Consider the following 57,671-nt stretch of genomic DNA (forward strand, 5'->3'; position numbering starts at 1 on the left):
CTAATGATTTATAGAACGATATTTACATCCCTAGAAGTAGTGTCAGCGGGAAAACCTGCTCTGCCCCTAAGTTAGTGGACTTCCCAACCCCTCAGAGACAAAGCTGGGACCCATCTGAGCCCCTTTCCCGGGCCTCTGGAGTGAGCACAGTGAATCGCCACTAGTCTGTAGAACGTACCACACTCCACACCCCTTTCCCTTCCATCACGGCCTTGCCATCCACCTTCAGCACACCCCGGGCAAAGATCAGGCTTTTACCGGTCTTGAGGATTTCCGATTCCAGCTCGACAAAGGCCGGTGGTGTCACCGCACTGAGGAAGTGGGTATCCAGCTGCACGGTGGAGCAGATGGCGCGATCCGCAGCCTCCCAGACTTTCAATGACAGGGCGTGATCGAAGAAGGTCATCAAGACACCGCCATGAATAATGCCCTGGGCGTTGCAGTGGCTCTCGCCCAGTTGCACGCCATAGTGCCAGCCGTCAGCGGTTTTCTGTGTCCACAGAGCGCCCAGGGAGGCGGGAATGCCCTTCATCTCTTTGCGCTTCCAGTCGCCCTGCTCTGCGGGCACTGGCTTGTCATTGTTGGTATTCATCGTTCACTCCTGATGACTTCAATACTCGCCACTATCTTCACAATATGAGCTGTCTTGCTGCTGAGGACTTACCGGTGAGGCGCTGCCACCAGCGACAGACATCAGCTTTAAACCGTACCGAGGCTAAAGGCGATGTGGTGGGGGCACTCTTAAGGGGACCGGGTAAAGGGGTCGAGCCAAATCGCTGCCTCGGCCAGACGCCAGGCAGCGACCGCGTTGCTCATCCCTGCTTCGCCATTTGAAAGCAATACATCAGGTGGTCCAGGTTACCCGAAGGCAGTACCGGGAAAGTGAGATGATTGTCGGTGTTATGGATGGCATCGATGTTTTCTGCCACAGCCTCCATGGTCAAATCCGGCAGGTATACACCCCTGGTCTCAGAGGTATAGGCCACCGCCGTGCGGCCCGCCATGGAGATCAGCATCTCACCTGAAACCGAACAGCTTTCGTGGCTTAACCAGCCCACCAGCGGCGCCACCATCTCTGGCTCCATAGGCGGGTACTGGCTGGTATCCAGGCCTTCGGCCATGCGGGTCACTGCACCGGGCAGGATTACGTTGCTCTTGATGTTGAAGGCTTCGCCTTCCACGGCGATGGTGTTGGACAGGCCAACCAGACCCGCCTTGGCGACACTGTAATTGGTGTTCTCGGACTTGCCGTACAAGCCATTCACAGAACCGGTCAATACGATACGGCCATAGCCTGCTTGCTGCATATGGGGCATAGCCGCACGCACAACGTTAAAACCGCCACGCAAATGTACATCCAGCACCAGCTCAAAATCTGCGTGGCTCATCTCGGCCAGCGGCGCGCGACGGACGATACCCGCGTTATGAATAATAATGTCGATACGGCCATAGGTGTTGATGGCCGCATCGATCATGGCTTGCCCGCCTTCCGCGGTAGCAACCGAATCGGTATTGGCAATGGCCTCGCCACCCGCGGCCTTGATTTCCTGCACCAGAGCCTCGGCCGGACCTTCATCAGTACTGTCACCGCTCATGCTGACACCGGGGTCATTTACCACTACCTTCGCCCCACGCTCCGCCAGCAGCAGCGCGTAGGCACGCCCCAGTCCACGGCCAGCGCCGGTAATGACTGCTACACGATTATCGAATCTCAGATCCGCCATAATCCAACCTCTTCTGTTCGCTCTGATTCACTCATGCTTCGCTCCTCGCCCTGTGCGGGGTGGAACGATTCTGTTCTCGAAAGGCGGCCATAGTACTGAATTGAGGGGGGACTTGTCAGGAAAAAAGCCCTCCGGAAGCAGGCTCAGGAGTTATCACCTGCACCCCGGAGGGCGTTTCTGAAAGTGGACTCTCAGCAGACCACACTGCCCTCACGCAGCTGCCGGATCTGCTCCGGGGAGAGCTTCAGCACGTCACTGAGGACCTCATCGGTATGTTGGCCAAGCACCGGTGGTGCCGCCGGAACCGGCTGTTTGTCCCCGGGAAAACGGATGGGGCGATTGACGATGGGTATCTTGCCGAGCGTCTTGTGCTCAGTCTCCACCACCATCTCACGCGCCACGGCCTGGGGCTGGGACAGGGCCTCAAGCACGCCGAGAATCGGGGCGTTGGGCACCTGATGCTCCGACAGCAGGATCTCCAGCTCGGCCACGGTCTTTTCCCGCGTGTAGTTGGAGATCAGTTCATTCACCAGGTCGCGACGATCACGTCGCTTCTCGATGCTGTTAAACAGTGGATCGGTGATCCGCTCCGGCATGGACAGCGCGGTACAGATGCGCTCCCAGAAGGTGTTGGTGAGACAAGCGATGATGATGGAACCGTCTTTCGCGGGGAAATTACCGTAGGGCACCAGATTCGGGTGTTGTGAACCCTGCGGCTTGGGATCTTCGCCTTTGAAGAATGCCAGTTGCGCCAGATAGCCCAGCATGCCGATCATACCGTCCAGCAGACTGACGTCGATCAGGCGGCCCTTGCCGGTGACACTGCGCTCATAGAGCGCCGCCAGAATACCGATGGGACCGTTCACCCCGCCGATTAGGTCACCCAGGGGGATGCCCATCTTGGTGGGCATGGCGCCGGGTTCGCCGTTGACACTGAGGGCTCCGGAGAGCGCCTGCAGCACGATATCGAAGGAAGGTTTGTCTTTCAGCGGGCCGGTCTGGCCAAAGCCGGAAATGGCGCAGTAGATAAGGCGCGGGTTAATGGCCGACAGCGTTTCGTAACCCAACCCCAGGCGATCCATAACACCGGGACGATAGTTTTCCAGCAGGACATCGCACTCCAGCACCAGATCCTTGATCAGCTGCAAACCGGCATCGGTCTTGAGATCAATGACAATACTCTTCTTGCCGCGGTTAACGCTGATGTAATAGTGGCTCTCGCCTTCACGAAACGGCGGAAAAGTACGGGTCTCGTCGCCTGTGCCGGGCGGCTCTACCTTGATCACTTCGGCGCCCAGGTCTGCCAGTGCCAGTGATGCGGATGGGCCGGCCAATACGCGGGTAAAGTCCAGAACCCGTACACCCTTGAGAGGGCCTGCCCATGTCGGCGTATTGCTCTCTTTCGTGCGGGTTTCGTCCATGCGGGTCTCTTCCATACGGAGTACCTACAGAATTTTTTGATGCATTATCTTTATTATTTTCCGTGGTGGCCCTGGGGCTATCGACTCACGGACTTATGTTGTGCACGGGGCGCTTGCCCGCAGCCAATGCCGGCACAGCGGCCGGCATCAGAAAAAATCGCACAACAGGAGCCATTTGGCTCCTGTTGTATGGGCACCGGGCTACCCACAGTAGCTGGTACCCGACCGCGGATTAGCCGCGGCTTGGCAGTTCCACAATACAGGTACCCTGTGCAGACAGCTCCTCACGATGAGTCGTCGCCTTCTGGGCAATCTCTACCAGGTGCTTGCCGTCTTCCACCCACTTGCGGGTCACTTCGCCGTTGATGAAGATGACATCACCGTCCGGGTTGTGACGACGGATTTCGCTGTTGGCGCTGCGCAGGAAGCCATCATCACCCATCCAGTTGGTGGCGTGGTGAGTCAGCCAGGAAGCACGCTCGGGGCCGTAATCGTAGGCACCCGGAGCACCAACCTGCAGGGCGAACTCTTCATCCCAATGCACACGCTCAGGGCAATCAGGCACATTAAAGCGGTTCTTGATACCGGTACCAGGGTGCTTCTGCTGCATCATGTAAGCCAGTTTGTTGGCACGGATGTAGAGACCACCCCAGCCCTGCGCGTAACAGATAAACCCGGTTACGGTCATTGGGCCTTTCATCATGGTTGGCAGCTTCTCACCCACTTCCACGTCTTCATAGAAGCGTGGGGTTGCACCGCGAACCTCTTCGTTGTCATACAGCTTGGACCACTCGGCCAGCTGCTCGTCAGTGAACGGCTCAACCTTGCCTTTCACTTCGGTGTACTTGGTGCCGCGCTCACGGGCTTCGTCACGGTCGGTACGGAATACCCAGCTGTCAGCGTCTGCTACCAGGTCGCCGTCCTGGTTGTAGAAGTCCACATGGTAGATCTGCTGGAAAGCACGACCGGCAAACTTGGTCTGATGCTCAACCAGGTCTTTCAGGTAGGCTTCAGTGGTGATGGTGTCGTTACGCTTAACCGGCTTGTGCCAGTTCCAGTTGGCACCGGCCCACATGGCGTGTACACCGGACAGGCCACCACAGTAACCGGAGATGATACGGCTGGTGGTGAACATAAAGCTTGGCAGCGCAATAACGTCACCGTATTTGGTGTTCTTGGCGTACTCCGGGTCACACCACAGCGGGTTGTCATCACCGATACCATGGGCGTAGTGGCGGATGGCATCGCGAGTGGCTTCGTAGTTCCATGGCTCGATGGTATTGGTGATTTTTACACCGATACGCTCACGCAGGGCAGCCAGGCCCTCTTCAGTGATTTTAGGAAATTTATTAGTAGACATATTTATCTTCTCCTCGGTAATCAGTTGCCGGCAGCAGCGGTTTTGGCAGCTTCCTGGTCGCGAAGCTTTTTGCGGTGAACCTTGCCTGCCGGCGTCTTTGGAAGCTCACTCACAAATTCGACAATGCGCGGGAACTCGTGTTGTGCCAGACGCTCCCGGGTAAAATCCTGTAACTCTTTAACGTACTCTTCACTGGCGGGACGATCCGTCACCACGAAGGCCTTCACCACCTGGCCACGTTTTTCGTCCGGTACGCCAATGACACCCACCTCTTTCACGTCGTCGTGCTTGAGCATGGTGTGCTCGATCTCGACCGCACTCATGGTCCAGCCGGCGGAGATAATGACATCATCGGCACGGCCGCAGTGGTAGAGGTAACCGTCGGCGTCCACCATGGCGCGATCTTTGGTGGTCTCCCAGTGATCTTTTTTCCAGAGCATCAGCTCGCCCACTTCATCGGCGTCGGTCTGGGTGCCGTCAGGGCGATGGACTTCCAGCTTAAGGCCGGGAATAGGTTTGCCCAGTGAACCGGGCTTGCGCTCGAAATCTTCCGCGCCGGGGAAGTTCACCAGCACCACACCGATTTCGGTAGTGCCGTACATGCTGCAGGCCGGCACTTTGAAGTACTCGTCGATGAATTCCAGCGTGGCTGGATCAATTGGCTCACCGGTAAACGACAGCTTGCTGAAGAAAAACTCAAACTGACCGGCGTTACCGGTGTTTTTCATCAGGCGGTAGTGAGTCGCCGCGGCGGACATATTGGTAATTTTGAAGTCCTGCAGCGCCTTCATCAGCCGGGTGGCATCGAACTTGCCGGAGAAAGTGCCGGTAGTCACACCCAGTGCCAGCGGCGCCAGGGTGCCGTGCCAGAGGCCGTGGCCCCAGGCGGGTGACGATGGGCAGAAGAACTCATCACCGGGACGGATACCAGTGCCATACAACGCGGCAAACATCAGGGTAACGATGGACTTGTGGGTGTGCTTGACCGCCTCCGGCAGCTCACGGGTGGTACCGGAGGTGTACTGAAACACGGCCAGGTCGTTGGCTTTGGTTTTGGGCTCGTAGCTGCCGGGGTATTTGGAAATCTCATCCAGCAGGCCCTGGTCCGCAATCACCACACGCAACCCTTCTATACCGCGCGCCACCTCTGCCTTTTCGGCATTGGTCACCAGAATGGTGGGCTTGCAGTCGTCGATGCGCAGGCGCAATGCGTCGGGCCCAAACAGGGTAAACATGGGCACACTGATGGCACCGGTCTGCATGGCCCCGAACAGGCACACATAGAACGGCAGCGAAGGCTCCAGCATAAAAGCGATACGTTCGCCCGGCTGCACACCGTTGGCATCCAGCCAGTGGGCAAACTGCGCAGCACCCGTGGAGATTTGGTCAAAGCTCAGGATCTCATCATGACCATCGGCACAGGCCAGGCGCACTGCTGCGCGGCCGGAACCATCGGCATGACGGGTCATACACTCATGAGCGATATTGAGGTATTCACGATCACCGTCGAACAGCTCCCACAGCGCCGCCGAATTGGCGTGCTCCCGGGCATCTGCGTACGACGTGTACTCAGTGAGTTTTTTCATCACTTCACCACTGCATTTTTTATCGTTATTCAGTATTTATCAGGTCGTCGATGCCGGGATGGGCACCTCGCCTTGAGTGGTTAACAAGATGCCACAGCAAATTATTGTTGTAAATATAGAAAACTATTTTATATATTGAATACTGTAAGTTGTGCCAAGGCTGTTCGATTACCGGGATCAGAGGTTAAATCCGGTACCTGGATGGCTGTACACTAACGACCCACGACCACTGCCCAAGACAACCAATAGCCCTGCATAATGAATAAAACTGACAACTCCCAGCCCGCCCATATCACCCGCGGACGCAAGCTCGCCCAGGCCGTGAAGGACAGCAAGGCGCCCGCCATTTCCCGCGCCGCCGCCATACTGCGCCTGCTGGGGCGCAGCGATACCCCCCTGGGTGTACAGACCATTGCCCGGGAGCTGGATCTGGTACCCAGCACCGCCCTTAACGTACTCAGGGCGCTTGTGACCGAACAGTTCGTCAATATGGATCCCGATACCAAGCGCTACAGTCTGGATGCCGGTGTACTTACCCTCGCCCGCCAATGGCTGGGCCGGGATCAGTTCACCAGCCTGGCGCAGCCAGTGCTGGACCGCCTCAGCCACACCCACGACGTCACCATGCTCGGCGTGCAGATCTCGGGACTGGATAACATCATCGTGGTCAGCTGCTCGGAAGCCGGCAGCAATTTCCAGCTACGTGCCGAGGTGGGCAGCCGGTTCCCGGTGTTTGTCAGTGCCACCGGGCGTTGTATCGCTGCCTTCAGCGATTGCAGCAACGTGGACCTGAAAGCCCAATTCGACAAGTTGCGATGGGATGAACCGCCAGCCTACGAGGAGTGGCTGCAACAGATTGAACAGACCCGGGAACAGGGTTTTGCCATGGACACGGGTAACTACATTTCCGGCGTCACTGTGGTTGCCGTACCGGTATGGAACAGTCGCGGCCAGCTGAGTAATGCGTTGGTCGCCCTGGGGATTGGCAGCGCACTGCTGCGCTCGGGACTGGCTGAACTGCAACAGGCACTTACCGAAGAAGCCCGTAAGCTCTCGTCCCGTTTGGGGGGCTAAATTCTTCGCTCGCGTGCAAGGTAAATTCCGGATTATTGGTTGCAAGATCGCGCAGGGGATAAGGCGAATTCCGGTGCAACCGGAAGATGAGATGGTCTGGGCCACTGCGCTCCCGTGAGAAGGAGCCCAGGCAATCTTTTTCTTTCACCCCCTCTCAGCTCAGGCACATAGCGCCTTTCATCAACCTTCGTCCGTGGCACGTAAATAATCAATCAGACCTATAGCCAACTTCAATCACACTTTGTGATCCAAAAACCCGCCCGCAGAGTACTCTTGTGACTGGCCCTGCGTTTGCGACGTAAAGGCCTGAAATATATGGGGTTATTGGGGGAGTTTGGATGAAAGGTTCTTACGATCTGGAATTGGTCGCCGCGTCATATTGCGTAGCTGTAATCGCCGCGTTTTCCGCAATCTATTTTGGTACCCGTGTCCGCACCCTCTCGGGGGGCAGCAAATCGTTTTGGTTTTGTGCTGGTGCCTTCTGTCTCGGGGCCGGCATCTGGTCCATGCATTTTGTCGGCATGAGCGCCTACAAAATGCCCATGGCAATGGAGATGAGCTTCGACCTGTCGATCACTGTAACCTCACTCATTCTCGCTGTGCTGGCCTCGGCACTGGGTCTGAGGGCTATCACAAGAACATCTGTCAATGCCGTGCAGCTGCTGGCCCACGCTATGATCATGGGCATGGGGGTCTTCGCCATGCATTACTGCGGCATGTACGCCATGCAGATGGATCCACCCATCCAGTACGATACCTTGCTTGTCGCAGTCTCCGGCGTCATTGCCGTGGCGGCTTCCGGCGCGGCCATGGTGATCTGTCGCAATATTGAGCGGGTACCCCGTCGTTACGGCATACTAGTGAAAGCGGCCGCGGCACTGGTAATGGGTCTGGCGGTATGCGGCATGCATTACACCGGCATGGCCGCAGTCAGCTTCCCGATGGACGCTACGATGCCAATGTCCAATACACTGCGGGGCAACTGGATGGGCACGCCCACCGCCGTAGCCGCGTCGTTTTTCCTGTTATTACTGGTCTATATCGCCTTCGAAGATTTTCGTGAGCTGGAGCGCGCCCGCCAGGCAGAGAAGCAGGCTGCAGAAGCCGTTACCCACGCAGCGTTCAATGATACACATACCGGCCTGCCCAACCGCACTGCACTGGAGAGCCATCTGAAGGAGCTTACCGGCGCTTCGACAGCCGCCCGCAAGGAACCCTTCAGCCTGCTCTATTTTGAATTGCAGGACTATCGCAGGATCAGCAGTGAATCAGGAGAAAAGGCCGCACAGGGCTACGCATCAAATTTTGCCAGCGTACTGCGACAACAGTTTCCTGCCCCCGCTTACCTTAGTCGCTACAACACCAATGGCTTTATCGCGGTTTTGCCCCTGAGGGATTCCGGCACACTGGAAAGCCTGGCCGGCCAGCTGGCTGAGAGTCTCGCACATCCGCTCGGTCGCGGCACACAGCCAACGCCCTATCAGTTCGGGATCGGGTATGCCTCTTACCCGGCGGCCGGTGTGGTCAGTCGGCCGCTGATCAGACTGGCTCAGGTTATCAGGGCCCGGTTTGAGAGTCGCCATACTCCCCAGGTGCTGAAAACAGCTGCCACACCGGCGTAACAAAAAAACGGGGCCAAAGGCCCCGTTTTTTAGGTCGGAGGAGGCATTTAGTCAGCGGCTGGTTCAAAGTCCAGCAGGTCGGCCCCACCTTCCACCAGCTCGCCGGCGGCATAGTAAAACGCCTTCACAGTACCGTCTGCCGGTGCGCGGATGGTGTGCTCCATCTTCATCGCCTCCATCACCAGCAAGGCTGCGTCTTTTTTCACTTCACTGCCCGGCTCCACCAGCAGGGTGACGATGGTACCGTTCATTGGCGCGCACAGCGCTGCATCACCGGAACCTGCATCTTCCGCACCCAGGTCGGCAGTCACCTGACTGAACTGCTGTGCAGACTCCTGAGTGTAGAGACTATACACACCATCGTGTTCGGCAACGGTTGCCCGCGAGCGATAACCGTCGATATCGGCGTACAGGTCACTGCCTGCCAGCTTGCCCTGCGCGCGCACGGTCTTGCCGGCAACGGTGATGTTGTAACTGATACCACTGCCCTGCCCCAGTTGCTCCACCACCACGGGGAAATGCTGACCCTGCAACTCCAGCTCAAACAGATGCACGTGGGGCTCGTTGAGGCGCCAGGCATTGCTCTGGTTCCAGGGCGAATACGGGTCGTGAGCGGCTGCACTGCCGTGACGGGCATCCGCAGCACGGCGTAACACCAGGTAGAGTGCGGCCAGTGTCGCGCCGGCGGCAACATCCTGTTCACCATCGTGGAAAATCTTGTCGTGGTGCTTGCCAATAAAACCGGTATCCAGCTCTGCGGCCTTAAACGGCTCACAGGTGGCCAGGTTGTAGAGGAAATCCACGTTGGTAGTCATGCCGCTGATACGGTATTCACTCAGGGCCTTGCCCAGACGACGCAGGGCGGCGTCGCGGTCTTCGTCCCAGACAATCAGCTTGGCGATCATCGGATCGTAAAACACACTCACCTCATCACCCTGCAGTACGCCGGTATCCACCCGCACATGGCGACTCTCTTCCGGTGGCTCCAGGAATGAGAGAGTACCAGTGACCGGCAGGAAGTCGTTGGCGGGATCCTCGGCGTAGATACGGGCTTCAAAGGCGTGCCCCTTGATCTGCACCTGCTCCTGGGTCAATGGCAGGGTCTCACCATAGGCTACACGCAACTGCCACTCCACCAGATCCTGACCGGTGATCATTTCCGTTACCGGGTGCTCCACCTGCAGGCGGGTGTTCATCTCCATGAAGTAGAAGGAGCCGTCTTCGTCCAGCAGAAACTCGACGGTCCCGGCACCAACATAGTTGATGGCCTTGGCGGCCTGCAGTGCCGCTTCACCCATTCTGGTACGCAACGCAGGATCCACACCCGGTGCCGGAGCCTCCTCGATTACCTTCTGGTGACGACGCTGCACGGAACAGTCACGCTCCGCCAGAAACACACCATTGCCGTGACCGTCACAAAAGACCTGAATCTCCACGTGCCGCGGCTTGGTGAGGTATTTTTCCACCAGCATGCGATCGTCGCCGAAGCCATTCATGGCCTCACGTTTGGCCGCAGCCAGGCCCTCGTCAAATTCTGCCGCCGACCAGACCTGGCGCATACCTTTACCGCCGCCACCGGCGGTGGCTTTCAGCAGCACGGGATATCCCATATCATCCGCCGCCTTTTTCAGCAGCGCGGGGTCCTGGTCTTCACCGTGATAACCGGGTACCAGCGGGACGTCAGCCTCTTCCATAATGCGCTTGGCCGCGGATTTGGAGCCCATGGCCTCGATGGCGCCTACCGGTGGACCGATAAAGACAATACCCGCCGCATCACAGGCGCGGCAGAATTCGGAGTTTTCGCTGAGAAACCCGTAACCTGGGTGAATCGCTTCGGCACCGGTTTTTCTGGCCGCCTCAATCACTCGCTCGATCACCAGGTAGGATTCCCTGGACGGTGCACCACCGATGTGGACAGCCTCATCGGCCATTGCCACGTGCAGGGCATTGGCATCGGCGTCGGAGTAGACAGCCACAGTAGCGATGCCCAGCTTGCGGGCGGTTTTAATCACGCGGCAGGCGATTTCACCGCGATTGGCAATCAGGATTTTGTTAAACATTTTTATTGTCCTTTAACCGTTGATCCAACTGGCGGGTCGTTTTTCGAGGAATGCGTTCAACCCCTCCTGCCCTTCACCGGAGACGCGGATGGTGGCAATGCGCTCGCTGCTGTCAGCGATCAGGTCATCTGTTAACACGCGGTTTTCAATGTCGAGCACCAGTCGTTTGGCGGCCCTGATGGCAGCCGGACTGTTGGCCAGCAACGTATTCACCAGTTCATCAATGCGACTGTCCAGTATTTCAGCATCCACCAGCTCCGATACCAAACCCAGTTGCGCGGCGGTCTCCGCCGAAAAGCGCTCGGCGGTCATAAAGTAACGGCGGCAAGCGCGCTGTCCTATGGCAGCCATCACGTAAGGACTGATGGTCGCGGGGATCAATCCTATTTTGACTTCACTCAGGCAGAAGCTGGCTTTCGGGGCCGCTACCGCCATGTCGCAGCAGCTCACCAGACCCACGGCGCCGCCGAATGCCGCACCCTGCACCCGGGCAATGGTGGGAAACGGCAAGGTGTTGAGCGTCTTCAGCATATTGGCCAGTGCATTGGCATCGCGCAGGTTTTCGTCATAGCTGTAGTTGGCCATGCGCTGCATCCAGCCCAGATCGGCACCGGCGGAAAAACTCTTGCCTTCGGCCGCCAGGATCATGATGCGTACTTGCGGGTTTTCCGCCAGTGCCTGAAAGGCGTTGGTCAGTTCGGCAATCACACCATCATCAAAAGCGTTGTGTTTGTCGGGCCGACTCATGGTGACAGTCGCTACACCACGACCGTCTATGTGTGTTCTTATGGTTTGTTCTGTCATGGGAAACTCTCCTGCTCACCTGCAACCGCAATCACATGCGGAAGACACCAAACTGCGTGTCCTCCAGCGGTTTATTGAGAGCCGCAGACAGGGCAAGTCCCAGGGTCATGCGGGTTTCCGCAGGATCGATCACGCCATCGTCCCACAGCCGTGCAGAGGCGTAGTACGGGTGTCCCTGCTGCTCATAGGTATCCAGGATCGGTTTTTTGTATTCAGCTTCCTCTGCCGGACTCCACTCGCCACCTTTTTTCTCAATCTGGTCGCGACGCAGTTGTGCCATCACGCCAGCGGCCTGTTCGCCGCCCATCACCGAGATGCGGGCATTGGGCCACATAAACAGGAAGCGTGGATCATAGGCACGACCGCACATGCCGTAGTTACCGGCACCAAATGAACCACCAATCAGGACCGTGAGCTTGGGCACCTTGGCGCAGGCCACTGCGGTTACCATCTTGGCACCGTGCTTGGCGATACCGCCGGATTCGTACTGGCGACCCACCATAAAGCCGGTGATGTTCTGCAGGAAGACCAGTGGAATCTTGCGCTGGGCGCAGAGCTCGATAAAGTGCGCACCTTTTTGCGCTGACTCACCAAAGAGAATGCCGTTGTTGGCAACAATACCCACCGGGTAGCCGTAGATGCGGGCGAAGCCGGTGATCAGGGTGGTGCCATACAGGGCCTTGAACTCATCGAATTCGGAGCCATCCACCACGCGGGCAATAACTTCACGCACATCGTAAGGCTGACGGGAGTCTTTCGGGATAATGCCGTAGATCTCTTTGGCGTCGTACAGGGGCTCCACCGGCTCGCGAATGTCGAGCCCCATGGGCTTCACACGATTAAGGCGCGCAATGCACTGGCGAGTGAGCTGCAATGCGTGGTGATCGTTCTGGGCGTAGTGGTCGGACACACCGGAGGTGCGACAGTGTACGTCGGCACCGCCAAGGTCTTCCGCACTCACCACTTCACCGGTGGCAGCTTTCACCAACGGCGGCCCCGCCAGGAAAATGGTGCCCTGCTCTTTAACGATAATGGACTCATCGGCCATGGCCGGCACGTAGGCGCCGCCGGCGGTACAGGAACCCATCACACAGGCGATCTGGGGAATATTCTGCGCCGACATGTTGGCCTGATTGAAGAAGATGCGGCCAAAGTGTTCGCGATCCGGGAACACTTCATCCTGGCGCGGCAGGTTGGCACCACCGGAATCCACCAGGTAGATACAGGGCAGATGGTTCTGCTCGGCAATGGTTTGGGCGCGGATGTGTTTTTTCACCGTCAGCGGGTAGTAGGAACCGCCTTTTACCGTGGCATCGTTGGCGACGATCATGCACTCGCGCCCTTCGACACGACCGATGCCGGCAATGATACCTGCGGCGGGAACATCTTCATCGTAGACGCCATGGGCGGCCAATTGGGAGAGTTCCAGGAACGGCGAGCCTGGATCAATCAGGTGATTGATGCGCTCACGGGGCAGCAGTTTGCCGCGGGACTTGTGGCGGTTCTGGTACTCCTCGCCACCGCCAAGCTTTATCTCTTCAAGCTTCTGTCGCAGGTCATTCACCTGAGCCGCCATGTGCTCGGTGTTGACCGCGAACTCCTCACTGCGTGTATTCACTTTTGATTTTATGATGGCCATATCGCTAATCCGTCAATGGGCGTTGTGATTCGGGCGTTTGTGAAAACGTGTTGTTATTGTTATCTGCAGTCGCCAGCCAGCGGTGACTGGGGGCTGAAATCCGGGTGTTACCTGCTGCGGCTCCAGCCGCTTCAGGCCTCTTCTGCGGCAATGGCGTCGAGGCAGTTTTTCTCCGCCTCACCCAGGTCCACCATCATCACTTCGATGTCGTGCAGCTGCTGCTCAAGATGCGCCTGCTTTTCGCGGATTTTCGCCAGCAGGGATTGCAGCTGGTCCGAGTTGCCGTGCTCCGGGTCATACATCTCGATGATGGAACGGCTCTCTTCCAGGGTGAATCCCAGTCGCTTGCCGCGCAGGATCAGCTTCAGCTTGGTGCGCTCTGCCGGCGTATAGATCCTTGAATTGCCGCTGCGCTGCGGCGCCAGCAACCCCTTCTCTTCGTAGAAACGGATGGTGCGGGTTGTGATGTCGAACTCGGCTGCAAGGTCCGAAATAGAGTATTCAGTCGCCATTGGGTGTGATGCCCTCAGCTATTTTTATTGTCCCTGATGCTATCTGCCGTTGACGTTAACGTCAACCTGATCTCAGAGACTGAGACGCTCGATATGTTTTCTTGTAAGGCTTTCTGAAACAGAAAGCCCCTGATATTCAGGGGCTTATAGTACTTAGCTAAGAGAAAGCTTAAGATCAGTCAATTTTCTCAGGCTGACCGGATCCCATGTATTTGGCGAGGTTACGGTGCAGGCTGATCACGGCACCCTCGGCTTTGGGATTGGGGATATTGCCGCGATAGAGGCCATTTCGCATACCCGCCTGCACCGCTGCCATGTTGGAGAAATCCTGGTTGATCACCGGGCCGAAATCCTCGGCACAGGGCTCACCCCTCACCCACTCAGTCGCCGGCTCCTGTCCAGCCGGGAACAACTCCAGGGCAGCCACTTCAAAGATGCACTTGTTGGGGTTGTAGCCGCTGGGACGAGCGGTGTAGCAGAGCGCATTGTTAACCGCATGCCCAATCTGGGCATTGGGGAACAGCTGCCAGGCGGTACCACTACGGGCTACGTGATCGGACGGGACCTCCGGCCAGAACACACCCCGCTCCGCATCCAGGCCGCGGGCGCGCTCGTGCCAGTACTTCAGCACCTCGCCGGGGGTAGCTGTTTCCGGTAACTCGTCCACCAGGCGCTCGGCCGCGTCGATCAGGGTATCCGTGGTTACAGCATTGACCGTTTCCCGAATAAACTTCTGCATCTCGGCGGTGGCAACACGGGGATCCCCACCGGCACCGAGGCGCAACTTGCCCTGGTTCTCTTCTTCACCTTCCGGCGCATCGTAGCCGATATTGCTGTGCTTGCCCTGGGCTTTCGCCCAGCCCTTGTGTGCACCAAAGGCCATGAATTCCGGGTGCGTCGCCATGATGTGGTAGGTCTCATCAAAGGCTTCCAGGGCCACTTTCCAGTTACAGTCAAACTCCACAAACTTGCGCCACTTGTAGCGCATATTCTCCAGCTGGAATGGGTCCAGCATGGACGCCGCCGGCTCCAGATAGTCACGCAGGGGTTCACAGTTTGGATCCAGGTTGATCCAGATAAAGCCGCCCCAGGTGTCCACGTTCACTTTGGCCAGCTGGGTGCGCTCATCGGTGAGGGTGTCCTGCCACTCTTCCTTGGCAAGGATGAAGGCGCATTTGCCGTCAGGGTTAAAACTCCAGCCATGAAAGCCGCAGACAAACTTGTGCTGCTTGCCCTTGGCGTTACGACAACCCGCAGGCGTGTCCACCAGGCGGCGACCACGGTGGGTACAGACGTTGGCGTGAGCACGGATCTCGTCAGGGCCGCTGCGTACAATCAGCACGGAATCGTCGAGGATATCGTAGGTGATGTAGTTACCCACCTCGGGGATGTCCTCTACCCTGCCCGCCTGCAGCCACACCTTGCGCCACAGATTGTCGCGCTCACGGTGCACATACTCCTCGGAGATGTACGCCTCGACGGGAATGATGGACGGCTCCATGCGCTCACCGGCGCCGGGGGTCTGCTGCTCACTCATCGCTCTTCCTCTCTCTGTTGTTATTGCCGCCAGATGACTGCGGCTAAATTTCAGCGTCGGCCCGCAGCTGTTGTCCGTATTTTTGGAAATATCCTTTACGTACAACAGCGAGTACCGGCACCAGCGCTCTTATGGGGCAAGAATGCAACAATGGTGATCAATAGTGGCTGACCCAGATCAAAAGAAAACGCCTTAGGAAGGCGGAAATCGAACACTGGTGTCCAATTGATGTCCGGACTAATCAGCAGATAAGTAGAGACTTGTGAGGCACCCGCTGCCGGTAGCCGGCAGCGGGCAAGCGGGTTACTCAAAGAGAGTAATTGAACGAGAGGCCAACCTCCCTTGGACGGGCATAGGCGGCAGTAAAGCCCTGGGCACTGGAGAAACCGTGGGCGATATAGTCCTCGTTGGTGAGGTTTCGACCATACAACCCGATACGCAGGCCACCATGGAAGCGGTAACCGGCCTGGGCACTGAGGGTGTAGTACTCCGGCTGCTCAATGACGTGGTAGATGTCGTGATACACCTTGCTGGAATAGCTGAGGGTGGTGCTGGCATCCAGCCCGCCACTTTCCAGCTCACGCTCATACAGCAGGGAGACATTGCCGGTGAACTCCGGCGCCCGGATCAGCCGTTCGCCGGTGGCATCGTACTCGAACTGCTGGAAGGTGCCATTGGCGTTGCGATCTGTGCCATAGGCCGCCGCGTCCGGGAAATCCCGGTATTCAGCTTCCGGCACCCAGGAGGCGGCTGCCCTCAGGCTCAGTTCCGGTATCAGCTGTACCGATCCGTCGAGGTCGAGACCATAGATGCGCACCGGGCCCGTGTTCTGCACAAATACCGCCGAGCCGGTAAAGCCCTGCTCCTGTTTGTTCTTGTAGTCGTAGTAGAAGAGCGCGGCGTTGAACACCAGGTCGGCAGAGGCGTACTTCATCCCCAGCTCATAGGCGTTGTTCTCTTCCGGATCGACCTTTTGGTACGGCGGATTACTGGCGCCGTTGTCGACACCGCTAAGACCGCTCTTCTCCCCTTCCGAATAGGAGGCGTAGACGTTCATGTCCGGGGTGAGGTCGTACTGCACCGTCAGCCTAGGCACAAAGCTGGTAAAGGTCTCGTCCCTTTCAATCTGCACCGGGAAGACAATACTGTCTTCATGGGGCTCGTAGGTGTAACGGCCGCCAATGATCACCGTCAGGTCATCCGTGGGGTCTATCTGCACCTCACCATAGGCCGCATAGGAGGTGATATCGAAACGGGTATTTTTCACTGGTGAGCCGCCGGGAATCAGGGTCTCCTGCACGGCGGTGTCGGTACTGGATTTCTGGTGATAATAGAAAAGCCCCGCGGTGTAGGTGAGGATACCGAACTGCTCAGAGGCAAAATTGAACTCCTGGGAAACCGCCTTGTTGGTTGCCAGGTAGGTGTAATCGATACAGGCAAAGGTGGCAATACAGCTGGGATCGGAGACTGAGTGCGGTAGCGCGGTTTCGTTGTAGACCTCGGTATCGTGGTAGGCGGTGATAGAGGTCAGAGAGCCCAAGCCTTCCATGTTGAATCGGATATTGGCGCTGCCACCACTGCTCTTCACCGTTGCATCATTGAAATCGTTGCCCAGGCCGGTGTCATAACCGGTATGCCAGGCCTTATCCGGCACGATGGAGTTGGGGTGTTGGGACGAGACCACCAGCCCATCCACTGGCGTCTGGGATTGCAGTCCTTCGTCATTGTGCTTCAGGTAAAACGCACTGATGACCGCCTTCACTGCATCACTCGGTTCAACCAATAATTTTACCCGGGCATTGGAGCGGGTAATGGTCCCATACTCTTCGCCATTGGCGACGTTGGTGAGGAAGCCATCGGTTGTGTCGTAGCCACCGGAAACGCTTACCGCCATCAGGTCATCCACCACGCCAGTGCTGGCAAACGCGCGGGTGGCGTAATGCGGAGAGCTGCGGGAGTCGCCATCACCGGTGTAGTAGCCAGTCTCCAGTGTCACGTCAGCGGACGGCTCGTAGGTAGGATCCTTGGTGAACACCCGTATCGCGCCGCCCACGGAGTTGCGTCCGAACAGTGTCCCCTGCGGCCCCTTCAATACCTCCACCCGGGAGACGTCCGGCAGGTTGGCACCCAGCAGGTTACCCTGGCTGTAATAGACATCGTCCACATACAACGCATTGGGGTTTTCACTGCCGTTGGTACTCACGCCCGTGGACAAACCGCGAATAGCCGGTTGGCTGAGGTTGCCGACACCACCAAAGGTGAGACCCGGAACCACATTCTGCAGGTCAAACATATTGGTAACGCCACTCTGTATCAGTTGCTTGTCAGAGAGTGCCGTCAACGTCAGTGGCACATCCTGCAGCCGCTGCTCGCGACGCTGTGCGGTGACCACTACCTCTTCGATGGCGCCCCTCGCAGATTCGCTGGCCTGGGCCATAGCCACGGGAGCAGCCAAAGTTGCAGACAGTGCTGCCACCAATGGAAGCACAGCCAAGTCACGGTAACGATTACACGCATTGGAATAATATATAGGGAGTTTGCTGCCCATGAAGACCTCCTGTCGTCTTTCTGGAATACGTTATTTTTATCGTGTACAGCATATAAGTGTTGCCAACATCTGCGGCGTTCCTTATCACCGCGCGTCAGCCATCGGAGCAGGGTCAGGCGCAGAGTTAGTGCAGGCAACAGAAAAAAGTATACAGACTGCTTTGTCGCCAGCTCAGTAGCTACGGGGTCTTGTGTGACAAAGTTATGTTGGGAATTGTTAAGCAGGAAGGAAGAAACAGCGACGGCGAGCGCACTGAAAACTAAATACGGGGAATTATCTGCAATGACTGAAGGAGTATTTGAGAACGGGAGAGACTACGGCTGAAAGTGCGGGAAAGAATCCAGGCGGCCATCAGTGGCCACCTGGAATCAGGGCTGTCGCGCCTGAACTAATTCAGGACTTGGAGCCCTTAACCGCCATGGCAAAGCTGTTACGAATATGGTCGACGTGGGCAGCAGGTACCACCGGCAGGATCCATGGATTGGTGGTATCGCCAATCTTCTCCAGCTGCGTCTCCACATCGTCGATGGTCCACTCGGGCTGGTAAACACCTTCGGTTTCACCGATAAACGCCTTGGCCACACGACCGGCGATGGAAACAAACATTTCGCCAGAGACCGAGCAGGATTCGTGGGACAACCAGCCCACCACCGGCGCCACCAGCTCCGGCCCCATGGGCGGATAAGCGGAAACGTCGATACCTTCAGCCATACGGGTTACCGCGCCAGGAACGATCAGGTTGCAGGTCACATTGTGCTCGGCACCTTCCAGCGCGGCAACGTTACACAGACCGATCATGCCCGCTTTCGATACGCCGTAGTTCACGACTTTGTGGTTGCCGTAGAGACCACCGATGGAGGACGTCAGCACAATGCGGCCATACCCGGCATCGCACATCAGCGGCATGGCGGGCTTAACCACATGGAAAGCACCCTTCAGGTGTACATCCAGTACCGAGTTGAAATCCTCATAGCTCATGTCACGGATCAGAGCTGGACGCACATTGCCGGCGTTGTGAATGAGGATGTCAATTCGGCCCCAGGTGTTGATAGCAGCATTGATAATGGCCTGCCCACCTTCAGGAGTGGCTACGCTATCGGTATTGGCAATGGCTTCACCGCCAGCGGCGATAATTTCATTAACCACTTCCTGGGCCGGGCCAACGTCCACACCATCGCCCTGCAAGCTGCCACCCAGGTCGTTTACCACTACCTTGGCACCCTTGGCACCCAGCAACAGTGCGTAAGCCTTACCCAGGCCGCGACCGGCACCGGTAATAACCGCTACCTGACCATCAAATCGTTTCTCGGACATGTTCACTCTCCAGAAAAGTCGGGCCTTGTACAACACCCGAATGAAAACCTGTTATGCAAAAACGGCGGCCTGTAGCCGCCGTTTTTGGGGTCACTGAAATCAGCGTGCCTTACTTATTTGGTAGGCAGCTCGATCTCAGCTTTAGCGGTGGCAATGGTGACACCAAGCTGGGTTTTCAGCTTCACGTCTACCTGCACCAGGTTGCGGCCCTGCTCATCAGTCATCTTGTCGACGATGCTTGAGGTCATGAAGGTCGCATCACCGGTCAGTGCCGGTGCACGGTAGGAAGTGTTGCAGTGTACAACCATGCCCCACTCGCCGGCCCAGCCACCCAGGTAATCCAGTACCCAGGCGCCCATGGATGCACCGTAGCCGTAGGCACGTGGCATACCGATCATACGGGCGTAACGTGGGAACAGGTGGCCACGGGAAGGACCGAAGTAAGCACCATCGGTCCACTCGGGGTTGTCACGCTCCATCACCGGGTCATTCTCGTGACCGGCCATCTCCTTGGTGAAGCCCAGGGCTTCCATGTCGATGCCAGGACGGTGTGTACCACCCCAGATGGTGAACAGGTAAGCGCGCCACTCGGTGGTGAGGCTGGCAATGCTGTGCGGGCCGATTACACGCACCGGCAGTTCGTCGCCCACATTGCAATCATCCCAGTAACGCTTGCCGTGACCCAGGTCGTGCATCATCTTGATGTATTCGTACTTCTGGTCTTCCAGCTTCTTCAGGTCCTCGTCAGTCCACTCGGGATCTGCCATGTCGGACTCTTTCGGCGCACCACCCATCTCCAGTGCCGCTTCGGCGCTGTAACGGATCGCTGTGGAACGCTGCTTGGCGATGAAGTCACCGTCCTGGTTGTAGTAGTTGTTGTCGCCGCGCTGGAAGCAGGTCGGGCCCGCAAAGCCGGTCTCTTTTACCACGTAGTCGTAAGGAATTTTTTCGTTGGTAATCATATCACCGCCGAAAATCTTTGGACCGTAGAACCACCACTCATCACCACCGAACAGCAGGTGGGACTCAGGGATGCGACCCACACAGGCAGGACCGGCACCGTGGCCATCATCGCAGGAAACCGCGAAAGACTGCGGCGCTACCAGACGACCGTAACGGCCCTCTTTGGCAAAATCGTGATCGTAGTGCATCAGGTTGGGGTAGTGCATGGCCTGCACCCAACGACGGAAATCGTTGTTGTGCAGCGCTTCTTTCATGCGCGCCGGGGCAATCGGCTTACCCATGTAGTTGTCCAGATCGGAACAATCCAGGATTACTTTGCTCATGGCTAACTCCAGCTATCAAAGCGGTTAAGCGTCTGACTACAGACCTGGCAGGTACAAGTACAAGCCTCTGTAACCTCGTAAATTCCCGGTGCCTTGTGGCGCAAGGCGCACACCAACACCGGCGGTAATTCCAGGCATTCAGTTAAAGTTGATGACTTACAGGCCGGGCCTGTTGCCATCTACCTCACTGCCACCTTGTTGTATTAACGGGCTGGCTTAAGAGCCAGAACCGTACCGTCCGCATCACCGGCCACATACAGCGTACCGTCGGCGCCAGCGGTCACGCCGGCAAACGGCACCATAGGGCCGGTCAGTGGAGGCAGTGCCTTGAGAAACTTCGGCACTACACCTTCCGGCGCACCAACCGGCAGGTCTGCGGCGATTACGGTACGGGCGTGAGTGCCAAGATCAAAGGCAACCAGCTCTTTACTGCCAACATCAACGATGTAGAGTGTCTCGCCCTCAACCCACAAACCTTGTGGCTTCTGCAGGTCGTCCACCAGGGTTTCCATACCGCCAGAAGTCAGCTTGACGACACGTCCCTCGCCCTCTTCCGATACCAGACAGGTACCATCGCTGGTGAGCGCGACGCCCATGGGGTGGTTCAGTCCGGTTGCGAGCTCTTCAACCTTGCCACCATCAACCAGCAGCACCCGGCCAGCACCACCTTCGACAAAAATCACAGCACCACCGGAGGTCTTTGCCAGACCGTAGAGACGATCGAAGCCTTCGGCCAGTACTTCACTGACCTGCTCGGCGGGACGCCAGCTGGCGACCTGGCCATTACCGGTGGTGACAATAAACTGCCCCGGGCCATCAGCGATAACCCCGCGGCTAAAGCCGGGGAACCCGGGTGTAAACAACATACCGATACACTGTGGTGTGCCGCCCGGCGTTAACAGGTAAGTGTAGCCACCGTCGGCAATAAACAGCTGGCCATCGTCGCCTACCGCCAGACCCATGGGCCACTGCAGACCGTCGTGTACCAGTGAGCGCAACTCGCCACCGGCCAGCACCTCATTGATCTGACCCGAAATACTGGAAACGAACAGGCGGTCGCCAATAAACGTACAGTTGTCCAGGCCCGGCGCGATAGTGGCCAACACGGTTTTCTCACCGGTGTTGGGGTTGATGCGCAGCACCTGGCCACTGGCCACCTGGGTGGAAACAATAAAGCCCTGGGAATCAAATTTGACCGAATCCGGCACACCGAGATCGGTAGCGACGACTTCGTGCGCGCCACCTTCGAGGCTGACACGCCAGATTTCGTTCATGCCCATAATGGGAATATAAAGCTTGCCGTCCGGTCCCACTTCCATGGCGTTGGGCATGGGCACATTGTCCAGGATCACCCGTGGCTCACCGCCGTAGAGGTCCAGCTCCATGATGCGACCACCGGGACGGCACTCACCGGCGAACAGGCGACCGTTATAGACAGTAATGGGGTTGGCACCGGGCATATCGCCATAAACGACCCGGGCGTTGCCGTTGGCTTCACGCACACTGACGCGGCCTTCGGTAAATTCGGTAACAAAGAGATTGCCCTGGTCATCAAAGGCCAGGTCATCCGGGGCTACAAATGCGCCACCCATAGGGGAGATGGTTTCGATCACGCCACTGTTGGTGTCGATGGCACTGATCTGGCTGCCGGACACCTGGGCCACATAGATACGACCATCGGCGCCGGTGCGAATGCCGTTGGCACCGAAGAGGCGGCTCGGCTGAGTCAGGCGCTTAAGCTGCCAGCCTTCTGCCACTACGGGGCTGTGGCTGCCAATGTAACGACCGGAATCTGAGGACATAGAAGCAATTCCCTTATAATTACTATTGTTAGCGGTTCACTGGCCTGAACAGGAGGTTACCTGCCTGGAGCCGGAGCCGCGGGAGCCTGTAGCAAGCCCGGAAGGCAACGGCTCAGCGAGCGCAGCCCCGGGGTTAGCCACAGAAGCGATCACATCTCTTTGCCGATCACGTTGTAAACGCGGGAAACAAACAACCAGCGGCCATCGCGCTTGACCATCACGTCATCGAAATATCCGACTACAGTGACCTTGCCACCCGCTTTCGGGTAAATCAGCTCACGACAGAAGCAGCGGGCAGTGGCGCGATCACCATCCACAACGATATCGGCAGGTACAGAGATCATGCTGATGTAATCAACATACGCCATCTTCTCTTTGAAGGCGGCTTTCACCACATCTTTGCCAACGGCGGCAGTCTCCATGGATGGCAGTTTCCAGGAACCCTCTTCCGCCCAGGTCTCACCCCAGTAATCACCATCCAGGGTCATGGCACCGTGGGCAAACTGCTCCATCAACTCACGGATTTCCAGACGATCTTCAACGGATCCCTTGTTCATGGTCTTCTCCTATGAATGACAGTGGCGATTGTTTACAGGGCCAGAACTTCGGGGGCCAGGTATTTGGTAGCGGTCCAGCCGCAGTCCACGACAACGGTCTGGCCGTTGATAGCGCCAGCGCCGGGGCTGCAAAGGAAGGCGATGGTGCTGGCCACCTCTTCGGCGGAACCAAGGCGTGGGTAAGGCGTGGTCTGTACGTTGGTGCGTACGAACGCTTTATCGTTCATGCGATCTTTCACCATGTCGGTCATGGTCACACCGGGAGCCACACAGTTGGAGCGGATACCCTGCGGGCCGTATTCACACGCCATGTGCTCGGTGAGGGAACGCAGGCCGCCTTTGGCCGCTGAATAGGCGCCGCCGCGACGGCCGCCGATCTGGGCGTAGGTAGAGGTGATGTTGACGATGGCATCGCCATCGTTCATGTGTCCGATCACTTCACGACAGAGACGGAAAGGTGCACGCAGCATGATGTCCATGAAGTAGTCATAGGTCTCATCATCGGTTTCGTGCAGGGGCTTGGGGCTGCCAATACCGGCGTTGTTCACCAGGTAATTGATCTGGCCAAAACGCTGCAGGGCAAAGTCCACAATCGCTTTCGGCGCGTCAGCCGCAGTAATGTCTGCAGAGATGGTGGCGATGCGATCACTGTTGCCCAGCTCGCTTACCAGCGTATCCAGCTTGCCCTGGTCGCGGCCTACGCCAACCACGGCATAACCCATTTCGTGCATCTTGACGGCGGTCGCCAGGCCAATACCACTGCCGGCTCCGGTAATGATTGCTACTTTCATGGTTCACTCTACCCTTTCTGTTGGTGTGTCGGCCGGGTACCACTCAGGCCCCGGCTTCTCTCGCAGTTCTGTCAACGGACGTCAGATAATACCGGCGTCGCGCAGTTGCCCGATCTCTTCAGCGGACAGGTTCAGCAGTCCCTCACCCAGCAGCTCTTCGGTGTGCTGACCAATGGTGGGCGGCGCTGTATAGGTTACCGGGGAGCCGGACATGTAAGCCAGAGGGCTCGCAATCATGGTCACTTCACCGGCGGTGGGATGAGGCACGGTGACTTTCAGGTTGCGGTGCTGTACCTGTTCGTCTTCCCACACATCAGGCAGCTCGTTGTAGCGCGCTGCCGGCAGACCGATACCGTCCAGGGCGGCCAGCAGTTCCGCCGCCTTCCAGCCCATACTCCACTGGTTGATGATAGCCACCAGTTCATTGCGGTTGGTGCCACGCTTGGGGTTGGTGTTGAAGCGAGGATCGTCAAACAGATCCGGACGCGCCATCAACTCGGTCAACAGGCGCCAGTGCTCGTCGGTACCGGCGGTGATGTAGATGATGCCATCGGCACAGTTGATCAGGTCAGCCGGACCGCCGCCGTTGCCGCCGTTGCCGAGGCGCGGTGGCGGGTTACCGGATACCAGGAAGTCCTGCATGATGTGGGAGACCATGGCCACGGAGCAGTCCAGCAGCGCCACGTCGATATACTGACCCTGGCCAGTGGTGTGACGCTGGTTGAGGGCGCCGAGAATAGCCAGAGCGGCATTGTGGCCGGTAAACACATCCACCAGGCTTGGGCCTGCTTTCAGGGGGCCGGCGCCGGGCTGACCCGCAGGAATACCGGTGACTGCCATCATGCCGCCGGTGGCCTGGAACAGGCCGTCATAACCGGGTTTGGGGGCCATGGGGCCGGTCTGGCCATAGCCGGTGATGGAGCAGTAGATGAGGCGTGGGTTGATCTCTTTCAGGCTGTCGTAATCGAGGCCATAACGCTGCAGGTTACCGACCTTGTAGTTCTCGATCAGCACGTCGCACTCAGCCACCAGCCTGCGCACCAGGTCCTGGCCTTCCGGCTTGGAGAGGTTGCAGGTGATGGACTTCTTGTTGCGGTTTGCGGTGAGGTAGAAAGCCGACTCGCGGGTGGGGTTACCATCCTTGTCCTTTAGCGCGGAAAAGCCGTACATGCGGCCGTCATCGCCCACGCCAGGACGCTCAATTTTGATCACTTCGGCGCCAAGATCGCCAAGAATCTGGCCACAGAAAGGTCCGGCAAGAACACGGGTCAGGTCCAGTACCCGGACGCCCTGCAGAGCTTGTGAATCGGTCATTCGTTATCCTCTTTCCTGAATAGGGCGGCTCATCTCACAGGCGTGCGAAAGAGCCATTACCGCAGAGAAATGAAGCCAGCAATAATACACGAACAAAGTTCGATCTCAAGGAAATTCAGTCAACAGTGTTGTTTACTTGCAGGACCGAGACAAAGCTGCCGCAACCCCTGTGACAAGGCCTGACCGCATCTGAAAAGCGGTAAAGCTATAAGGAAAGGCCCGGCCCCGGTTGCGGTGCCGGATTCCGTCAATCGCTGGCCCGGGCCAGGTCCTGCTGCACGTATTTCGCCGCGAGGAGGAAAAAGGCACTGCCAACCACTCCGGCCAGCACCACACTCAACAGGGCGTAGCGGATGCCCTCGGTACCGAACCTGTCGGCGAACAGATCACTGAGCGCCCCAACGAAGAAGGGCCCTGCCCCGGCACCGATAATGTTAATCACAAACAGCAACACGGCCGATGCCGTAGCCCGCATCTCCAGCTTGGCCAGGCTCTGGTTGGCGCTGTACATGGTAGGAATATAGACATCCAGCATCAGGTAGAACGGGAAGAAGCAGAGCAGCGACAGCAATTTTGAATCAGACAGCAGGAAGACCACACCCAGGGGCATGCCCAGCATGGTAATCAGGGCCGGCACTCCCAGCGCCAGCGAGGGACGAATTTCGTTCAGCTTGTCCGTCAACCGGCCACCCAGAATGGTGCCGGCACACCCACCGACACCCACGATCAACGCCATCCACTGACCTATCTCAATGGGCGACATGCCGTGGATACGGCCATAGAACTCATAGCCCCACATCAGCACCCCATACCCGGTAATAGAGAGGAAGGAGGCGCCGATGATCATGTAGATCCAGGCCTTGCTGCCAAGCAGGAAATTGAGGGTCTCTTTTAAGGTGGACTGCTGACCGGAGCCGGCACGCTGCTCGGAGTAACCGCGAGGCGGCTCCCTGACGGTAAAGCGCACCAGCAGCGCGAACAGCACCCCCGGCACACCCACCAGCACGAAGGCGGTACGCCAGTCGAAATACTCCCGCAAATAACCGCCGCCGAGATAGGCGATGCCAGCACCGACAAAAACACCCGAAGAGTAGATAGCCAGGGCGGTGGCGCGACGACTGACAGGGAAATAGTCGGCAATCATGGAGTGCGCCGGTGGCGTGCCGGCGGCTTCACCAAGCCCTACTCCGATTCGGGCCAGAAACAGCTGGGTGAAGTTTTTCGCGAAGCCGGTGGCAACAGTCATGACGCTCCACACCGCAAGCCCCAGCGCAATAATATTGCGGCGGTTACCGCGGTCAGCCCAGCGGGCAATCGGAATACCGGCAAGGGTATAGAGCAAGGCGAAGGCAAAACCCACCAGCAGCCCGGCCGCGGTGTCCGAGATACCAAACTCTTCCTTAATAGGCCCTATGAATACCGACAGGATTTGGCGATCAATGAAGTTGATGACATAGACGATAAACAGCATCACCAACACGTAGTTGGCGTAGGCTGGTGAGGAGCTGAATTCAGCTTCGGCTGCCGGCTGATTATTATTGTGATTCTGCATCAGGTTCTCCTGTGACCCGGCAGCCGGACGCCCCCGGGGACGGAGCCGCCACAGCGGGTTATTACGACTTGAGCTGCTCTTCGAGGCCGGGGAAATCTTCGGTTTTGACAACGCCGTGCAGGAACAGACGCAGCATCTCCCGCGTCATACGGTCCCCCATAGCCTTGCGCTCCTCGTCGGTATTGGCACGAGCCCGCACCCACTCGGACCAGAGGAAATAACCACCCAGAACAATCACCGACAACGCTTCCACATCAATGCCGTCCTGACTGTAACCGGTATCAGCCAGTGACTGCGTGGCATTTTTGAAGTAACGGAAAAACCGGTCGCGGCTCGGATCATCGGAAGAGAGCAACTCAAACAGCCAGATACGACCCAGGTTCGGGTTTTCAACCGCGAACTCCACCATCTGGGCGATGACGCGGTACATATCCCTCTCCCGCTCCCGCAGGGTATAATCCTCGCGATTCTCCGGATCCACCCCGGAAAAGGCGATAGACAACAGCTGCTCACTCACTGATTCCACCGTTGCCTTGATAAGGTCTTCGCGGGTTTTGAAATGCTGATAGGCGGTGCCGCGGTTAATACCCGCCAGATGCGCTACCTTGGAGACACTCAGTGCCTCAGGGCCATCCGAGGCCAAAACGGTACGTGCCGCCTCCAGAATCGCCCCGCGTGTTGCCTGTTTACTGGTCTTTGCCAAACCACGTGCCCCCAATAATCACCAGTGTTGACGTCCAAACAGGCGATTTTGTGCTCTTGCGGACTCATATGTCAACTCGACCAAAGGGGAGGCGACTCCCGAACGAGCAGAGTCAACAGCAACATCAGACAGAGTCATCCTGAGCCCGCCACCCCGCCTGCCGCCCCTCTCACCTCTGGCAGGATGCGCTTCACGAACTGCAGCAACCATTTCCCTAAGCACGGAGGGTGTGTGCTATAGTTTTCGCTCATCACACCATAACGATAGATATCGGGAATGTTTCCGCTCCGGTGGGGTCTAACCCGGGCCGGACTGCGGTATTACCTGCAGCCGGTATTGGCTTCAAAACCTGAGATAGGGATCTATGCAATCTGTATATCGCCGCCTTCTTGCACCCGCCGCCTCCGCTTTCCTGATTTTTACCGCCCTGCACTCCACGGCCAGCCTTGCCGAAATCCAGTTCAGCCAACTGCAGGAGCAAACCACCGTCGACATTATCGACAAGCTGGGCAGTCGCCACTACCGCAACCTCCCCTTTGACGACAAGCTCTCCGAACAGATGCTGGATAACTACCTGAAGGCACTGGATCCTGCCCGGGTATTCTTCCTCCAGTCCGACGTGGACCAGTTCCGCAAGCGCTACGGGGACAAGCTGGACGACCAACTGAAATCAGGCAACCTGGATGCTGGCGAGGAGATTTTCAACACCTTCGAAAATCGTGCCCGCGAACGCCTGCAGTGGATTATCAGTAAGCTGGAAACCGACGCAGGCTTCAAATTCGACTTCACACAGGATGAGTTCCTCTCCATTGATGAGGACAACATTCACTGGCCCAAAACCGCCAAGGAAGCCGATGAACAGTGGCGCAAGCGCGTTAAGGCCGGCATGCTCAGCCTGGTCCTCTCTGACCAGACCCAGGAGAAGGCCCGCGAAACCCTGTTACGCCGCTACCGCAACCAGCTGGCCCGCCTGGACAAGCGCGGTGCTGATGATGTCTACGAAACCCTGATCAACTCACTGGCGATCCTCTACGATCCACACACCAGCTACCTGGCACCGCGAACGGAAGAGAACTTTAATATCTCCATGTCCCTGTCTCTCGAAGGCATTGGCGCTGTACTGCAAACAGAAGACGAAATGACCAAGGTCGTGCGCCTTGTCAGCGGCGGCCCGGCGGAAAAACAGGGCGACCTGAAACCCGCAGACCGGATCATTGGTGTCGGCCAGGGCAAGGATGGCGAAATGGTGGACGTGGTCGGCTGGCGCCTTGACGAGGTGGTTGACCTGATTCGCGGCCCCAAAGGTACGGTGGTGCGACTCAAGGTGCTGCCGGTAGAGGCCGCCGATGAGAGCAACAACAAAATCGTGCTTATCAGCCGCGACAAAGTGAAGCTGGAAGAGCAAGCCGCCAAAAAAGGCATAATAGAGCTGACTGATGGTCAGGACCTGTTCAAGATCGGCGTCATACACGTGCCCGCCTTCTACATCGACTTTGAGGCCTATCGCCGCGGCGACCGCAACTTCAAGAGCACTACCGGCGACGTTTACCGCCTGCTGACCGAGCTGCGCCAGGAGAACATCGACGGCCTTATCATCGACTTGCGCAATAACGGCGGCGGCTCACTGCAGGAGGCCACCACACTGACCGACCTGTTTATTGACCAGGGCCCGGTGGTACAGATTCGCCAGACCGCCCAGAGCATCTCCCGCAACTACCGCTCGCGGCAACCCGCCGTCTACCGTGGCCCCATGGTGGTGCTGACCAATCGCCTCAGCGCCTCGGCTTCGGAGATTTTTGCCGGCGCTATCCAGGACTATAAACGCGGCCTGATTGTGGGCAGCCAATCCTTCGGCAAGGGCACCGTGCAATCCCTCATGCCGGTTGAGAGCGGCCAGCTGAAACTCACCGAATCCAAATTCTATCGGGTTTCCGGTGACAGCACCCAGCACCGCGGTGTTATTCCGGATGTGGCCTTCCCGCAGCTGGTGGATATCGATGAAGTGGGTGAAAGCTCCTATGAGACCGCCCTGCCCTGGGACCAGATTCACCCGGTACCACACGACTCCTATTACCCACTGAACAAAGTGTTGCCGCAAGTTGTCGCCAGGCATCAGTCACGCAGCGAAAAGGATCCCGACTTTATCTTTATCCAGCAACAGCTTGAGCAGCTGCGGAGCAACAAAAGCCGCACCCAGCTCTCCCTCAACGAAGCAACCCGACGGGCCGAGCAGAAAGCGCTGGAGGATAAAGCCCTGGAGCTGGAGAACCAGCGCCGCAAAGTGAAGGGGTTGCCGCTGTTTGAAAGCGCCAACGCGCTGGAAGAGGACCAGGAAAAGCGCGCCGATGAGCGCATGGCAGAAGCCGGTGACAAGGATCTGCACACCGAAGATGACCCACTGCTGGCGGAAGCCGGGTATGTGCTCATCGACATGATAGGCGCACTACAGAAGCAACCACCGGATCAGGTTGCCGACTTCTGACCCACTCCCCTGAACCGGCGCTGCAACAGCGCCGGTTCAGCATTCAGACCCCTCAGCACCAGCGAAACAACACCCATGAAATTTATCTCGTTTAACGTCAACAGCGTGCGTCAGCGCCTGCACCAGCTGCAAGCCCTGGTGACCGCCCACGAACCGGCCGTGATCGGCTTGCAGGAAACCAAGGTACAGGATCACGAATTCCCACAGCAGGAGCTGGAGGCACTGGGCTATCAACTGGCCTACATCGGCCAGAAGACCCACTATGGCGTCGCGGTGATGAGCAAGCTGCCCATACTGTCTGTGCAGAAAGGCTTTCCCGGCGACAGTGACGAAGAGCAAAAGCGCTTTCTGGCCGCCCGCCTGCAACTGCCCGAGGGTAAACCGCTGACAGTGATCAACGGCTATTTTCCCCAGGGCGAGTCCGTTAATCACCCGGAGAAGTTCCCCAACAAGCGCCGCTTCTACCAGCAGACCCTCAAATACCTCAACGACAACTGCCAGCCCGGCGAGCCGGTCATTGTCATGGGTGATATGAACATCTCCCCAACCGACCTCGATATCGGTATCGGCGAAGATAATCGCAAACGCTGGCTGAAGAGCGGCAAGTGCAGCTTTCAACCTGAAGAGCGGGAGTGGTTATCGCGGCTGGAACAGTGGGGCCTGACTGACACCTTCCGCCACCTGCATCCGCAGGCGAACGATGCCTTCAGCTGGTTTGATTACCGCAGCAAGGGTTTCGAAAGGGAGCCGCGTCGCGGCCTGCGTATCGACCTGATTATGGCGTCACAGCCGCTACTGGCAAAATGTACCGCCGCCGGTGTGGATTATGAGATCCGGGGCATGGACAAGCCGTCAGACCACGCTCCGGTCTGGAGTGATTTCGACCTGTAAAACGATAGAACCGCGAGCAGCGTACGGCAACGCCATGCTGCTTGCGCAACGGGCCCTGACACCAGCTGCAGCGCACTGACCAAGGCCAGACAGCAGTGGATCGCCGTCGGGTACGAGGCCTACTCCGGCGCCACCTCTCCCGCAGTCCAGCGACTCAACACCCCCTCCAGTACTTCGAGACGGATAGGCTTGGGCAGATAGTCATCCATACCGGCAGCAAAGCAATTGGACTGATCGCCGTCACCGCTATGAGCAGTCATGGCAATAATAGGCGTGCGACGCAGGTCCTGGACGTCTTCCAGCTCGCGGATACGGCGAGCAGTTTCGAATCCGTCCAGCTCCGGCATATGACAATCCATCAGGATCAGGTCAGGCGGGTCACTGCGGTAGAGTTCCAGTGCTTCCAGCCCGTTATTGGCAATTACCGTGCTGTATCCCAGCTTGCTGAGCATCCCCTCACCCACCATCTGGTTAACCCGGTGATCATCCACCAGCAATACCCTGCCCCCACCTTGCGGCCGAGGCTCGCTGCGGGCACTTTTCGCTTCCAGGGGCTTACCGAGAATAAGATGGGCCAGCAGGTCGTGAAAGGGCTGCTCCATCAGGGGCCGGTAAACAAAGTGCAGGTTGCGATTGGCTGCCACCAGGTTTTGTAACCCATGCTGATTGAGATGGCTGTGAGAGAGCAACAGCAGGATCGGCACTTCCGGCACCTCCGCTTGCGCCTGGTATTCCTGCAGAAACTCTGCCACAGGCTCTTCCCGCTGCGGCACATTAATCATAATGAGATCTACCGGGTTGCGACCTTCCTGCGGCTGAAGGTGCTCGCTCACCTGCGCAAAGCCCGACACCCGCTCAAACCGCAAGCCCCAGTCCTGCATCAGGCGACAGTGCTGTTCCGCGACAGGTAAAAGTTTATCCAGCAGCAACAGGCGCCGATTCTGCAGCCCCGGGTTTGCCACCAGGCCGGTGTGCTGCGGTCCCTGAATCAGCAGCGGCACACAGAAACGGTAGTGCGTATCACGACCACTGATACGATCAATATCAAGGCTGCCGTCCATGCACTCGGACAAACCCTTGCACAGCGTAAACCACAGGCCCTCGTCGCCACTGCTGTCACGCTTGCCCGATCTGCCTGGCTCACTGCCACTGGCCGGGGTATCTCCCAACTGGTCAATAATCAGGACCTCCAGCAGGCCCCGGTCAGCGCCGCTGCGCTTGAAGTCCAGCTCCACCTGCAAGCGACCCTGATCGGAATAGGCAACAGCATGGACAAACAGGCTCTTGAAAACCTGACCAATGCGCGCCGGATCGCCTTCGGCACGCCAGGGCACTTCTTCGCTCACTGACATTTCCACCTCAACCCCCTGCCGGTGGGCATCGCTGGACAGCTCCTGCACCCACTGCTCCAGCTGCGTACGCACGCTGAAGCCACTCTGGTCCAGGATCAGCTTGCGCGCGTTAATCTGGGAAAAGTCGACAATGTTATTCACCAGATCCAGTTGCTGATCACTGGACTTTCGGGCCAGATCCAGCAATTCCTGCTGCTGCGGAGTGAGACGACTGTCCGCCAGTAGCGACAAGCCGCCAATAATATCGTTTAGTGAGGTGCGCAGTTCATGGCCGAGGCTGTTGAGGAAACGGGTATTGAGATCCACAGACGCATCCACGTCTCTTTTCTCCGCCTCGAGTGAACGGGCCTTCTGCCGCAGGGCGAAGTTGGCCTCCAGCCGCTCCCAATAGGTACTGCACAGCACTTCCACCTGGTGATTGAGCATGAGTACAAACACCAGCATGATCACACCGTACATATAGCCTTCAATACTGTTAAGCGTGAAGGCTGCAATGGTCGGCGGTAGCAGAGCGATCGTCAGGTAGAGACGGCTGAAGCGCTGGAACGGCGACGTCACCTGCAGTGTGGTGGAGAAGAAAATGATGGTGTACATCCACAACAGCGGGGTTTCACCAACCATACCCAACGTCAGGGTGAGGGTTACGAGAATAACACTCCACCAGGCCGCGCCGAGCAATGTGGCCACGAAAAAGAGGTTGCGCCAGCGGCTGGGCCCTGCGGCATAGAGGTTATCGAAACGTACCAGGATGAAGGCACGAATCAGGGTTGTCACAATCAGACCGATCGTCAGTACTACCGCCAGCGTGGGGTGCAATACCCGCAGATAGCCGATAGCCAGACAGAGAAGATAAGCGAGAACATTAAGAGTCAATCCGCGGCGACTGTACTTCGCCATACGGGCATCGGTATCGCGCATGATGCTGCGATCTTTCTGAACCTTGCTATGCGCCTGAAAAAGGGCCACCAGTGTCCTCCGCCTGATGGGCGGCCAGGATTTGTACACCCATTGCCAGGCCCCACCGATTTGCCGTGTCCGTTGCAGAGTATAGGCCGACACACGCGTCAGCACCCACAAACAGAGCAAAAAGCAATTTATTATTAATAAGTTAGGTAATTATCTTTAGTAAAATCTTAAAGCCCGCCCGGGCTTATTGACCTACCATTTCCACCAACACCGTTTTGATGATGAAGCCCAGCAGCCCCAACCCCAGTGCCGTGAATAATATAAAGGTACCAAAACGGCCAGCTTTTGACTGTTTAGCCAGGTCCCACATGATGAAGGTCATAAAGGCGATCAGACCGCCCACACCCAAAATCAGCGACCAGTGTTCAAAGGATTCGATATCCACGTGCGTTTTCCAACCTCTGTAAAGCTGAAAAAGCCGGCGATACGCCGGCTTTTTCTCTGGTACTTGACTGCTACAGGCTCAGTATCAGAGCGCTGAATCCAGCTCAGGCACAGCAGCAAACAGATCTGCCACCAGACCGTAATCGGCAACCTGGAAAATCGGTGCTTCTTCGTCTTTGTTGATGGCAACAATCACTTTACTGTCTTTCATACCTGCCAGGTGCTGGATCGCACCGGAGATACCAACGGCAATGTAGAGATCAGGGGCAACGATCTTACCAGTCTGACCTACCTGCATGTCGTTGGGTACGAAGCCGGCATCTACGGCAGCACGGGAAGCACCAACAGCGGCTCCCAGCTTGTCAGCTACCTTGTACAGCATCTCGAAGTTGTCGCCGTTCTGCATGCCACGACCACCGGAGATAACAATCTTCGCAGCAGTCAGTTCAGGACGGTCACTTACCGCCAGCTCTTCACCAACAAAGGCAGAGATACCTGCGTCAGTAGCGGTAGCAACATTCTCAACGGCGGCAGAACCACCTTCAGCAGCAACGGCGTCGAAGGCAGTACCACGCACGGTGATCACCTTGATAGCGTCGGAGCTCTGCACGGTAGCAATTACGTTACCGGCGTAGATTGGGCGCTTGAAGGTATCGGCGCTTTTGACACTGATAATGTCGGAGATGGCCTGTACGTCCAGCAGAGCTGCCGCACGTGGCGCCATGTTTTTACCGTTGGAAGTGGCAGGAGCCAGAACGTGGGTGTAGTTCTTGCCCAACTCGGCAACCAGCAGCGCCAGGTTTTCAGCCAGCTGGTGAGAGTAAGCCGCATCGTCGGCTACCAGCACCTTGCTGACGCCTTCTACCTTGGCAGCAGCTTCGGCAGCAGCGGCACAACCAGCGCCGGCTACCAGCAGATCAATATCACCACCGATGGCTTTGGCAGCGGCAACGGTGTTCAGGGTCGCGGCCTTGAGGCTGGCGTTGTCGTGTTCAGCTATGACCAGGATGCTCATGATATTACCTTCGCCTCGTTCTTCAGTTTTTCGACCAGTTCAGCCACATCGGCTACCTTGATACCGGCTTGACGCTCGGCTGGCGGCTCAACTTTCAGAGTTTGTACGCGCGGCGCAACATCAACGCCCAGCTCGTCCGGAGTAGTGGTATCCAGAGGCTTTTTCTTGGCTTTCATGATGTTTGGCAGGGATGCGTAACGAGGTTCGTTCAGACGCAGGTCAGTGGTAACAATTGCTGGCAGGTTCAGCTTGACAGTCTGCAGACCACCGTCGATTTCACGGGTTACGTCTACTTTGCCGTCGGCAACAACCACTTCAGAAGCAAAGGTACCCTGGGCCATGCCGGTGAGGGCGCCCAGCATCTGGCCGGTCTGGTTGTTGTCGCCATCAATAGACTGCTTGCCCATGATAACCAGATCGGGGGATTCTTTTTCGATGATAGCTTTCAGACACTTGGCGATGGCCAGTGGCTGCAGTTCAGCGTCGGTTTCCACAAGGATACCGCGGTCGGCTCCCAGAGCCATCGCAGTACGGATCTGTTCCTGGCACTGCTTGGTGCCCAGAGAAACAGCCACGACTTCTGTAGCAACACCCTTCTCTTTCAGGCGTACTGCCTCTTCTACAGCAATTTCACAGAAGGGGTTAATAGACATCTTTGCGTTTGCGATATCAACGCCAGATCCATCGGTTTTCGGACGGACCTTCACGTTGTAGTCAACAACGCGTTTAACTGCAACAAGAATCTTCATGGATTTCCCATTCGCTTATCTGTTAAGGATAAATGCCAAGTCTGCCCGAAACTCCCCATGACGAGAAGCGGCAGCCGGCGTTTCCATGGCTCGGAATGGCTCTGAAAAAGCCTGACCAGCCCCGGAATTCGGGGGTAGCGGTCTTTAGAGCGGCCAGTATACTGACCGTTTCGCCCTTCAAAATCAACACCCAGCGGTTACCGTGGCGGCGTACAGTCGCCATAAAGCGGTTCAAAAACGCTCCGGACACGATGAGCGTATTGTACTCCGCCACTGTCACAATCTGCTACTTGTAAGGCAATTTTTACGGTTTTATCGCTTTAAACGCGGTAAAAATGTCCCTTTTTGTCACCACCACGACCGAAATTGTGAGTGGTACCCCCAAATGGCCTTCTATATAATTCAGCGCAGAACCTCTGCCACCTGAAACGGGCGTTTTAGCCTCGTCCGATTCAATTCCTTTTTATTTTTGTGAACAGCCAGGAGAGATGACTGTGGAACGTGAATTTATGGAATACGACGTCGTCATTGTCGGCGCCGGTCCCTCTGGTCTTGCCGCCGCCTGCCGGATACGTCAACTGAGCGACGAAGTCAGCGTCTGCGTGGTGGAAAAAGGCTCCGAAGTTGGCGCGCACATTCTCTCCGGTGCGGTATTCGAACCACGCGCACTGAACGAGCTCTTCCCGGAGTGGAAAGAGCAAGGCGCCCCGCTGCACACTGAAGTAGCCGGCGACGACATCTATGTACTCAAGAGCGCCGAAAAGGGCCAGAAGGTCCCCAACTTCTTTGTGCCCAAGACCATGCACAACGAAGGTAACTACATCATCAGCCTCGGCAACCTGTGCCGCTGGCTGGCCGAGCAGGCCGAAGCGCTGGGTGTAGAGATCTACCCCTGCTTTGCCGCCGCCGAGATCCTCTACCATGAAGACGGCAGCGTTAAAGGTATTGCGACCGGTGACATGGGCGTGGGCCACAACGGCGAGCACAAAGACTCCTACATGCCCGGCATGGAACTGCACGGCAAGTACACCCTGTTTGCCGAAGGCTGCCGCGGCCACCTCGGCAAGCAGCTGATCAGCAAGTTTGACCTGGACGCCGGTAAAGAGCCGCAACACTACGGCATCGGCATCAAGGAAATCTGGAAAATCCCCGCCGAGCAACACCAGCAGGGCCTGGTGGTACACACCGCCGGTTGGCCACTGGCCGAGAACGGCGCCGCCGGCGGCAGCTTCCTTTACCACATCGAAGACAACCAGGTGGTATGCGGTCTGATTACCGACCTCTCTTACAGCAACCCCTACCTGAGTCCGTTTGACGAGTTCCAGCGCTACAAGCACCACCCGGTGATCAAGCAGTACCTGGACGGCGGCGAGCGCCTGGCCTACGGTGCCCGCGCCATCGCCAAGGGCGGTATCCAGTCGCAGCCTAAAATGCACTTCCCTGGCGGCCTGCTGCTGGGCGACAACGCCGGCACCCTTAACTTCGCCAAGATCAAGGGCAGCCACACCGCCATGAAGTCCGGCATGGTGGCCGCCGAGTGCGTAGTTGAAGCCGTCAAAGCCGAGCGCGCCAACGACGACCTGGTGGAATTCGACAAGGCCTATAAAGATTCCTGGGCGTATAAAGAGCTGTGGGCGCAGCGCAACTTTGGCCCGGCCCAGCACAAGTGGGGCAACATCATCGGTTCCGCCTACGCCTTTATCGATATCAATATCTTCAACGGCAATGTGCCATGGACCCTGTCCGACCCGGTTGCTGACCACGCACAACTGAAGCCGGCCTCCCAGTTCAGCCCCATCGACTACCCCAAGCCCGATGGCAAGCTGAGCTTTGACAAGCTCTCTTCGGTGTTCCTCTCCAACACCAACCACGAAGAAGATCAGCCGTGCCACCTGACACTCAAGGATGCCGAGGTGCCAATCAAGGTCAACCTGGCCACCTACGACGAGCCTGCGCAGCGCTACTGCCCTGCCGGTGTTTACGAGATCGTGGGCGACGACAACGACAAGCGCCTGCAGATCAACGCCCAGAACTGCGTGCACTGCAAAACCTGCGACATCAAGGATCCGACCCAGAACATTGTCTGGGTAGTGCCTGAAGGTGCCGGCGGCCCCAATTACCCCAACATGTAATTAGCCCACGTACAAAAAAGCCCGGCATTGCCGGGCTTTTTTGTTGTCGCTTGCTGCAAGGTTTATGTTGTGCAGCCCCGCGCCGCCGGGGCTCAGCCCAGGTAAAAACGCTCTCCGCAGGATTGCACAAAGAAGCGCCCATCCTCTTCTGTGGCAATCTCGGCCAGCTGGTAGTAAACCGCGCGACTCAACAGCCCCGGCAGATTGCCCCGCACCATCACGGAGGGCAAAGGGGAGCCATCGGTGGCAACATCGACCCACATGGGATGATCCCCGTCCAACAGAAATTCCGTACCCACGTTAGTGGCCAATGCCAGGCCGGGTTCGCCATTGGCATCCACCTCCCGCCAGGCGGTAATCAGAAAGGGAGCAACCTCCACCTGTATGCGCCACTTTTCCACCGGCGTCACCAGGAAATAGTCGTCAGCTTCGCGCTTCAGAATGGTGGAAAACATCTTCACCATAGGCAAACGCTCTATCCTGCTGCCCTGATAGAACCACTGCCCTTCCCGGTCAATGCGCATATCCAGGTCACCGTTAAGCTCCGGGGACCACAGGTGTACCGGCGGCAGCTTGTCGCAGTACTGCTTTTCCAGGTCGGCAATGGTGTCCAGAATCGAAGACGTGGGGCTATTCATGACCGTTCACTATGAGTAATTCAGGTGAGGTGAGTTTAACATCAAATGGAGCACCGCCCTGCCTCCCCTGCAAACCCCGCCAGCGGAGTCTTCAGTGGCGTCGTTCAACATCTACTCCGGCTGCACTGTCCAGCACCCCTTGCTGCAGCAACAGATCAGTGAACGCGTCGGCCGCCAGCGGTGCAGAACAGTGGTACCCCTGATACATATCAGCCCCCAACCGGCTCAACAGCTGTAGCTGGGCAGCGGTCTCTACCCCCTCGGCGATCACCGTCAAATGAAACTGGTGCGCCAGGTCCACCATCACCCGCAACAATCGCAACTGGCCTTCCTCATCCTCACAATCCACCACAAAGCTGCGATCAATCTTCAGATGACTGAAGGGAAAGTTTTTTACGTAGGAGAGCGACGAGTAACCGGTACCGAAGTCATCAATCGCCAGATTGACCCCCATATCTGACAGGCGCTGCAGGTAACCGAGAGCTGCCTGCACATTCTCCACCAACACACCCTCGGTCACCTCCAGTGTGATGGATTGCGGGTTGATGTTGTTGAGACCGATGGCGTCACGCAGCGAGCCGTAAAGACGACTGTCCCGCAGCTGGCGCGGGGAAATATTAATGGCGATGGACAGCGTTGGGTCATACCTGTGCCAGCGCACACACTGAGCTACTGCCTGGTCGATAATATAATCACTGATGTCCGCAATCAGCCCCAGCTCTTCCGCCAGCGGTATAAACTCCAGCGGACTGACCTCTCCCAGAGTCGGGTTGCTCCAGCGAGCCAGCGCTTCCGCTGACACGATACGGCCACTGGCAATATCCACAACGGGCTGATAATGCACATGGATTTCATTTCTCGCCAGGGCCCGCCTGAGCTCGGTTTCAATCAGCAAGCGCTTCTCACTTTCGCCGTTCATGGAGGCGGTGAAAAAGCGGAAGGTATTCTTGCCCTTGGCCTTCGCCCGATACATCGCCATGTCAGCATTGCGCATCAATAACTCGGGCGTATCGCCGTCTTCCGGAAAGGAAGTCAGGCCGATACTGGCGGTGACAAACAGCTCGCGCCCCTCAATCACCATCGGCGTACCGAGCACATGCCGTATACGCAAGGCGCTAAGCTCCGCTGCTGCCGTACCCGAAGACTCCAGAATCACCAGAAATTCGTCGCCTCCCAGGCGAGCCACAGTGTCGCCCTCGCGCAAGGTGGACAGCAGGCGTCGCGCCACTTTTTGCAACAACTGGTCACCGGCATCGTGACCGAGACTGTCATTGATCTGCTTGAAATTATCCAGGTCGATAAACATCAGGGTGAAGGAGCCGGACTGACGCCGTGCCTGGACAATACTGTGCTTCAGACGCTCAAAGGCCAGCAGACGATTGGGCAAGTCCGTCAGTGCGTCGTGGTGAGCCCTGTGACGTAATTGGTCTTCCTGTTCCTTGCGCAGCGAGACATCTTCCTGCACAGACAGATAGTTGGAAATTTGTCCATCTTCGTCCCTTAACGGCGAAATGAGACTGGAGGACCAGTAGAGCGAGCCGTCCTTTCGGCGATTGACGAACTCTCCCCGCCAATGCTCACCTTTACCAAGTGAATCCCACAACTCCAGATAATTTTCCTGCTGGGTCAGTCCACTGGAAAGCATATTGACGCTGTGACCGAGGACCTCCTCGCGGGAATACCCGGTAACACGACAAAAGGCGGGATTGACGTAGATAAGCCGGGCGTCCAGGTCTGTGATACTGATGGAGTTGGAAGCCTGATCCACCGCCTCACTCAGGAGCCTCAACTGGCGTATTGCGTTGCGCTCCTCAGTCACGTCGCGCAGCACCCCGGTAATCCGGTATTCACCACCGCCGGCATCATCCGTGCGCTGGCGGTTGGCGATGCAACGAAACCAGCGCAGGCCCAGACCGGGCGACTGCCAGGCAAAGGTAGAATCGCGCAGCTCATCCTGATCGGTGACACTGCGCCAGAACTCCAGCAGCGCCCGCCGATGCCCCAGCGCACGCAGACGCAACTGGCTCCACACCTCGGCGATGGAGATGCGCAATTCCAGGGGCAGCTCCCTGGCTGTACTGCTACTACCGGACAGCATCTGCCAGGCCGACGCAGAAAAGTAGAAGCACTGCTCCTGCAGTTCAAACCGCCAGCTGCCAAAGCCGGTTAACACCTGTGCCTGGGCCAGTGTGGTTTTCTGCATGCGCAAAACCTGCTCCGTGCTGAGGCGATAGAGCTCGGACTCAACACGACGCACCAGAACCTTAAAGAGATTGTTGGCCAACTCGATCTGTCGCAGGGGCTGGCGATGCAGGCACACCAGCAAGCCAATCGCTTCACCCTCCCGGTTTTGCAGTCGCTGCCCCAGATAGGCCTCGAAACCTTGCTTGCGCAGTAGAGGGGCGTCCCTGAAAAGGTCACTGACCCCCTCACTCACCGCCACCTCTCCGTCGCGCTGGACCTGCGCGCAAGGCGTACCTTCAATCTGGTACCAGAAGTTCTCCAGGTATTCGCCGTCACACCAGACCGACTGGGTTTGCATGACCGGCTGCGAGCCTGGCTGGAAGCGCCCCACGAAGACACAATCGAGATCCAGTATCCGGGACACCACCTTAACCAACGTGCTGAAATAGTCGGCGCCTTCCCTGTCCTCCAGGCGCTCCTGAAAATGTTCGATCAGCAGTTGCGTCGCCAGCTTTTCCGCCAGCACAGTGGATACCCCGCGGTACCCCCGATAGCGCTGCTGTTCATCGTAGTAAGGCGCCCCCCGAATCTCGATCACCAGAGGCACACCACTGCCGTGACGGGCGAGCATGTAAATATTGTTGAACGGCAAACGGGCGGCCAGCCTTTGCCTGAGATAAACGGGCTGGGGTTCGAATAGATGCAACCACCCCTCCGCCTCCAGAAAACTGCCCGTTCGCAGCTCCCCGCCTTCCAGTCCCATGGCCTGCAGCACGCCTGTGGTGACCGCGGATATTTCATGATCCGCATTAGTCTCCCACGCCCAATCACCCAGCTCCTCAAGACGATCTATTGAGTCCGTCAAGCACGGGAGGTTACGGCCTTGATTTTCCACCATCTAAACTGCAAGCCTTCAGAATTTCCTTTGACTCTAGTATACATAGCCCCCACAACGACCGGGAGCAGCAAATCCGGCCAGCCAACTGCCCTGGAGGCACCCTTGGACAAATTCCTGCTACTGCTGGGACTCGCCGGTCTCAGCGACGACGAAAACTCCCGCGCCCGCCTCTGTGCCCGCATGCTGGAGTGGCCCATGCTGGCTGCCGGTTTCTGGCTGATTGCGCTCTGGTACAGCGGCCTGGACAACCCCGAAAACACCCATTTGAAGCTGGATTTCGTGCTCTGGAGCCTGTTTGTGCTGGAGACTTTCCTCCTCACAGCCCTGAGCGATAACCCACGCCTCTATTTGCGTCGCAACTGGATGAACCTGGTGATTATCGTTGTTGGGCTGCCACTGTTTATCGGCATGCCCAGCTATATGGGCTTTATACGTCTGCTGCGCCTGTTGATAGTGATCGACCTGAGCATGCACATGGGCTCCCTGCTGCACAAGCTGCTCACCCGCGACAGCCTCGCCCCCACGTTTATCGGGTCGATGATTGTGGTAGTGATGGCGGGGTTTATGATCGCCGGGCTGGACCCGGCTATAGAAAGCGCCTCGGATGGCATCTGGTGGGCGTGGGTCACCATTACCACGGTGGGTTACGGCGACATTGTTCCCTCAACCGACATCGGCCGCCTGTTTGCCGCCATCCTTATGGTGGTGGGGCTGGGGCTTATCTCGCTGCTGACCGCCAGTATAGCCGCCTGGCGGGTCGCCCGCTCCGGCGCCAGCAGCGAAGCCGAGGACCGGACTCGTATCATGCACCTGGAAGAGCAGCTGAAACGCATTGAGAAGAAACTGGACAGGTTGAGCGAAAAACATACGCCGCCGGAATAATATAGCCTCCGGCCCTTTCCAGTTATATGGCTATTGCAAATAGATTTAAAAAATTTAGCGGGAATACTGGCAATCTGTCGGGCCTGACCAATAATAAGGTTACTGGTGAGCATATCCCCCAAGTGCGTGCACCAGTGGAGCTGGACGGCGACAGTCGAGCTCGCTTTTAAGGGTTTGTCCTTAAATGTTTCACTCCTAATGGTCTTGGCCCGACGCTCTCCCCCAGACGTCGGGTTCTTTTTTGTCCGCGTAATTTCCTATCCCTTCTCCGCGCGAACCTGCTGATACCAGCCGGACGGATTTACGATTTCCCCCTCATCATCCAGCGGCGGATAGTCCAGGCCCCGCTCGTCACAATACGCGCTTACTACTGGCTGGCACCAACGGAATAGAAGGCGTTGGTATTCCTCCTGATCCAGCCTGCTTTGGTCATACAGACCTGCCTGCTGTCTCTGGTAACGGACTTCCGTGAGGATAATGGCGGCAGCAACAGAAACGTTAAAGGACTCCACCATCCCTACCATAGGGATAATGACTTCGGCGTCGGCCATCTCCAGCCCCTCGGGACTGACCCCCTCCTTCTCCGTGCCCAGCAGCAGCGCTGTAGGCTGGGTATAGTCCAATTGCCGGTAATCTACCGCCCGCTCAGACAGGTTGGCCGCCACCACACGAAAGCCCTGTGCCCTGACCTCCTCCACCGCAGCCCCAATGCTGTTGTGAAGCCTGGTGTCTACCCACTTGTGACTGCCGAGCGCGGTACCCCGATAAGCACGGTAGCCCTTGCGGGGCTCAACACAGTGCAAACGGGGAATTCCAACGGCATCACAGGTGCGTACGATAGCGGAGAGATTGCGCCCCTTGTGAACCTCGTCAGTGATGACAGTAAGATCGGGTTGCCGGTAATCCAGCACCCGTCGAATGGTGGCGTAACGCTCCGGGGTCATGTGGCCTCAGCGATTGAATCAGGTAACAAGGTGGCGGATTATATCAAATTCGTGTCACCGTTCGTGACACCAATTTGTCACAAACAGAGCACATACTTTTTTCCACAGATTCTGTGGATATCCCGGTGCATAACCTTTAAATATGATGTCCCAACCCCCTGATCAGGGGTACCCTCCACAATTTGTTCAATTTTTAACCACACCCTTATTAGTATAATAATTTCAATAGGTTAGGCTTTTTTTACAGTCGTTTTTTGGTGGTTGGTGTGCTTTTTAACCACTTGCACCAGATTGATTCAGACTGTGTGCATAACAAGTAAGCGTCCATTAACTGTGGAACACCCGTAGTCACAAAAGCTTCAATGCACAAACACATTTCTGTCACAAAATAGTCACGCTGCAGCAGGTCGCTGCGACTATTTTCAGACACAAAAAAGCCCGGTGGAAGCCGGGCTTTTGCCATTGGGCTGGCGTGCGGTTCTTACCAGCAGGTGTTACCGCGCCTTATGCGCCAGGCGCGCTGCGTGCAGCAATGGCTCGGTATAACCGGAAGGCTGCTGCTTGCCTTTGAACACCAGGTCGCAGGCAGCCTTAAACGCAATACCGTCATAGGATGGCGCCATCGCCTCGTACTCGGCGTCACCACTGTTCTGCTGGTCCACCACCTTCGCCATACGCTTGAGGGCTTCCATCACCTGCTCTTCGCTGCAGATACCATGCTCCAGCCAGTTGGCAAGATGCTGGGAAGAGATTCGCAGTGTGGCACGATCCTCCATCAGGCCGACGTTATTAATGTCAGGCACTTTTGAACAACCAACACCTTGGTCTACCCAACGCACTACGTAACCGAGGATACCCTGGGCGTTATTATCCAGTTCGAATTTAATCTGCTCCGCAGAAAGGCTGGCCGGATCCTGCAGCACCGGGATGGTGAGGATATCATCGAGGCTGGCACGCCCACGGCTCGACAATTCCTGCTGGCGCTCAAAAACATTGATCTGGTGGTAATGAATGCTGTGCAGCGTGGCGCCGTTGGGCGATGGTACCCAGGCGGTATTGGCACCCGAACGGGGGTGACCAATTTTCTGCTCCAGCATGGCCGCCATCTCATCGGGCATGGCCCACATACCCTTACCGATCTGGGACTTGCCAGGCAGACCGCACTCGATACCAATATCCACGTTCCAGTCTTCGTAGGCGTTGATCCACGGCTGCTGTTTCATCTGTGTTTTAGGTACAAATGGTCCTGCCAGCATGGAGGTGTGGATCTCGTCGCCGGTACGATCGAGGAAGCCGGTGTTAATAAACACCGTGCGTGCCTGAGCCGCCCGGATGCACGCTTTCAGGTTGACCGTAGTGCGACGCTCTTCGTCCATAATGCCGACTTTCAGCGTGTTTTCCGGCAATCCCAGAGCCTTTTCCACACGGCCAAACAGCTCGACGGCAAACGCCACCTCCTCCGGTCCGTGCATTTTCGGCTTCACAATATAAACGCTGCCGGTACGGGAGTTGCGGCGGCTGGTATTGCCTTGCAGGTCATGGATTGCCGCCAGGCTGGTGATCATGGCATCCATGATTCCTTCCTGGATTTCATCGCCGTTTTTATCCAGGATGGCCGGGTTACTCATCAGGTGACCCACGTTGCGCACAAACAACAGGCTGCGCCCATGCAGGGTCAGCTCACTGCCGTCAACCGCGGTGTAGTCGCGATCAGCGGTCATGGTACGGGTCATCATCTTCCCGCCCTTCTCGAAGCTGTCAGACAGGGTACCCTTCATCAGGCCCAGCCAGTTTTTGTAAACCTCCACCTTGTCTTCGGCATCGACGGCAGCAACGGAATCTTCGCAATCCATGATAGTAGTTACGGCCGCTTCAACCAGCAGGTCCTGTACACCGGCGGCGTCTGTTTTACCGATAGAGCCATCGCGATCGATCTGGATCTCAACGTGCAGGCCATTGTTCTTCAACAAGACTGCGCTCGGCTGTGCAGCATCACCGCGGTAGCCGATACATTTCTCCGGTTGCTGCAGACCGGTAGTAACACCGGAAGCCAGGCTTACCTGCAACTCACCGTCGATGATACGGTAGGCGTTAGAGTCGACATGGGAGCCTTCCCTGAGTGGCGCAACGGTATCGAGATGGTTTCGGGCAAAGGCAATCACCTTGGCGCCGCGTACCGGGTTGTAACCTTTACCCTTTTCAGCACCACCCTCTTCGGAAATGGCGTCGGTGCCATAGAGAGCGTCATAGAGGCTGCCCCAACGTGCATTGGCGGCATTGAGGGCAAAGCGGGCGTTCTTGACCGGCACCACCAGTTGCGGACCGGCCTGGGCGGCGATCTCTACGTCCACATTCTCAGTGGTAATACGGAAATCCTCACCTTCCGGCAGCAGGTAGCCTATCTCCTGCAGAAAGGCCTTGTAGGCGGCCGCGTCGTGAGGCTGTCCCTTGTGCTCCCGGTGCCAGCCGTCAATGGTGGCCTGCAGTTCATCACGCCGGGCCAGCAGTGACCGGTTCTTCGGGGTCAGATCATTGATGATGGCCTCAAACTCAGCCCAGAAATGATCGACGTCCACTCCGGTACCCGGCGCGATCTCGCCGTTAACCAGATTGAACAGCTCTTCTGCGATCTGAAGACCGCCTTTCTGTACACGTGAAGTCATGATGATCTGCCTTGATTTGTCTTGATACGAAAAAGCACGGCTGCGGGTGCTCTGGCCCCGAAGCAGCCACTAAACACCGTTTCAGCAGCAAAAAAGTCTATCCCACGCACCACAATATCTAAAATTTATCGTTTTTATATCCGCTATTCATATAGAAAATATATATTCAGTTCTGATCCAGTGTTTCCGCCACTTCGGTGATCAAACGGCGCATCCAGCGATGCTCGGGGTCATTGTGCAGCAGCGGACTCCAGGCCATCTTCAGCTCGAACGGCGGGATATCAAACGGCGGCGGCATAATACTGAGACGATTGTTGTTGATCTGCTGACGCGCCAGTTTGCTGGGCAAGGTGGCAATCAGGTCTTTCTGCTCCGCCAGCAGTGCCGCGGCCAGGTAGTGACGGGTAAATACCGTAATGCGCCGCTTTTTGCCCAGCTCCCCCAGAGCCACATCCACCCAGCCCAGACGCTGCACATCCTCCGGGTTGACCCCCACACCCACACCCATGCCGGTTTTACTCACCCACACATGCTGGGATTCCAGATAGGCTTCGAGGTCAAAACGCGCCAGGATGGGGTTCTTCTTGCTTAACAGGCAGCTGAACTGGTCCAGCCAGAGGGACTTCTGGTGGAAGGACTGGGGCATGGAATCAAAGCGGTTGATCACCATATCCACCTTGCCCTGCTCCACATCCTGATAACTGACATCGCTGGGGGTCATGATATCCAGAGTGACGTGGGGAGCGAGGTTGCGCAGTCGCGCCAGCAGTGACGGGATCAGGGTGCACTCGGCGTAGTCACTGGCCATGAAACGGAATACCCGGCGGCTCTCCTCCGGCACGAAGCTGGAGCGCGGCTGCACGGTCTTCTCCAGTTCCAGCAACAGGTGGCGGATCTCGGGCTCCAGCTCCCGCGCACGCTCGGTCGGGGTCATACCCTCACTGGTACGCACCAGCAGCGGATCGTCAAACAGATCCCGCAGTCGCTTGAGACCGTTACTCATGGCGGGCTGGCTGATGCCCAGCTGGTTGGCCGCCCGCGTCACGTTACGCTCACGCAGCAAAACATCCAGATAGACCAGTAAATTGAGATCAATACGAGCAATATTCATAAACGGAATACCGAATATAGAAACTATAAATTAGGCGAATTCTCGCAAAATACCTAGACTCTGTCATGTGCAAAATTCAACCACTCGATCTAAACGCGAGGAAACGCCATGTCTCTGTACACTCAAAACATCGAGTCTGTAACCGAACTCAAGAACGCTGCCGGCAGCTCTTGGGATGCTATCAACCCTGAGTCTGTTGCCCGGATGCGCGCTCAGAACCGCTTCCAGAGCGGTCTGGATATCGCCCGTTACACAGCCAAGATCATGCGCGAAGACATGGCGGCCTATGATGCCGACAGCAGCCAGTACACCCAGTCCCTGGGCTGCTGGCACGGCTTCATCGGTCAGCAGAAGCTGATCTCCATCAAGAAGCATTTCGGCACCACCAAGCGTAAGTACCTCTACCTGTCCGGCTGGATGGTTGCTGCGCTGCGCTCCGACTTCGGCCCCCTGCCCGACCAGTCCATGCACGAAAAGACTGTAGTTGCCGGCCTGATTGAAGAGCTGTACAAGTTCCTGCGCCAGGCAGACGCCCGTGAACTGGGTGGCCTGTTCCGCGCCCTGGATGCCGCCCGCGAAGCCGGTGACAACGCCAAGGCTGCCGAGCTGCAGAACCAGATCGACAACTACGAGACTCACGTAGTGCCAATCATTGCCGACATCGACGCCGGTTTCGGTAACGAGGAAGCCACTTACCTGCTGGCCAAGAAGATGATCGAAGCCGGTGCCTGCTGCATCCAGATTGAAAACCAGGTAGCTGACGAGAAGCAGTGTGGTCACCAGGACGGCAAGGTAACCGTTCCTCACGATGACTTCCACGCCAAGATCCGCGCTGTGCGCTACGCCTTCCTCGAGCTGGGTGTGGATGACGGTGTTATCGTTGCCCGTACCGACTCCCTGGGTGCCGGCCTCACCAAGCAGATCGCTGTGGTCCGTGAAGAAGGCGACTCCGGTGACATCTACAACAGCTTCCTGGACTGTGAAGAAGTAACCGTTGCCGACATGAAGCAAGGCGATGTAGTTATCAAGCGTGGCGACAAGATCCTGCGTCCCAAGCGCCTGCCTTCCGGCCTGTTCCAGTTCCGTCAGGGTACCGGTGCCGACCGCTGCGTATTCGACTGTATCGAATCCCTGAAAGCCGGTGCTGACCTGCTGTGGATCGAGACCGAGAAGCCTCACGTTGGCCAGATCGGCAGCATGGTAAACCGCATCCGTGAAGTGGTGCCAAATGCCAAGCTGGTGTACAACAACTCACCAAGCTTCAACTGGACCCTGAGCTTCCGTCAGCAGGTGTTCGATGCCTGGACTGAAGAAGGTAAGGACGTTGCCGCTTACGATCGTGCCGCCCTGATGAGCGCCGAGTACGATGCCACCGATCTGGCTGTTGAAGCCGATCGCCGCATCCAGAGCTTCCAGGCTGACGGTGCCCGTGAAGCGGGTATCTTCCACCACCTGATCACCCTGCCGACTTACCACACTGCGGCCCTGTCCACCGACAACCTGGCCAAAGAGTACTTCGGTGCAGCGGGCATGCTGGGCTACGTGGCTGGCGTACAGCGCAAGGAAATCCGCCAGGGTATCGCCTGCGTTAAGCACCAGAACATGGCCGGTTCCGACATGGGTGACGATCACAAAGAGTACTTCTCCGGTGAGAACGCCCTGAAAGCTGCCGGTAAAGACAACACCATGAACCAGTTCGGCTGATCAAGGTGTGACCGGGGAGCGCTATTGCTCCCCTGATACAACAAAAAGGCGACCAATGGTCGCCTTTTTGTTTGATTGGATTTTGATACACTGACGTTCCATGCGTTAACCCAGCCTGACAGGAGTCACGCCATGACCACTCCCCCCGTTGTTGCCCAGGACTATGACCGTCTCACCGCCGATGGATTTGTGTATGACAACACCTGGTTTCATGGCACCTCCTCCGGCCTGCTGGAAAACATCCTGCAACAAGGCCTGAAACGTTCCGGCGACGCCGAATTGGAAACTGCCCTGCACAACACCATGACCACCATTGGTGACCGCATGACAGACCATCAGGAACCGGTGTTTCTCTGCCCGGCAAAATCCCTGGCCTGGTACTGGGCCCTGCAGACCGTGCGCAAGCGTCACAGCCGTCTTGGCAACGACGAGGAGCCGGTGATCCTTGCTGTGACCCTCGGCGAGGACAGTGCATTGCAGGTACTGCCTGACGTCGGTGCAGCCAGTATCCTGATGCACCCGGAAGGCGAGGACTACCTGGCCTACCTGTCCGGCATCTACCACGAGCGGGACCTGCCCCACCCCAGCCTCAATCCGGTACAGGCGGATCGCCTTGATTACCTGAAAAAGCTGGGACTGGCTTACTGCAATGCCGATATTGGCCCTGAATACCTGCAGCTGGTAACACGCTGAAATATCCCGGCAGCCATGCTCTACACCATAGGTTACGCCACCAAGTCCGTTGACGTTTTTCTCCGGCAACTGCTGCAATATGGCATCTCTGCCGTTGCTGACGTGCGCTCTGTCCCCTTCAGCAAGGCCTTTTTTGATTATCACCAACCGGCGATTCGGCAGCATTTGGAAAACGCCGGCATCCGCTACGTTTACCTGGGGGATGAATTGGGCCCGCGCTCAAAGAACCCCGACCATTACGATGACTGTGGACAGGTACAGTTTGATCGCCTGAGCCAGTCGGAGCTGTTCCGGCAAGGCGTTGAACGGCTGCAGGACGGGATGGGAAAAGGTTTCCATATTGCCCTGATGTGTGCAGAGAAGGATGCCGCCAGCTGCCACCGCAGTTTGTTGATCGGCTACGCGATGCAGCGACAGACCGGGCTGGAGTTACAACACATCACCCACGACGGCGAGCTGGAAACCCAGCAGCAGCTGGAAGCACGGCTGCCACTGATGCATCAACTGGAGCAGGACCTGTTCCTGTCACGGGAGGAAGCCCTGCAACGGGCCTACCGCATGCAACTGCAAAAGACCTCTTACCGAAAGCCCCGCGACGATGACGGCAGGCCTTAGCCTGCCGAACCGCCGGCCTGGATTGCCGTTACGCCAGGCTTTTGCTCACCACCTCAAACACATCCCTTGAGAGCCCCTCTTCCGCCTTGACGCGCTGCAGGGCTTTCAGCATCAACGCCTGACGCTTCTCGTCGTAACGTTTCCACTTGGTCAGTGGTGTCAACTGACGGGATGCCACCTGCGGATTGAGCTTGTTCAGCTCTATGATGCGATCGGCAAGAAACTCGTAACCGCTGCCATCCGCGGCGTGGAAATTGACCGGGTTGTTGCCACAGAACGCGCCAACCACCGAGCGCACCTTGTTGGGATTACGGATATCAAAGGCTTCGTGCTGCATCAGCCGCTGTACCCGTGCCAGCCCGTCACTTAACGGGCAGGCCGCCTGCACCGTCAGCCACTGGTTGACCACCAGTGCCTCGTGCTGCCACTTGCGGTAAAAGTTATTCAGCACCACCGGTGCCAGCTTCTGTGCCAGTGCCGAGTCGCTGTTAACAATGGCGGCAAGTGCTGCCATCTCGTCGGTCATATTGGTGGCGCCGTCAAGCTGTTGCTGTGCCAGCTGCACATAGAGGTCACTGCCGGACTTCACCAGGAACGTCAGTGCCGTATTCTTCAGGCTGCGACGGGCCATGGCGGCGGCATCCACCGAGAATGGACCTGTATCGGTGTTGGCCTGATAGGCGGCGTTTAATTCTGTCTCCAGTGCACCCGCCAGGTAAGCCTTGACGTACTCGCGGGAGAAATTAATCGCCTCCACATCAATCACAGTGGCAATCTCGCTCAGGTAGCCCTCACTGGGCAACTGCAGCATCAGGGCAACAATGGCGGGATCCAGGGACTGGTCATTCAGTACTGCGCGACAGGCTTCCACCAAGGCCTGATCCACCTGGTAATTGCGGTCACCCCGGTGGGCACGCATGACGTCCTCAATAACACCCACTGCCAGCTTCTGGCAGGCATCCCAGCGACTGAAACCATCACTGTCACCGCTCATGATGGCCTGCAGTTGGGCGCGGCTATAGGGGTACTCCAGCTTTACCGGCGCAGAAAAGTCACGCAGCAATACCGGTATGGGTCGTTCTGGTAATCCGGTGAAGGCAAAGGTCTGCTCCGCTTCCGTCAACTCCAGCACCCGATGGGTGTTGTCGGAGGTTTCGGTGTCGGGCGCTTCGCCCTGCAGGTGAATGGCGAGATTGCCCGCTTCCCCCAGTAAACCGATGGCCACCGGGATGTGGAACGGCTGCTTTTCGGCGGCTGTCGCTTCCGGCGTATCAGGACAGCTCTGGCTGATGGTCAGGCGATACACGCCTGCGTCCTCGTCGAACTCATCCGTCACCTGCAGGCGCGGCGTTCCCGCCTGTGAATACCAGAGTTTGAATTGGCTGAGATCGCGGCCGGAGGCCTCTTCCATGGCGCTTACAAAATCTTCGATGGTAGCAGCGCCGCCGTCGTTGTTGGCGAAATAGAGATCACTGCCTTTGCGGAAAGTCTCAGCCCCCAGCAGGGTGTGGATCATACGCACCACTTCCGAACCCTTTTCGTACACAGTGAGGGTGTAGAAGTTGGAAATCTCCATGAAGGACGCGGGGCGCACCGGGTGCGCCATGGGACCGGCATCCTCGGCAAATTGCAGCGTCCGCAACAGGGAGACATCCTCCACCCGCTTGACCGTGGCCGAATTCAGGTCCGCCGAGAACTGGGAATCACGGAAGACGGTAAAGCCCTCTTTCAGGCTCAGCTGGAACCAGTCGCGACAGGTGACCCGGTTGCCGGACCAGTTGTGGAAATACTCGTGCGCCACCACCGACTCCACCCGCTGGAAACCGAGATCCGTGGTGGTCTCCGGCTTGGCCAGCACGCAGGAGGTGTTAAAGATATTGAGGCCCTTGTTTTCCATGGCCCCCATATTGAAATCGTCCACCGCCACGATCATGTAGATGTCCAGGTCGTACTCGCGCCCGTAGACCTCCTCGTCCCAGCGCATGGAGTTCTGCAGCGAACGCATGGCGTGGTCGCATTTATCCAGGTCCTTGCTCTCGACAAAGATTCTCAGGGTGACGTCACGACCACTGCAGGTGGTGAAGCGGTCCTCAATAAACTCAAGGTCACCGGCCACCAGCGCAAACAGGTACGCGGGTTTGGGAAACGGGTCGTGCCAGACAGCGTAGTGGCGGCCATTCTCCAGCTCGCCGCTTTCGACCTCGTTACCGTTGGACAGCAGTACCGGAAACAGCGCCTTGTCCGCTGCCAGCCGTGTGGTGAAGACGCTCAGCACATCGGGGCGGTCGAGGTAGTAGGTGATTTTGCGGAAACCCTCTGCCTCACACTGGGTACAGAACATGGTGCGGGATTTGTAGAGCCCTTCCAGGCTGGTGTTGGCGGCCGGATCGATCTGCACGCTCACGCACAGCTCAAAACGGTCCTGAACATTGGGCAGCAACAGTGTTTCGTCGGAGAGTTCGTATTCGCCCTCGTTTAACTCACGGCCATCCAGCGAGATTCCCAGCAGTTTCATCTCCTGGCCACTGAGCAGCAGCGGCGCTGCAGGATCGGCAGCGGCCGGGTTACGGCGCATTACAAGACGACTGTTAACGCGCGTCGCGGAAGGCTGAAGATCCACATCGAGGTGGGTCTCGTCGATGAGAAAATCCGGTACCTTGTAGTTTTTCAGGTAAATCGTCTGCGGCTGAGAGTCTCTGCTGGCTGCCATTTGCATCCCCGTATTCTGCTGTTACGCGCCGCCTGTGTCGTCAGGCAGCCCGGTAAAGTTCGATATGATAGGCGCCGAATTTGCGCATATTGATGACACCGGTGTCGAAGATCAGGTACTGGCCTTTAATACCCTGCAACACCCCTTCCACCTCAGGCTCTTTATCGAGATTAAAGCTCACCACCTTTTTCGGGTAGGTATCGACCGGATAACGGAAGTCATACTCCTGCGCCTGCTCGATAAACTGTACAGCCTGTACGCCATACTCCCGCTGCAGCGCAACGATCTGGTCCCAGGCGTTATCCAGCAACTGATCGCGCAGGCTCACCAGGTCAATGTAATCCACATCGCCCTTGAGCATGGTGCGCCAGTTGGTCTTGTCCGCCACCTGATCCTTCAGGATCACTTCCAGCAAACCGCTCAGGCGGCGGGTTGCTACGCGGAAAATCGGCAGTGCCTGAATAGCTCCCTGGTCCATCCAGCGCACCGGCACCTGGGACTGGCGGGTAATTCCCACCTTGGCACCGGAAGAGTTGGCCAGGTAAACAATGTGGTCCGTGAGGCAATGGGTCTCGCCCCACTCCGGCTCCCGGCAGGTGCCCGCGTCGTAATGACACTTTTCCGGACTGACGATACAACTGTCGCACTGTGCCAGCTTCTGGAAACAGGGATAGCAGTAACCCTGATTGAAGCTCTTTTTGGTTTTGCGGCCACAGTGGCAACAGTGGATATCGCCACCATAGACCAGCTTCAGGCGCTGACCCAGTAGTGCATTCATGTCACACAGGCTGTCGTCCAGCGGCAGCTGATAGGCCACGGTGTCGTTGTGGCTGGTTCGCATTTTATTGACATGACCCGCGGCCAGTAACTCCCAACCCATGCCGATCACTGCCACTTCAACGGTTTTTCTTCCGGCTCGGCCACTTCGCCTTCACCGCCACAGTGCTGGTGCGGTTTGGGCGGCACATACCCGGTGCGCTCTTCCGCAGGCAGGTGCTTGAGTTCATAGGCGATCACCGCCTGCATGCTGTGCTCACGCTGCTCCTGGGTCAGCGGCCGGCCGTCCGGCCATTTGCCCAGTTCAATGGAACGCTTCAGGTTCTCATAGACCTCTGGCGTGATGCTGTTAATCAGCTCATCAATATTCATCGCTTGTACCTTCAAAAAATCAACAACAACTCAAAAACGAAAAACCGCTCCTGCCAGCTCCGCTCAACGGCGCAGGAGATACAGCAGGCCAGCCACACCAATGCCCACCAGCAAACCACCAACATGAGCGGCATTGGCAATCCCCATCCCGGTAAGGCCGCTGACTACGCCACTCATACACAGCACCAGCCACACCAGCATAAAACCGACAATGCCGCCCGGCAGGCGTGTCTCTGCCGAGGGCCGCAGGCGATGGTGTATCCACAGCACACCCAACAGGCCGTAAAGCACACCGGACAAGCCGCCAAACTGTGACGGACCGGCCCAGATAAACTGCGCCATATTGCTGAGCACACCGATAAAGACAATCATGGTGAGCAGGCTAAGGCTGCCGAAGCGGTGCTCCAGCCGGCGCCCGAACTCCCAGATCCAGAGGCCGTTAAAAATAATATGCAGCGGGCCAAAGTGCAGGAATATCGGTGTCAGCAAGCGCCACAACTCTCCCGCCTGCCAGGCCGCCATGGGAGAGTAGTAGATAAGCTTATTCTGTGTCACAGCCACCGGCTGAAAACTGAGCATGGAGGTCAGCGGCCCGAAGCTGCCATCCCAGTACACCAGCAATGCGCCGAGAACACCCAGCAACAGCGTCACCAGAGTGACCGGATAGCGCCACAACAACCACAGCAGGCCGACGCCCTGACGGCGCATCTCGCGACGAATGGTGAAGTCACCATGCAATGGCTGCTGCGGCGCTCGCTCCAGTGCTTCATGCACGCCTTCGTTCTGCAACCAGTGCTGCAGTTGCCCGGCAATGTTTTCATCCGCCACCCACAACACCTGCTGGCCCCGCTCCTCCACCACCCGGTGATCAACGCCCCGGGCGAGCAAAAACTCCATCAGCGGTTGCAGGTTCAGGTGCAGTCCGAATGCGGCCACGCGATACCAGTCCGCCATCATGCCTGCACCTGCTTTACAAAACTATTCATCGTAGAGTTCAGAGTCGTCCACCATAGTGGGGTCGTGATACACCCATACAAATTTTTCCTTGCTGAGATTCTCCTCACCATCAAAGCGGTAGGCGGTGAGACGGCCGAAATTAACTGCGCTGTAGTCAAGGCAGGCGATGTTATGACGCAGCGGTGCCGGGCGCCCGGTTAACCAGTAGTGGCCGAAAAACACCGGTACAGCGTCGGCCGGGTAGTAAACCAGGTCGTCCTGGTGACGCGGCTGAATCGGCTCCTCATCAAGCCCATAGGGCAATGGGTCAGGCTGAAACACCAGGTCGCCATAAGTCTGCGGGCTGTTAGCCCAGAACTTGGTACGAAAGAATCGTCGTACAAAACCGTCCTTGCCCTCAACCTGCATGCCTTCCGGCAGTGGAATATTGATACCGCGGGTAAGGCGATCAATGGTGCGTGCCTCGCTGCTGCCCTGACTCTGCGCTGCGCTGAAAAAGCGTGGGCTCATATGCCCGGAGCCATACTGCTCAAGGATCCTGTCAATCAGCGCCTGATCCCAGCAGGCGTGCACCACCCGGAACCAGCGGTTTTCGATAAACAACGGTAAACGCATCAGCCAGCCGATCAGTTCATCCCAGGCCGGAAGATTGTGCCGGTACTGTTCCAGGGTGGCGTGCATCAGGCGCACAAGCCGCTCCGACAGGGCACTGCTGGAACCGTGCTCCATATACTCGCGGCAGGCGCTGGCATTACGCAGGGCCAGGTACTCGTGATTGCCCATTACCATGCTGGCATTACCACTGTCGCACATGGCTTTCACCAACTGGACGGTTTGCGGAATCGCCGGCCCGCGATCCAGCAGGTCACCGACAAAAACCGCGCGGCGTCCCTGCGGGTGATGGTAGGAACTGCCATCATGCTCATAACCCAGTTTCTGCAACAGGCGCTCAAGCGCGTCACAGCAGCCGTGCACGTCGCCAATAATGTCTGTTGCTGATTCCGATGCAGTGACCACTCGACTACCCGACCCTACTCTCCCAGGTGACTGCCCCAGCCCAGTTTACTGCGGCAGGTTTCATAGAAGTTGTGATTTAGCGGGTGAATCAGGTGCAGCTTGTGCGGTTTTTTATTGATCAGGATCTGGTCGCCGGGATTGGTGACTACATGACTCTGGCCATCGCAGGTGACATGGGGATAGGCCCGGTTGTGCTCGCCCACCACAATCCGGATCTCGCTGTTGCCATCCACCACAATCGGCCGGCTGCTGAGGGTGTGGGGATTCATAGGTACAATCACGATGGCATCCAGCTTCGGGTGCATAATTGGACCGCCACCACTGAGGGCGTAGGCGGTGGAGCCGGTGGGGGTAGAGATAATCAGGCCATCGGAACGCAGGCTGTAAACAAACTGGCCATCGATGTAGAGCTCGAGTTCGATCATGCGTATGAAACGACCCGGGTGGATCACCACGTCGTTAAGCGCCTCGCCGGTGCCCACCAGTGCCCCCTGACGGACGACAGAGGAGTCCAGCAGGAAACGGGTCTCCATGATGTACTTGCCCGCCAGCACCTCTTCAACACGCGCCTCAATGTCATTGGGGCTGATATCGGTGAGAAACCCCAGGCGACCGCGGTTCACGCCCAACAGCGGAACCTTATGGCGGCACAGGGAACGCGCAGCGCCCAGCAGGCTGCCATCGCCACCCACCACAATCACCAGGTCACAGGTTTTGCCGAGGGTATCGTTGTTGGAAACCTCCAGATCCGGCACAGACAGGCTGCGCGCGGTCTCCTCTTCCAGCACCACTTCCAGCCCGGCGCCCTGCAGGTAGTTTATCAGGCGCTTGAGCGTGCCCAGTGCACGATCACTGCCGGCCCTGCCTACCAGGCCAATACGATTAAACTCTGACATATCCAGACTGTTGTCCCAGCACTCGTTAAAGGTGGCTATTATACCCACTCACACCCACCCCGTCAGGAGCACTCAATGATCACCGCCTCCTCGCCCCTCTGGCGCAAGCTGCAGCACCCGCTGGTGCGTGATCTCGCCTGGTGCCTGATGAGCCCGGAGTTAATGGCCCCGGGCACCGGTTGCGACACCTTCAACACCGGTCAGCAGGACGCCATACAGGCGCGACTGCTTGAGCTGGAGAGCAATCCACCCCCTCTGGAGCACTGGATGGAGCAGTGCCATTCCCGGCGACTGGGGCTGATTTTCGAGCACCTGTGGCAATTCTGGTGGCGCCACTGCAGTGCCGACAGCGGAGAATGGCTATTCAACATGCAACTGCACCAACACGGCCGTACACTGGGAGAAGCGGACGCGCTCTGCTGGCAAGGGGAGGAACTGCTGCACACGGAACTGGCGGTGAAATTTTACCTCGGGTTTGAAGCCGGCGATGGCACAGCCGCAGGATGGTATGGCCCCGAGGTCAAGGATCGGCTGGACCTGAAATGGCACCACTTGATGGAACGTCAACTGGCGCCGGCACGACTCGACAGTGCCCCGCTGCCCGCACACTGGCACTTCCGGCGTGTGCGATCAGCCCTGCTCTCCCGCGGGCGTCTTTTTTACCCAATGCTGCAAGAGCACTTCCAGGCGCCCGACCCGGCACTGCTGATGCCCCACCACGACAGAGGATTCTGGTTACGTTGCAGCGAACTGCAGCAACTGCCGGAAGGTCACTGGCAACCCTTGCAGCGCCGGCAGTGGCTGGCGCCGCTGCGCAGCAGCGCATCGGGCCTGCTCGACAAGCAACAACTCATTCGCGTATTGCAGCCGCAGCTGACGCCGGATGCACGCCCCCTGCAACTGGCCCGGATGCAACCTGAAAACAGCGAATACTTCGAGGTAAGTCGCTACTTTGTGGTACCGGATAACTGGCCGACGGTGAGCGGGGCCGAGTTCAGGAAGCCTGCCAGCTAAATTCCTTCCCGCTCAAGCTCCGGGTTAAAGCGCCACCACGCCATTGCGCAACAGGTAATCCTGACGGGTGAGAGCGGCCTGCGGCAACTGGTCCACCAGCTCCATCAAACCCGGCTGCAGCACCTTGACGTCGAAACCCTGCTGCTGCAGGAACAGTGAGGCCGGTCGCGCACGCTGACCGCTGTTGCAGTACACCGCGTAGCGCACATCGGCTGACAGCAGGCGTGCCTTCAGTGACAGCAGGTGCAGCGGCAGGCTGGCCGCCCGCGGCAGGTGCCCGGCGCTGTACTCCCCCTGCGTGCGCACATCCAGCAACACCCGCTGCTCCTCAGCGGCCTGCGGCAAGGTACAGAGGGCCACCTCCGGCTCCCGCAGCAGGGAGAGAAAATCCTGCTGCTGCAACACCAGCAGCACCCCAT

The 57,671-nt window shown here is 57.6% G+C and carries 46 protein-coding genes (2 of these 46 only partly in view); 11 read left to right on the forward strand and 35 right to left on the reverse strand.

The genetic code is table 11. From position 1 onward, the window contains the following. A protein-coding gene (locus tag GSF27_RS03535) for a DUF4760 domain-containing protein (RefSeq protein ID WP_160965757.1) crosses the window boundary here: on the forward strand, positions 1-14 show its 3' end. The gene continues 487 nt to the left of window position 1, outside the view; 14 of the gene's 501 nt are visible here — the last part of the coding sequence; its start codon lies beyond the left edge, outside the window; it ends in the stop codon at positions 12-14. A gap of 146 nt (positions 15-160) precedes the next feature. Here the strand turns inward: GSF27_RS03535 and GSF27_RS03540 are convergent, their stop codons facing one another. The 5 genes from GSF27_RS03540 to GSF27_RS03560 all read right to left on the reverse strand — a co-directional run bounded on the left by GSF27_RS03540 (position 161) and on the right by GSF27_RS03560 (position 6,091). Continuing rightward, positions 161-592 (reverse strand): PaaI family thioesterase, encoded by a 432-nt coding sequence (locus tag GSF27_RS03540; protein WP_160965759.1) that lies wholly within the window; start codon positions 590-592, stop codon positions 161-163. 220 nt (positions 593-812) lie between these two features. Continuing rightward, positions 813-1,724, reverse strand: coding sequence for an SDR family NAD(P)-dependent oxidoreductase (locus GSF27_RS03545; RefSeq protein ID WP_160965762.1), 912 nt, complete (start codon positions 1,722-1,724; stop codon positions 813-815). 191 nt (positions 1,725-1,915) lie between these two features. After that, a complete protein-coding gene (locus tag GSF27_RS03550; protein WP_202410253.1) occupies positions 1,916-3,160 on the reverse strand; it encodes a CaiB/BaiF CoA-transferase family protein in 1,245 nt (414 codons plus the stop codon). 217 nt (positions 3,161-3,377) lie between these two features. Further along, positions 3,378-4,505, reverse strand: coding sequence for a MaoC family dehydratase N-terminal domain-containing protein (locus GSF27_RS03555; protein WP_160965764.1), 1,128 nt, complete (start codon positions 4,503-4,505; stop codon positions 3,378-3,380). A 20-nt stretch (positions 4,506-4,525) separates the two neighbouring features. After that, a complete protein-coding gene (locus GSF27_RS03560; RefSeq protein ID WP_160965766.1) occupies positions 4,526-6,091 on the reverse strand; it encodes an acyl-CoA synthetase in 1,566 nt (521 codons plus the stop codon). 258 nt (positions 6,092-6,349) lie between these two features. Here GSF27_RS03560 and GSF27_RS03565 point away from each other — a divergent pair, with 258 nt between their 5' ends. Then, positions 6,350-7,165, forward strand: a complete 816-nt coding sequence (locus GSF27_RS03565) for an IclR family transcriptional regulator (protein ID WP_160965768.1) — start codon at positions 6,350-6,352, stop codon at positions 7,163-7,165. A 338-nt stretch (positions 7,166-7,503) separates the two neighbouring features. Continuing rightward, positions 7,504-8,787: an MHYT domain-containing protein gene (locus tag GSF27_RS03570; RefSeq protein ID WP_160965770.1), complete on the forward strand. Its 1,284-nt coding sequence runs from the start codon at positions 7,504-7,506 to the stop codon at positions 8,785-8,787. A gap of 47 nt (positions 8,788-8,834) precedes the next feature. Here GSF27_RS03570 and GSF27_RS03575 read toward each other — a convergent pair whose 3' ends face one another. From GSF27_RS03575 to GSF27_RS03640, 14 genes are all read right to left on the reverse strand, one after another. After that, complete coding sequence (locus tag GSF27_RS03575) at positions 8,835-10,847, reverse strand: acetyl/propionyl/methylcrotonyl-CoA carboxylase subunit alpha (RefSeq protein WP_160965772.1); 2,013 nt, start codon at positions 10,845-10,847, stop codon at positions 8,835-8,837. Positions 10,848-10,859: 12 nt separating this feature from the next. After that, the gene (locus GSF27_RS03580; protein WP_160965774.1) at positions 10,860-11,651 is read right to left on the reverse strand and encodes an enoyl-CoA hydratase/isomerase family protein; all 792 of its coding nucleotides are present in this window, start codon (positions 11,649-11,651) and stop codon (positions 10,860-10,862) included. A gap of 31 nt (positions 11,652-11,682) precedes the next feature. Then, positions 11,683-13,290 (reverse strand): carboxyl transferase domain-containing protein, encoded by a 1,608-nt coding sequence (locus GSF27_RS03585; RefSeq protein WP_160965776.1) that lies wholly within the window; start codon positions 13,288-13,290, stop codon positions 11,683-11,685. Between the two features lie 131 nt (positions 13,291-13,421). Next, positions 13,422-13,802: a MerR family DNA-binding transcriptional regulator gene (locus GSF27_RS03590; RefSeq protein ID WP_160965778.1), complete on the reverse strand. Its 381-nt coding sequence runs from the start codon at positions 13,800-13,802 to the stop codon at positions 13,422-13,424. A gap of 175 nt (positions 13,803-13,977) precedes the next feature. Further along, positions 13,978-15,339 carry an SRPBCC family protein gene (locus GSF27_RS03595; protein WP_160965780.1) on the reverse strand — a complete coding sequence of 454 codons (1,362 nt, stop codon included), beginning with the start codon at positions 15,337-15,339 and terminating at the stop codon, positions 13,978-13,980. Between the two features lie 307 nt (positions 15,340-15,646). Next, on the reverse strand, positions 15,647-17,794 hold the full coding sequence (locus tag GSF27_RS03600) for a TonB-dependent receptor (protein WP_160965782.1): 2,148 nt from the start codon (positions 17,792-17,794) through the stop codon (positions 15,647-15,649). Between the two features lie 486 nt (positions 17,795-18,280). After that, on the reverse strand, positions 18,281-19,201 hold the full coding sequence (locus GSF27_RS03605) for an SDR family NAD(P)-dependent oxidoreductase (RefSeq protein WP_160965784.1): 921 nt from the start codon (positions 19,199-19,201) through the stop codon (positions 18,281-18,283). 113 nt (positions 19,202-19,314) lie between these two features. After that, a complete protein-coding gene (locus GSF27_RS03610; RefSeq protein WP_160965786.1) occupies positions 19,315-20,487 on the reverse strand; it encodes a MaoC family dehydratase N-terminal domain-containing protein in 1,173 nt (390 codons plus the stop codon). A gap of 203 nt (positions 20,488-20,690) precedes the next feature. After that, complete coding sequence (locus GSF27_RS03615) at positions 20,691-22,289, reverse strand: SMP-30/gluconolactonase/LRE family protein (RefSeq protein WP_160965788.1); 1,599 nt, start codon at positions 22,287-22,289, stop codon at positions 20,691-20,693. Between the two features lie 149 nt (positions 22,290-22,438). Then, positions 22,439-22,846 (reverse strand): nuclear transport factor 2 family protein, encoded by a 408-nt coding sequence (locus tag GSF27_RS03620; protein WP_160965790.1) that lies wholly within the window; start codon positions 22,844-22,846, stop codon positions 22,439-22,441. Positions 22,847-22,878: 32 nt separating this feature from the next. Then, positions 22,879-23,637, reverse strand: a complete 759-nt coding sequence (locus GSF27_RS03625) for an SDR family NAD(P)-dependent oxidoreductase (protein ID WP_160965792.1) — start codon at positions 23,635-23,637, stop codon at positions 22,879-22,881. A gap of 81 nt (positions 23,638-23,718) precedes the next feature. Continuing rightward, positions 23,719-24,951 carry a CaiB/BaiF CoA-transferase family protein gene (locus tag GSF27_RS03630; protein WP_160965794.1) on the reverse strand — a complete coding sequence of 411 codons (1,233 nt, stop codon included), beginning with the start codon at positions 24,949-24,951 and terminating at the stop codon, positions 23,719-23,721. Positions 24,952-25,198: 247 nt separating this feature from the next. After that, positions 25,199-26,503, reverse strand: coding sequence for an MFS transporter (locus GSF27_RS03635; RefSeq protein ID WP_160965796.1), 1,305 nt, complete (start codon positions 26,501-26,503; stop codon positions 25,199-25,201). Positions 26,504-26,564: 61 nt separating this feature from the next. Then, entirely contained in the window at positions 26,565-27,206 is a 642-nt protein-coding gene (locus GSF27_RS03640) for a TetR/AcrR family transcriptional regulator (RefSeq protein WP_160965798.1), read from the reverse strand. A gap of 364 nt (positions 27,207-27,570) precedes the next feature. Here GSF27_RS03640 and GSF27_RS03645 point away from each other — a divergent pair, with 364 nt between their 5' ends. Both GSF27_RS03645 and xthA read left to right on the forward strand, forming a co-directional pair. Further along, positions 27,571-29,688 (forward strand): carboxy terminal-processing peptidase, encoded by a 2,118-nt coding sequence (locus GSF27_RS03645; RefSeq protein WP_160965800.1) that lies wholly within the window; start codon positions 27,571-27,573, stop codon positions 29,686-29,688. Positions 29,689-29,763: 75 nt separating this feature from the next. Further along, entirely contained in the window at positions 29,764-30,579 is an 816-nt protein-coding gene (xthA, locus tag GSF27_RS03650; protein WP_160965802.1) for an exodeoxyribonuclease III, read from the forward strand. Between the two features lie 119 nt (positions 30,580-30,698). Here the strand turns inward: xthA and GSF27_RS03655 are convergent, their stop codons facing one another. From GSF27_RS03655 to GSF27_RS03670, 4 genes are all read right to left on the reverse strand, one after another. Further along, positions 30,699-32,897 (reverse strand): response regulator, encoded by a 2,199-nt coding sequence (locus tag GSF27_RS03655; protein ID WP_160965804.1) that lies wholly within the window; start codon positions 32,895-32,897, stop codon positions 30,699-30,701. A gap of 184 nt (positions 32,898-33,081) precedes the next feature. Next, positions 33,082-33,282, reverse strand: a complete 201-nt coding sequence (locus GSF27_RS03660) for a DUF2788 domain-containing protein (protein WP_160965806.1) — start codon at positions 33,280-33,282, stop codon at positions 33,082-33,084. Between the two features lie 84 nt (positions 33,283-33,366). Next, the gene (locus GSF27_RS03665; RefSeq protein ID WP_160965808.1) at positions 33,367-34,296 is read right to left on the reverse strand and encodes an electron transfer flavoprotein subunit alpha/FixB family protein; all 930 of its coding nucleotides are present in this window, start codon (positions 34,294-34,296) and stop codon (positions 33,367-33,369) included. Then, a complete protein-coding gene (locus GSF27_RS03670; RefSeq protein WP_160965810.1) occupies positions 34,293-35,045 on the reverse strand; it encodes an electron transfer flavoprotein subunit beta/FixA family protein in 753 nt (250 codons plus the stop codon). Before GSF27_RS03670 ends, GSF27_RS03665 begins: the two co-directional genes overlap by 4 nt. 488 nt (positions 35,046-35,533) lie before the next feature. Between GSF27_RS03670 and GSF27_RS03675 the strand changes: the two genes are divergently transcribed. Further along, complete coding sequence (locus tag GSF27_RS03675) at positions 35,534-37,177, forward strand: electron transfer flavoprotein-ubiquinone oxidoreductase (RefSeq protein WP_202410254.1); 1,644 nt, start codon at positions 35,534-35,536, stop codon at positions 37,175-37,177. A 92-nt stretch (positions 37,178-37,269) separates the two neighbouring features. Here the strand turns inward: GSF27_RS03675 and GSF27_RS03680 are convergent, their stop codons facing one another. Next, positions 37,270-37,815, reverse strand: coding sequence for a DUF1285 domain-containing protein (locus tag GSF27_RS03680; RefSeq protein WP_160965814.1), 546 nt, complete (start codon positions 37,813-37,815; stop codon positions 37,270-37,272). Between the two features lie 91 nt (positions 37,816-37,906). Continuing rightward, entirely contained in the window at positions 37,907-40,864 is a 2,958-nt protein-coding gene (locus GSF27_RS03685) for a bifunctional diguanylate cyclase/phosphodiesterase (RefSeq protein WP_160965816.1), read from the reverse strand. A gap of 135 nt (positions 40,865-40,999) precedes the next feature. Here GSF27_RS03685 and GSF27_RS03690 point away from each other — a divergent pair, with 135 nt between their 5' ends. Then, complete coding sequence (locus tag GSF27_RS03690) at positions 41,000-41,779, forward strand: potassium channel family protein (protein WP_160965818.1); 780 nt, start codon at positions 41,000-41,002, stop codon at positions 41,777-41,779. A gap of 257 nt (positions 41,780-42,036) precedes the next feature. Here the strand turns inward: GSF27_RS03690 and trmH are convergent, their stop codons facing one another. The 3 genes from trmH to GSF27_RS03705 form a co-directional block, all read right to left on the reverse strand. Continuing rightward, positions 42,037-42,723 carry a tRNA (guanosine(18)-2'-O)-methyltransferase TrmH gene (gene trmH / locus GSF27_RS03695; protein WP_160965820.1) on the reverse strand — a complete coding sequence of 229 codons (687 nt, stop codon included), beginning with the start codon at positions 42,721-42,723 and terminating at the stop codon, positions 42,037-42,039. A 494-nt stretch (positions 42,724-43,217) separates the two neighbouring features. Beyond that, positions 43,218-45,386: a malate synthase G gene (locus GSF27_RS03700; RefSeq protein WP_160965822.1), complete on the reverse strand. Its 2,169-nt coding sequence runs from the start codon at positions 45,384-45,386 to the stop codon at positions 43,218-43,220. 166 nt (positions 45,387-45,552) lie between these two features. Beyond that, a complete protein-coding gene (locus GSF27_RS03705) occupies positions 45,553-46,497 on the reverse strand; it encodes a LysR family transcriptional regulator (protein WP_160965824.1) in 945 nt (314 codons plus the stop codon). A gap of 108 nt (positions 46,498-46,605) precedes the next feature. Between GSF27_RS03705 and GSF27_RS03710 the strand changes: the two genes are divergently transcribed. The 3 genes from GSF27_RS03710 (at position 46,606) to GSF27_RS03720 (ending at position 49,509) form a co-directional block, all read left to right on the forward strand. Beyond that, positions 46,606-48,201 (forward strand): isocitrate lyase, encoded by a 1,596-nt coding sequence (locus GSF27_RS03710; RefSeq protein WP_160965826.1) that lies wholly within the window; start codon positions 46,606-46,608, stop codon positions 48,199-48,201. A 132-nt stretch (positions 48,202-48,333) separates the two neighbouring features. Continuing rightward, positions 48,334-48,894, forward strand: coding sequence for a hypothetical protein (locus tag GSF27_RS03715; RefSeq protein WP_160965828.1), 561 nt, complete (start codon positions 48,334-48,336; stop codon positions 48,892-48,894). Between the two features lie 15 nt (positions 48,895-48,909). Further along, positions 48,910-49,509: a DUF488 family protein gene (locus GSF27_RS03720; RefSeq protein WP_160965830.1), complete on the forward strand. Its 600-nt coding sequence runs from the start codon at positions 48,910-48,912 to the stop codon at positions 49,507-49,509. 28 nt (positions 49,510-49,537) lie between these two features. On the opposite strand, the gene pepN is transcribed toward GSF27_RS03720, so the two are convergent. The 6 genes from pepN to GSF27_RS03750 all read right to left on the reverse strand — a co-directional run bounded on the left by pepN (position 49,538) and on the right by GSF27_RS03750 (position 56,238). Beyond that, the gene (gene pepN, locus GSF27_RS03725; RefSeq protein WP_160965832.1) at positions 49,538-52,219 is read right to left on the reverse strand and encodes an aminopeptidase N; all 2,682 of its coding nucleotides are present in this window, start codon (positions 52,217-52,219) and stop codon (positions 49,538-49,540) included. A gap of 40 nt (positions 52,220-52,259) precedes the next feature. After that, the gene (locus GSF27_RS03730; RefSeq protein ID WP_160965834.1) at positions 52,260-53,060 is read right to left on the reverse strand and encodes a DUF2797 domain-containing protein; all 801 of its coding nucleotides are present in this window, start codon (positions 53,058-53,060) and stop codon (positions 52,260-52,262) included. A gap of 44 nt (positions 53,061-53,104) precedes the next feature. Continuing rightward, positions 53,105-53,368 carry a YeaC family protein gene (locus GSF27_RS03735; protein ID WP_160965836.1) on the reverse strand — a complete coding sequence of 88 codons (264 nt, stop codon included), beginning with the start codon at positions 53,366-53,368 and terminating at the stop codon, positions 53,105-53,107. A gap of 63 nt (positions 53,369-53,431) precedes the next feature. Beyond that, a complete protein-coding gene (locus GSF27_RS03740; protein ID WP_160965838.1) occupies positions 53,432-54,325 on the reverse strand; it encodes a rhomboid family intramembrane serine protease in 894 nt (297 codons plus the stop codon). Positions 54,326-54,346: 21 nt separating this feature from the next. Beyond that, positions 54,347-55,342: a metallophosphoesterase gene (locus tag GSF27_RS03745; protein ID WP_160965840.1), complete on the reverse strand. Its 996-nt coding sequence runs from the start codon at positions 55,340-55,342 to the stop codon at positions 54,347-54,349. A gap of 14 nt (positions 55,343-55,356) precedes the next feature. Then, positions 55,357-56,238, reverse strand: a complete 882-nt coding sequence (locus GSF27_RS03750; RefSeq protein WP_160967472.1) for an NAD(+) kinase — start codon at positions 56,236-56,238, stop codon at positions 55,357-55,359. Positions 56,239-56,313: 75 nt separating this feature from the next. On the opposite strand from GSF27_RS03750, the gene GSF27_RS03755 reads away from it, so the two are divergent. Next, positions 56,314-57,252, forward strand: a complete 939-nt coding sequence (locus GSF27_RS03755; protein WP_160965842.1) for a DUF1853 family protein — start codon at positions 56,314-56,316, stop codon at positions 57,250-57,252. 24 nt (positions 57,253-57,276) lie between these two features. On the opposite strand, the gene GSF27_RS03760 is transcribed toward GSF27_RS03755, so the two are convergent. After that, positions 57,277-57,671: the end of a cyclic nucleotide-binding domain-containing protein gene (locus GSF27_RS03760; RefSeq protein WP_160965844.1), read on the reverse strand. 721 nt of this gene lie beyond the right edge of the window; the window shows 395 of its 1,116 coding nt (coding positions 722-1,116); its start codon lies beyond the right edge, outside the window; its stop codon occupies positions 57,277-57,279.

It is taken from the genome of Pseudomaricurvus sp. HS19, from assembly GCF_009857815.1.
Lineage (GTDB): Bacteria > Pseudomonadota > Gammaproteobacteria > Pseudomonadales > Cellvibrionaceae > Pseudomaricurvus.

Excerpts from the sequence above, each read along its gene's own strand:
- GSF27_RS03750 (WP_160967472.1), bottom strand. The coding sequence starts at position 56,238 with ATGTCAGAGTTTAATCGTATTGGCCTGGTAGGCAGGGCCGGCAGTGAT.
- GSF27_RS03740 (WP_160965838.1), bottom strand. The coding sequence starts at position 54,325 with ATGATGGCGGACTGGTATCGCGTGGCCGCATTCGGACTGCACCTGAAC.
- GSF27_RS03555 (WP_160965764.1), bottom strand. The coding sequence starts at position 4,505 with ATGTCTACTAATAAATTTCCTAAAATCACTGAAGAGGGCCTGGCTGCC.
- GSF27_RS03680 (WP_160965814.1), bottom strand. The coding sequence starts at position 37,815 with ATGAATAGCCCCACGTCTTCGATTCTGGACACCATTGCCGACCTGGAA.
- GSF27_RS03735 (WP_160965836.1), bottom strand. The coding sequence starts at position 53,368 with ATGAATATTGATGAGCTGATTAACAGCATCACGCCAGAGGTCTATGAG.
- GSF27_RS03570 (WP_160965770.1), top strand. The coding sequence starts at position 7,504 with ATGAAAGGTTCTTACGATCTGGAATTGGTCGCCGCGTCATATTGCGTA.
- GSF27_RS03720 (WP_160965830.1), top strand. The coding sequence starts at position 48,910 with ATGCTCTACACCATAGGTTACGCCACCAAGTCCGTTGACGTTTTTCTC.
- trmH (WP_160965820.1), bottom strand. The coding sequence starts at position 42,723 with ATGACCCCGGAGCGTTACGCCACCATTCGACGGGTGCTGGATTACCGG.
- GSF27_RS03715 (WP_160965828.1), top strand. The coding sequence starts at position 48,334 with ATGACCACTCCCCCCGTTGTTGCCCAGGACTATGACCGTCTCACCGCC.
- GSF27_RS03615 (WP_160965788.1), bottom strand. The coding sequence starts at position 22,289 with ATGTCCTCAGATTCCGGTCGTTACATTGGCAGCCACAGCCCCGTAGTG.
- GSF27_RS03620 (WP_160965790.1), bottom strand. The coding sequence starts at position 22,846 with ATGAACAAGGGATCCGTTGAAGATCGTCTGGAAATCCGTGAGTTGATG.
- GSF27_RS03590 (WP_160965778.1), bottom strand. The coding sequence starts at position 13,802 with ATGGCGACTGAATACTCTATTTCGGACCTTGCAGCCGAGTTCGACATC.
- GSF27_RS03630 (WP_160965794.1), bottom strand. The coding sequence starts at position 24,951 with ATGACCGATTCACAAGCTCTGCAGGGCGTCCGGGTACTGGACCTGACC.
- GSF27_RS03585 (WP_160965776.1), bottom strand. The coding sequence starts at position 13,290 with ATGGCCATCATAAAATCAAAAGTGAATACACGCAGTGAGGAGTTCGCG.
- GSF27_RS03565 (WP_160965768.1), top strand. The coding sequence starts at position 6,350 with ATGAATAAAACTGACAACTCCCAGCCCGCCCATATCACCCGCGGACGC.
- GSF27_RS03605 (WP_160965784.1), bottom strand. The coding sequence starts at position 19,201 with ATGTCCGAGAAACGATTTGATGGTCAGGTAGCGGTTATTACCGGTGCC.
- GSF27_RS03625 (WP_160965792.1), bottom strand. The coding sequence starts at position 23,637 with ATGAAAGTAGCAATCATTACCGGAGCCGGCAGTGGTATTGGCCTGGCG.
- GSF27_RS03595 (WP_160965780.1), bottom strand. The coding sequence starts at position 15,339 with ATGAGTGAGCAGCAGACCCCCGGCGCCGGTGAGCGCATGGAGCCGTCC.
- pepN (WP_160965832.1), bottom strand. The coding sequence starts at position 52,219 with ATGGCAGCCAGCAGAGACTCTCAGCCGCAGACGATTTACCTGAAAAAC.
- GSF27_RS03755 (WP_160965842.1), top strand. The coding sequence starts at position 56,314 with ATGATCACCGCCTCCTCGCCCCTCTGGCGCAAGCTGCAGCACCCGCTG.
- GSF27_RS03560 (WP_160965766.1), bottom strand. The coding sequence starts at position 6,091 with ATGAAAAAACTCACTGAGTACACGTCGTACGCAGATGCCCGGGAGCAC.
- GSF27_RS03610 (WP_160965786.1), bottom strand. The coding sequence starts at position 20,487 with ATGAGCAAAGTAATCCTGGATTGTTCCGATCTGGACAACTACATGGGT.
- GSF27_RS03705 (WP_160965824.1), bottom strand. The coding sequence starts at position 46,497 with ATGAATATTGCTCGTATTGATCTCAATTTACTGGTCTATCTGGATGTT.
- GSF27_RS03550 (WP_202410253.1), bottom strand. The coding sequence starts at position 3,160 with ATGGAAGAGACCCGCATGGACGAAACCCGCACGAAAGAGAGCAATACG.
- GSF27_RS03580 (WP_160965774.1), bottom strand. The coding sequence starts at position 11,651 with ATGACAGAACAAACCATAAGAACACACATAGACGGTCGTGGTGTAGCG.
- GSF27_RS03700 (WP_160965822.1), bottom strand. The coding sequence starts at position 45,386 with ATGACTTCACGTGTACAGAAAGGCGGTCTTCAGATCGCAGAAGAGCTG.
- GSF27_RS03540 (WP_160965759.1), bottom strand. The coding sequence starts at position 592 with ATGAATACCAACAATGACAAGCCAGTGCCCGCAGAGCAGGGCGACTGG.
- GSF27_RS03635 (WP_160965796.1), bottom strand. The coding sequence starts at position 26,503 with ATGCAGAATCACAATAATAATCAGCCGGCAGCCGAAGCTGAATTCAGC.
- GSF27_RS03710 (WP_160965826.1), top strand. The coding sequence starts at position 46,606 with ATGTCTCTGTACACTCAAAACATCGAGTCTGTAACCGAACTCAAGAAC.
- GSF27_RS03575 (WP_160965772.1), bottom strand. The coding sequence starts at position 10,847 with ATGTTTAACAAAATCCTGATTGCCAATCGCGGTGAAATCGCCTGCCGC.
- GSF27_RS03730 (WP_160965834.1), bottom strand. The coding sequence starts at position 53,060 with ATGCGAACCAGCCACAACGACACCGTGGCCTATCAGCTGCCGCTGGAC.
- GSF27_RS03665 (WP_160965808.1), bottom strand. The coding sequence starts at position 34,296 with ATGAGCATCCTGGTCATAGCTGAACACGACAACGCCAGCCTCAAGGCC.
- GSF27_RS03645 (WP_160965800.1), top strand. The coding sequence starts at position 27,571 with ATGCAATCTGTATATCGCCGCCTTCTTGCACCCGCCGCCTCCGCTTTC.
- GSF27_RS03545 (WP_160965762.1), bottom strand. The coding sequence starts at position 1,724 with ATGGCGGATCTGAGATTCGATAATCGTGTAGCAGTCATTACCGGCGCT.
- GSF27_RS03675 (WP_202410254.1), top strand. The coding sequence starts at position 35,534 with ATGACTGTGGAACGTGAATTTATGGAATACGACGTCGTCATTGTCGGC.
- GSF27_RS03670 (WP_160965810.1), bottom strand. The coding sequence starts at position 35,045 with ATGAAGATTCTTGTTGCAGTTAAACGCGTTGTTGACTACAACGTGAAG.
- xthA (WP_160965802.1), top strand. The coding sequence starts at position 29,764 with ATGAAATTTATCTCGTTTAACGTCAACAGCGTGCGTCAGCGCCTGCAC.